The following is a 57671-nucleotide window of genomic DNA, read 5'->3' as shown; positions in this document are numbered from 1 at the left end:
TCTTTAATCTCATTTCTGATTGTTCGATTGCTGACTTGGAAATCCTCGCTTAATTCATCCAGAGTCAAAGAATAATCTGACCAAATAAATCGTTTAAATATTTGTATCGTTCGATCTTTCATTTGCTTCTCTCCTTGTCTGATTTCATTATATAGTTGGACGGGGTGATTGATTAGTGGAGATTGTTGCAACATTTAATTGCAAAATTGTAAGCGCAGACATTTTTTTGTGTACTAGCAAATCGTTGCACCATTAGTATACAAAAAAAGTGTGGGCAAAACTGTTTTAGTTTTGCCCACACTTTTATTTGAATAAACATTCTTTTCGTTCAGCTTATTTTTACGCTACAGTAAATTTTGTTTCTGATAATGAATTTTGCAATTCAGTATTTGAAATTTCTCTATCACTTGTTACTGATGCTGATTTGTTCTCTAAATCGACATTTGCAGATTGAACCCCTGCAATTTTTTCAAAATTTTCTTTGACGATGTTTACGCACCCATCACATTTCATTCCGTTGATCGTTACTGTTTTTTCCATTGATAAACACTCCTTATAATTGTTTTTTTAACACTACTAACTAACTAAATGACACTGACATTGCCCTTTGATACAGTTACAGGGCACTTCTTTTACTGCTGATTTTCGTTTTTCTTTCAGTAGTCTTTCCAATTGATCGATATCGTCAAAACTTAGTAGACTGTCATCGATAATTGATTCAAGAACATTTCCGACTTTCTTACTACAAACTTTGGTCAACAACTCTTTCGAAAGTGCCTCGATACTTTTGCGTTCTTCCACTAATGGAAAATAGGTAAACTTATTGCCATTACGTGTGGTACCTAACATTCCTTTATCGACTAAACGACTCAGTAAAGTCTTGACTGTGGTACTTTTCCACTCAGTTTTTTCATTAAGAATATCGGTCACTTCTTTACTTGTGGTTTCTTGTGTCGCCCAAGCAACACGCATGACTTCCCATTCTGCATCAGTGATAGTTAATGTTTTTTTATTATCTGACATAAAAAGTCTCCTTTTTACCGTTTTCTTGATCCACTAGTTAAAACTACACGTGTAGTCAATCAATATAATAATAATAGCTCTTTTTTTACGGTTTGTCAAAGGGGAGATTCCTTCTAATTTTGCTCTGACTCTCAATCTATAGAAACAGACGTAAAACAAATGCATTTGTTTTACGTCTGTTCCGCTTACTTATAGGAGTACTCTTAGAGTGTTATCTGCTTTGAACGGTTTGATAAGCTGAACTTATCAAAAACAAACCTCTTTTTCCACTGTTGTCGTGTCTTGTCCATGTGCTTTTTTAGCAGTCAATCGTGCCATATTTTTAAATGAATCATTCAAGCCAATGCCGCCTTTTTTCGGCATTTTAACGATTGGAATTTGTCTTTTATATTTCTCTGTCGCTGGGTTTTCAACAGACATTGCCGCAACTGCTGGAAGCCCATATTGATTAAAGGAAATCGCTAATTTAGCGGCCATTTCTCCAAAGTTTGGGTACTGCATGGCTGGGCCACATAGAATAGCATCGGCTTCAAACTTTTTAGCAAAGCCTACAAATTTTTTCGTCACTTCTTCTTGATTCTCTAAATAATATTGATCCCCGCAATAAAGAGTGGCTACAATTTGCGCATCCTGTTCTTCAAAGAATGGACTTAATGTCTGACCTGGCCCCATCGCTGCTTTCTTACCGCCAGGAGCTAAATGAGCATTTTCATCACTCCCCATTCCTGCCTGCACATGATTCAATACAAGTATAATTCTTTTCATCAAAGAACCTTCTTTCTAAATATCATCAAAGTCAAAATCATCGAAATCAATGTCTTCTTCTTCCTCTGTTTCTACTGCTTGTGCTTCTTCGCGTAAGTATTGATCGTCCATTACTTTAATAAATGGATAGTAGATAAACATTCCTAAAACAAATAGTAATCCTTGTAAAACAGCTCCTTGCCAGCCGCTTACCAAAAATCCTGAAAATATAATTGGTGTAGTCCACGGCAACTGAATTCCATTGGTTAAAGGAACTAGCCCCCAATCCATTGCAAAATACGCAATAATGATATTGATCGTTGGTACTAAAGCAAACGGAATTAAAATCAATGGATTCAATACGATCGGTAACCCAAAAATAATCGGTTCATTGATGCCGAAAATTCCTGGCACTAAAGATAATTGTGATAATTTTTTAATTCGTTGGCTCTTACAAAAAATGACCATGACCACAATCAACGAAAGTGTGGAACCCGCACCGCCAAATGTGGCGAACATATCTTGAAATTGGCCAGTGATGATATTTGGAATTTCTTGCCCATGTTTATAGGCATCTAAATTTTCAACAGATAAGGCTCTTAAAACTGGATTAAAAACCGCTCCGACAACACTGCTGCCGTTGATACCGAAGAACCAGAAAAAATGTAAAAATACATAAGCAATGATCATTGCCCCAAGTGTATTACCTAATGCTAATAATGGCGTTTGTAAAAAGTCAAAAATAATTGCTTGCAAGTTGCCATATGAAGTTAAACTAACCAACCAATCTGCCACAAAGAAAATCATGACCACAATAAAACTTGGAATCAGAGCTTCAAAGGATTTCACTACAGTGGGAGGTACACCATCCGGCATTTTGATCGTCCAGCCTTTACTTAGTACCCAGACAAAAATCCGTGTGGAAATCAACGCAACGATCATCCCTAAAAACAAACCGTTAGACCCCATCCATTTTAGCGGCAAGCTCGCAACTTCAACTAATTGTTCTGTCCCTTCTGGCGTATACTCTGTGTAATAAGGCGTTACAATGAAAAATGACACCAATGCAATAATTCCAGCCTGCATTGCATCCACTTTAAATTGGCGCCCTAAACTGTAGGCAATACCAACCACCGCTAAAATTGTCATAACATCAAAACTCGCATTGGCAGGAACCGCCATATGCTCAGCCCAATCCGCTCCTAAGATCGCTGACATCCACTGATCCCATTGAGGCAAAGGAAAGTTTGCTATCAAAAGAAAAATAGAACCTACGATCAATAAAGGAGTAGAGAGTAAAAAGCCATCACGAATCGCGACAAGATATTTGTTTTCCCCAATGACTTTGGCCATCGGTGTCAAAATGCGTTCCAACCAATCCAAAAACTTTTTCATATAGAGACGCTCCCATCTTCGTTATTTTTTATTTGATTTAATTAGTTTCAATGCTTCTTTTAAAGCTTTTTCACCGTCCATCATACCGTAGATTTCGGGTGTGATCGCGGCTACAGGAATTCCTTGCGGCGCAAATTGCTCTTTGGTTTTTTCAAGTAAAAAACGAACTTGAGGACCTAATAAAATTGCGACTGGTTTCTCCTGATCCACCACTTCTTGCGCTCTAGCAACTGGAAATGCTGTAATTTCTAGCGGCATTTGATGTTTAGTGACCACTTCCATCATTTTGTTGACCATAATACTTGTCGACATCCCTGCATCACAAAATAAATAAATCTTCTTTTTACTCATGCTCTTCTCTCCTTCATTGGTTTATTAATCAATAGGTGCTTTGATTCGTTTTTCATAAGCATCCAGCCATTCTTGGGTGATCGGTTCAATGATTGTTTGATGATTTTCACCCATATTGGCTAGATAGATTGCTGGTTTTTCCTGGTCATTCGCTACACTAAAGGTAAACTCAACATTGGTAGCAACGCCCCATTGACCAGTATTATTCATTGCGATCAAAGAGAAGGCACCTGCTTTACCATAGCGTTTCGTCAACGTATCATGAAAGGTGTAAACTGCTTGATCGCAAGCTTCTTGCGGCGTTTTTCCTTCTCCCATCTGCCGAACGATTTCATAAGCCAAACATCCTTTCATCAAATCTTCTCCTAACCCTGTAGCCGTTGCTCCCCCTATTTCACTGTCCACGTAAAAACCTGATCCAGATAACGGCGAGTCTCCCACACGTCCTGGTTTTTTCATAAACAAACCTGAACTAGAAGTCCCAGCCGCCATACTGCCTTTTGTATCAAGAGAAATCGCACCAATCGTATCATGTCCATCATACGGACTTAAATTGCTTTTCGCGATTTCTTCTACGCGCTTTTCCCAGATTCGATGAGCTCTTTGAGTCAACATGTTTTTCCGTTCAAATCCATTAAGCATGGCATATTTTGTTGCACCATCCCCAACTCTAAAACTGTTGAATTTTTCGTCACTTAATTTTCTAGCAACAGAAATCGGATTTTTCGTATCTGTGATCCCAGCAACTGCGCCAATCTTAAATGTGTCTCCATCCATAAAAGCAGCATCCATTTCTAAAATCCCTTCAGCGTTAGGTAAACCGCCAAAGCCAACAGACTTATAGTATGGATAATCTTCAACTGTTCGAATCGTTGTCTCGATAGCATCTCCTGCTAGACCGTTGTTACTCAACGCTTCACTTGCTTGAGTGACACCATCGTGTGCCATTCTCCAAGTAGCGATCATTCCCCATGACATTTACATCCACATCCTTTAAAATAGCGTTTTCATTTTTATAATTGCATTATACACGATATATACAATTTAGTATATACTAAATTTGTTTTTACTAAAAAAAATAGGGTAAGACAAACATGGAACTGTTTGTGTCTCGCCCTACTGTTAATGGTGATTCCTATTATTTTACTGTTCTGTCGATTTAAATTTTACCGCTGTGCCATAAGCTGCCACCGATTGCATATCCGTTCCAATCGATCCTGAATCAAAACGCATCATCACAACGGCATCTGCCCCTAATTTTTCAGCATTGCTTTTTAAGCGTTCAATCGCAGTTTCTCTTGATTCTTCCAACATTTCTGTGTATGCTCGAATCTCACCACCGACGATATTTTTCAAATTGGCCCCAATGTTCTTAAACACATTTTTTGATTGTGTCGTCAGACCAAATACTTCCCCTAATACTTCATATTCTTTCCCTGGAATTTTTTCTGTTGTTGTAATAAGCATGATGATTCCTCCGTTTCTATTTGCACTTATTTTATATTCATTTTCTGAAACTATCAGAAAAAGTCTCCTATTTAGCACTTATGTTTCGCTCAATTGACAGATAATTTTTGATAGATAGACCTTGATAGCTCTGCTTGATGCTGATATCCCAAAACAGTAAATATTTCGATTGCTTGTTCAACTTTTTTTCGTCCAGATTTTGGTTCTCCCTTTAAGTCCAAAAGTAATCCTTCATAAAATAAACAATAGTTTCTAAAAAACATTTCATCCACACCCGTGGTAAACTCGTTCAGTTTATTCATCAAACGCTCCGCATTCACTAAGTCATTCGCTAACACCAACTCATGAATTTCATTAATCAAAAGCGTACAAATAACTTTTCTTCCCCGTTCAAAATTTTTATAACGATCAATTGATCGTAACAAGGTCTCAAAATACTCTGATTTTCTTTCATAATCGATATAATCCAATGTATTGGCAAACAACCTCAATTCTCCTAATGTCCACGTCTGAACCTTAGATAAGTATTCTTGAATAATCATTAACGAGTGCTTATCAATCACTTTTTTTGAATAGATACCTGTTTTTTCATAAGCAGTCAGCTGTTCGATCCTGGCAGTTAATTCAGCGATTCTCAGTTCAGCTTGCACAGAAGTAGGATTCTTTTGAAGTTTCGTCCTCATTGAAATTAGCCCATCTATATCATTTTGATTTCCTTTTTCACCATATTCATAATAAAATTGCTCAATTTCAGATGAATGATACCCATTGTAAATATATATAAATTCGTCCACTTCCATCGATAATTGGTCTAAGATCAACTTTAATAAATAAAAAGAAATTTCATGTTTTCCTTGCTCAAACCGAATTGCATAAGACTTGGACATGATTTTCTCATACAATTGTTTTTGCGAAATGCCTTTTTTTATTCGTAGTTCACGAATCAATTCCCCGTATGTTTTCATTCGTTTCCTCTACTTTTTTGGATTTCCTTTATAGTATCAGGAATATCGCTTGCTCACTAATAGAACGCTTTAGATATTATTTTTTGGTGGCAAATAGGCTACCTATTAAACGAATGCGTATTAATCGTTGTAAACTTCACCTTATCCGAAGAACTATTTGGATCAACAAGCACATCTTTTTCTTAATTTGCTTATAGAAAGTATAATTGGTCAAAGACGTTTCGGTTATTCTCTCTCGTTTGAGTTAAGAAATAGATGGGATTAAAAAAATGTTTACTTCTCGTGAGTCTTAGCAGATGGGTCTCATGAAATGTTAGTAGGAGGAATTTTAGATGAAAACAAATGATACTTTACCTAGCTCAACTATGGGACTTTTTGGTGGAGCCGTATTGATGATTATCGGATTTTGGGCCTTGATGGCTTTTTCTTGGGCTTGGTGGGGACTTTTTGTTGGCGGTGCCCTTGCTTGGGTGTTGGCGTTTGGAAAAGAAAGTAAATCAGCATTTCGAGCCCCACGTAAATTATGGGTGATCCCTGTAGCTGTCCTCAGTTATTTTGTTATTGGACTAGTTATTGGATTACTTTCAAAAAGTTTAGGCTTTAACTGGGCAGCAAATCCTGCCTCTGGTCATTTAGGTGCAATTATTCTCATGTTGCCTTTTATGTTGATGGGTGAAGAATTATTAGGAATTGGGATACTAGAAGCGGCACAAAGTAAGGGGCTTCCTCTTATTGCCAGTACATTACTAAGCGCACTTGTTTTTGGTCTGATGCACATTCCTTCTTATTGGGATGGCTCTTGGTTCTCTACAGTGGCACATGTCTTACTTTTACAAGGTGTTGCTCGTTTGATTTTGAATATCGCTTACTTAAAAATGGGTAAGAGTATTTGGGGATCTTGGATCGCTCATGTACTGATTGATTTGATTGCTTTATCTGTAATGTAACCAATTTATAAAACAAAAGTATCCAGCTTCCTATCGTTTTAAAGGAGGTTGGATACTTTTTTATAGCGTTTATTTTTTTGCCGCTAGTTTATAAAGTGCTAAGGTATAAATTTCTAGATTTAGTAGTAAATCGTTTAAATCCATATATTCATTTTTATTATGAGCAATCCCTTTTTGCCCTGGAAATGAGGGACCGAAAGCGACGATATTCGGCATTGTTCTGGCATAAGTTGCGCCTGTTGTCGTAACTGGCGTACCATCTAATCCAGTGACTTTTTCATAAACTTCAGCTAATGCAAGAACATTCGGATCGTCTTTTGGAAAATTCGTTCCCTTCATGCTTCTTACAATCACAACTTCCGTATGCGCCAATACAATCGCATGAACGCGCTCAATAATTTCTTCTTCTTGGAACGTGACAGGATAACGAATGGCAATCGACAATACCAGCTCCTTATCTGTCTTACGCAATTCATAAGGTGTTAGTATCAACTTGCCCGAATCTTCATCTACTAATGCTAAATTAAACCCTTCACCATAATGCTTTTCGTGTAAAGAATCAAACACCCATTTAAAATATTTTTTAAGCGATTCCGCTAGACTTGCTTCATTCATCAATTTTTCAGCTAATAAGGTAATCGCGTTTACTCCTAGTTCTGGTGCATTTGTCGGTGCTCGTTTTCCGATTACTTCAACTTGTTGTCCATTCTTTAAGTCGACAATTAATTCGTCCGGCACATGATCTTTCGCTTGGTCGCCCTCAATCGAACCTAATGCTGATAAATCAGCTTCAGAAAATGGCGTTATCAGTTCAATATTAACGATTCCTCGTTCCCCATAAACGACTGGATATTTACAGTCTGGTGTAAATCCAAAAATCGGTGGTTGTTCTTTTGCTAAATACAAAGGCAAATCAGCAGAGCCGCTTTCCTCGTCTGTTCCAAAAATCACCCGAACCGTTTTTTCCAACGGAATGTCCAGCTCTTTCAGCAATTTCAATCCATATAAACAAGCAAAAACTGGTCCTTTATTATCCAAGATCCCTCTACCAAATAAACGACCGTCTTGTTCACTTAAAGAAAATGGCGGAAAGTCCCAACCACTACCAGCTGGAACCACATCTAAATGCCCCACAATACCAATATATTCTGGATCGTTCCCATATTGAGCAAAACCTACTGCATCGTTGACAATCTCTGTTTGAAAACCATAGCTTTCAGCTAACGCTAAAGTGGTTTCTAATGCTCGTCTAGGTTCTTTCCCAAAAGGTGCTCCTACTTCCGCTTGTCCCTTCACGCTTGGGACTTCCATGATTTTGGTCAACTCTTCTAAAAAGTGTTGTTGATTTGTTTGAATAGCTGTTTTGATACGCGTTCTGATTGTTTCCATTTCTTTCACCTGACTTTTTTAGTTTTGATGCTAAGTTGTCGTGCGGTGTAGTGTATTTTTAAACGTATAACGATCCGCACGATAGTATGATGTATCATATAAAATCGGTGTGGCAGTAACAGAATAAGTGATTGAATGAACCATTAATAGTGGTTCGCCTGCTTCAACTTTTAGCAAAGGACTCAGTTCTTTTGTCACTAAAATAGCTTCGACTTCTTGATGGGAATACGCAATCTCGATTTGTTTTTCGATCAATTCAAACAGTGAACCTTTTAACTGTTTTTCTGTGACTTCGGGCAAATAAATCGACCGAATATATAAATCTTCTACTGTCATCGGTTCATTGTCGTATGAGCGTAAACGAACTATGTGATACGCAGCCTCCTGATCGTTCAATTGCAAAGCCCTCGTGACTTCTTCTGGTATCTCTGTCACTAATTCAAAACGAATGACTTCGGTTTTTGATGTTTTGCCATAAGATTTTGCGGCTTCTGTAAATCCTTGTAATCCAGCACGTCCACTTTGGATTTTTTGTTGCGTCATCACATAGGTTCCTTTGCCTTTTTGTTTCACTAAAATATTTCTAGAAATAAGCTCATCGATTGCTTTTCTTACCGTTAAACGACTGACACCAAACTCCTTAGCTAAATCATATTCAGAAGGAAGGCGTTGTGAACTAACATAAAGGCCTTTATCGATTTTTTCTTGGATTTGCTTTGCTACTTCTTGAAAGACGCTTTGTTTTTTCGCCATTTTTATTCTCCTATCTAATCATATCCTTAGCTTTATTATAATCGAAAGTCGTTTCAAGAACTATCCTCACCAGAATTTACCATTCATAAAAAGCAGTATTTGTTGAGACGCCAGAAGAAACACTGACAAACGCTCCTGCATCAGCTTCATTCACTGCCTCATTTAATTGCTTCAATTCTTTTTTTGCCACTACTACAACGAGCAATTTCTTCTGTTGATGATCAAAGGCACCTTCCACATCGTTGATAACCGTGATTCCTCTCTTCAACGTTTGATGCAAGCGACCAATCACATATTCTGCTTGATTCGTCACAATCATGACTTGGACTTTTTGCTGTTTTGTGTTCACATAATCAACCATACGACCACTGATAAAAACAGACAATGCGCTATAAAATGCGAACTGCCAACCATAAAGAAAACCTGCTGCAAATTGAACACATAAATTAAAGATAATAAAAACCGTGCCGATACTCTTTCCCGTCGCTTTTCGAACAACGATACCTATTATATCTAAGCCCCCTGTGGAAAAATCACTTTTCAATGTGATCCCCACTGATATGCCATGCAGCACACCACCAAAAACAGCGCAAATCACAGGATCCGTTGTCAAAGGAACAACAGGAATCATCCGCATAAACAATGCGGTCATAAACACAGCAAAAATCGTATAAACCGTAAACTCTCGATCGATTTTAAACCAAGAAACAACGAGCAAAGGCAAATTAAATACTAAAACCAGCAAAGGAATCGAGATAGTTCCCCCTTGTGTCGTTTTTAAAACAGTGGAAATCAGTTGAGACAGTCCAGTAATGCCGTTAGCATAAATGTTTCCTGGTAACCAAAAGAAATTTAATGCCAATGAAGATAAGAAGGCATATGCTAGCGCTACCAATATTTTGTACGCCGCCAACTTTTTGATCGTAAAAATCTCCTTTCCTATCTATTTTTCTCTATTATACTAAGTATATACTATTTTGTATATACCGAAACAGAAATAAAAAAAGAACGAATCGTATAAACCGATCCGTACTCATTTTACTTATTTATTAGAATAGGTTGTATACACCATATCGTTTTTCACGTAAACTTGCTCTACTTTTAACGCAACAGGTCCGTTGAATTCATTAAATAAAGGAATTCCTTTGCCTAAGATCTTCGGTATCGTTGTAAGAATATAAGTATCGATCAACTTTGCTTCTACCAATGGTGCAATAATACTGGCACCACCAACGATCCAAATCGCTTTACCCTCTTGTTTTTTTAATTCTTGAACCAATTCCACTGGATTTTGACTAGTAAACATTAATTTTTCAGTATTCTCATCTGGATGACTGGTGATAATATAAGACATTTGCTCTTCATAAGGATATTCATCTGGGGATAACTCATTAACAACTTGATCATATGTTGTTCGCCCCATCACTACGGTATCGATTTTTTCCATTAATTCTTGATAACTCGTGTCTTCTTCAACTAATTCAATTCCGCCGCCTAAAAAGTCAATACTTCCGTCAGCCTCTGCAATATACCCATCCACACTTGCAGCAATGTATAAAATAATTTCTCTACTCATTTGAAATCCTCCTTATTATTTAAAAGCGAAGCAGACTATTCCGCAAAACTAACCAACTCATAATTCTAAAGTACAACAATACTCTGGACTACTCATTTTACTTGTTTTATTTTTCTAGTCAACTAGTTTGTTTAATTAAAAAAGCATCATTAAAAGGAACATCACTTATCCTTTCAACAATACTTTTCTTTCATACAGACCTCATAGCCATCCCTTGCAATTGCTTGTTGAGTCGTGGAGCCTAAACAATATAATTTAGGCATTTTTGTTAAACCAGTTTCCATAAAAACGGATAAAAATCGTTGCCATAACGAAGGGCTTGCAAGATACACTGCACTTACTTCTTCCTCTACTAAGCATTTCTTTAAACGTCGCTGACTATTCTCAGAGAAAACATTGTCATAAAGAATAGACGTATGCAAACAATGACCTTTTGCCATCAACTCAGCCTCTCCAAGATCATCCGCTAAATTACTTTTAGGATAAAAAATAGTCGTTGGCGTCATAAATCTGCTTGACCATTCTTCAAACATAGTTTGCTTTGTAGGAACAAGGGCTTGAAAATCTACCGTCATATGATGTGTTAAAAGTATCTTCGCCGTTTTCGCTCCAATGACCGCAAACTTTTTTGTCTGCAGCTGATCGCTCATTTGATTCTGAAAAAAAAATTCCGCTGCATGCTGGCTTGTTAAAAAGACCCACTCGCACTGGTTCAACTTTTTTTCAAACGAACTGCTGGCATTTCTTTTCCTTAAAGTAAGTAAGGGAATTTCTACCGTTTTAAAGCCTTTTTCCTGAAAATACACACGATCCTCTTGATTATCTTCTATCAAACGTGTTAAAAGAATGTTCTTCATAATGATTCCTTAGCTATTCTATTTAATAAATGTTCTGCGACTTGCTTTCCAATACCGGCTAATTCTTGAACAACCACCGTTTCGGTAAAAGACTGCTTCAGTTCTTTGTCACCTAAAAACCCAGAAAAATGATAGTCTCTGCCTTCTTTAACTGCATAGGCCCCAATCGGGATATCACAATTTCCATTTAAGGTTGCTAAAAAGGCTCGTTCTTCCATCACTAATTCTCTAGTAGCTGGATGATTGATTTGCTGTAAAAACGCACGCATCTCAAGGTCTTCACTACGACATTCAACAGCCAATGCTCCTTGTCCTACAGCAGGTATACATTGCTCACTCGTTAAAATAGTATAAGGATAATTAGGAGCATCAAACCAATTTAAACGCTTCAAACCAGCAGTTGCTAGCACGATTCCATCCAATTGTTGTTCTTCCATCCGCTTCAAACGAGTCCCAACATTTCCACGAATGGATTCCACTTGGAAATCTTCCCGTAAGTTTTTCATTTGAAACTCTCGTCGCAAGCTACTAGTCCCTATTCTCGCTTTTTTTGGCAGCTCTTCAAAAGAAGTCACCTCACGAAAAATCAAACAATCAGAAGGATCACTTCTTTCTGGAATTGCCGCTAATGTCAATCCATCTGCCACTTTAGCCGGCATATCTTTCAAGCTATGTACTGCAAAATCGATTGTTCCTGCCACTAAAGCTTGCTCGACTTCATTGATAAATAAACCTTTTCCACCAATTTTCGCTAAACTGACAGAAAGCATCTGATCTCCTTTTGTCGTCATTGGAACAATTTCTACAGGAAACTCTCCATGAACTTTTTTCAGTAGATCCAAAATGATCATTGTTTGTTTCATTGCTAGGGGACTATTTCTAGTACCGACACGGACGGTTTTCATTTTACTTACTTCCTTTATCTTTTCTTCTCTTCAATCATACTAGATTTTACTTTTTTGACAACTGCCCTGTACCAACTTTATACGCTAAAAAGTATAGTCCTGCGACAAAAAAGCCGCCGCCGATAATATTTCCCAGATAAACACTGATCATATTTTGCCAAAACGCTGACCATGTATTGCCTCCTAAAAGAATCCCCATCGGAATCAAAAACATATTGGCCACAACGTGCTGAAATCCACAAATCACAAAACCCATGATCGGTAGGAAAATCCCAACGATTTTGCCGATAAAATCTTTAGCCGCAAAGTTTAAGTAAACCGCTGTACTAACCAAGAAATTACAGGCAATTCCTGAAAGAAATCCTTGTAAGAATGTATCTTTGGTTCTTCCAAGCGAAACCTGGATCGCCCGCTCTGCAAAATCCCCTTGCAATGCGCCACTCAGATAGCCAAAGAAATAAGCGACAAACAATGATCCCAGCAGGTTAAAGATCGTCACGATCACAATATTCCTTACCCACTCTTTGCCACTTATTTTCCGAGCAAATAGTGCCATCGAAACAACCATCATATTCCCTGTAACCAATTCTCCGCCAGCAAGTAACAAACAAATCAATCCAAATGGAAAAACAACCGCCCCAATCACATTCACCAATGATCCCCATTCTTTAGGCATCGTCCCCATCGCCCGAATCATCGCAATACCTGCCACTGCAATAAAAACACCTGCTAAAAATCCTAAAACTGCTAAAGTCAAAAAACTCCCCCGAGCCTTTTGAACCCCTTTTTCAATTGTAATATCCACTATTTCTGGTGGTTGAAGTGAACCCATATTTTTCCTCCTTAATTTAAAAGCGTAGCGGGCTCGTTTAACCTTGACAGAAAAATAGGAAATTATGACTAAGGTGCTCTTTGCCTTATTCATAATTTATCTTTTTTCCGAAAGGTTAGCCCGCGAAGCTAGATAGATTTAAAAGCTGAATGGGCTCGCTTAGGTTCGACAAGAAAATAGGAAAAATTAACTGTGACGTTCTTGGTCACATTTCATTTTTATCTTTTTCTCGAGAGCCTAGCCCATAAAGCTAGATAGATTTAAAAGCTGAACGGGCTCGCCTAGGTTCGACAAGAAAATAGGAAAATAGGAGAGTGGCGCTTTTTGCCACAACCAGATTTTATCTTTTTTCCGAAGAGCCTAGCCCATAAAGCTACCTAAACAAACCGTTTATTTAAAACATCCCACTGCTTTTTATACATTGTCCTTAATTCTTCATTCAAGTACACCACTTCATCAAAATAGTGATCTCTTAAATACTGCTGATGAACCTCATCAAAACGCTGATCTCGATTTTCACCAACTTGGATAGCATAGACGTCTGCTCCTTGCTGAGTATACGAAATGATCGTTTCAAAATCGATTTTTTCTGTATCGATCAATAAAATTCGATGTCCGAATAAAGGCAATTGTTCAAACCAATCCGCGCCATTACGACAAGAAACCACATCACCTAAAATGATCAGCGAAGGATTTTGAATTTGATGTTCTTCAATCACTTCCACCATCGTTTGAATCGTTGCAGTAACCGTTCTTTGTCGTCCTAAACTGCCCCATTCAACGATAGCTGCTGGTAATTGAGGTGAGACACCTTGCTCTAAAAGCTTCTTTTGAGTACTCTCTACTCGTTCTACTCCCATATATAAACACATCGTTCCGTTTGCTGTTAGTCCCTTAAAATCGATCGTTTCGCCAACTTGACGATGAGCAGTCGCCAAAGTCACTTTACTACTATGCTCGCGATGCGTTAAGGGAATACCGCTGTAACTACTAGCTGCTGATGCTGCTGTAACCCCTGGCACAATTTCATAACTGATTCCTTCACTTTGAAGTGTCGCAATTTCTTCACCAACACGACCAAAAACCCCAGGATCACCGCCCTTTAAGCGAACTACGTTTTGTTCTTTCAAGCCTTCTTCCAGCAATAATTGATTAATGTTTTTTTGCTTCAACACATGATTTTTCGGATACTTTCCACTATAAATAAAACGAGCTGACTCTTTGGCCAAATACAATAATACTGGATGGACCAGCCGATCGTAAATAATCACATCAGCTGATTCCAATACTCTTTTTCCTTTTAGTGTCAATAGCTCAGGATCACCTGAACCTGCTCCCACAAAATAAACTTTTCCCATCACTACACCATGACATAAACAAGATCATCTTCAACAACAGTTTCGTATGCACGAACGCATCCTTCATCTGGCTCTTGAACTTGTCCATCAGTTAAATTGATTTTATAATCATGCAACGGACAAAAAACATACTCACCAGAAACCGTTCCTTCCGCTAACGGTCCTTGTTTATGGGGACAAACATTTTCAATTGCCTTGATACGATCATCACTTAAACGAAACACAGCTATTTTTTGTTCCCCCACAATGATTTCTTTTCCCATTCTAGGTGCTAACTCATCTATTTGTCCCACAAAAATTTTTTCCATCTTTATACTCTCCCCACTGTGTATAACTCTTGGCGTGTTTGTTGATCCTCAACCACTTCATCCCAAGGATTTCCACGACGTCCTGCGACTGCTTCATCTAATGCAGCCAACAATTCTTGACGTTTTTCAGCATTTAGCAACACTTCTTTCACAACCTCAAAGCCCATACGCTCGATCCATGGTGCTGTTCGTTCTGCATAAATACCTGTTTCGCGGTAATATTGCAACATTGCGCCACAAATGTCGATGACTTCTTGTTCGGTTTCAACAGTTGTTAGTAACACAGCTTCTTTAACTTCGGTTCCGCCATTGCCACCAACATAAATTTGGAAGCCGTTTTCCACACCGATGATCCCAAAATCTTTTACGCCACTTTCCACACAACTTCTTGGACAAGCAGATACACCCATTTTAAATTTATGCGGTGTATCGATAAACTCGTAACGCTGTTCCAACTTAATACCAAGTCCCATTGAATCTTGCGTACCAAATCGACAGAAATTCGCGCCAACACAAGTTTTAACCGATCGAACAGCTTTGGCATAAGCCCCTGCTGACTTCATATCCAACTCTTCCCAGATTTTCGGTAAATCTTCTTTTTTCACTCCGTATAAACCAATTCGTTGGCTTCCTGTTACTTTGACCATTGGTACATCATATTTTTCCGCGACTTTCGCAATCAAAAGCAACTGTTGTGGATTGGTTTTTCCACCGCGCATTCTTGGAATCACTGAGAACGTTCCGTCATTTTGGATATTCGCATAGAGACGTTCGTTGACATAACGGGATTCTTTTTCATCTTCGTGTTCTTTAGGCCAGGCTACATTTAAATAAAAATTAATTGCTGGACGACACTTCGGACAACCTTCTGGGTTTGTAAAATTCAGTTCACGGTAAACGTCATCGGAAGACGTTAACTTTTTCGCATAAATTTGAGTGACGATTTGATCTCTTGTTAAATCCGTACAACCGCAGATTCCAGTTGGTGCAGAAACAACTTCACCGCCTAAAGCATAGGCTAAAACATCTTCGATCACTGATTTACATTTCCCACAAGATCCACCAGCTTTAGTATGTTTTGTTACATCTGCCACAGAAGTCAATTCTTTTTCATCGATCGCAGTCATGATCGTTCCTTTATCGATCCCATTACAACCACAAATTACTTCATCATCTGGCCATTCACTGACATCAGCGCTAGCCTCTTCACCAACCATATGGAGTAAAGACACAGGTGTGTATTCTTCAATGCTTTCATTTTTCTTTAAAATATTATAATAACGATTGCCTTCACTCGTATCGCCATACAGCACAACGCCAACGACTTGATTGTCTCTCACAAAAATCTTTTTATACGTGTAATTGATACCGTCAAAAGCTTCAATACTATTGATTCCTTCTACTTCTCTGATATTCCCAGCAGAATACAGATCACATCCAGATACTTTTAATGAGGTAAATGTGGTACTGCCTTGATAAGGTTTCGCTTCTTTGTCAGTTAACACATCTGCCAAGACTTTCCCTTGTTCAAATAACGGTGCAACTAAACCATAAACATGCCCATTATGTTCCGCACATTCCCCTACTGCAAAAACATCTGGAACATTCGTTTTCATAAAATCATCGACAACGATTCCGCGGTTCACTTCGATAGCTGTTGTTCTTGCTAGTGTTGTTTCTGAACGAATCCCGATCGACATTACAACCATATCTGTTTCGATGGTAGTTCCATCGCTAAAGCCTAAACCTGTAACACGGCTTTCACCAAGTATTTTGTTGGTTGCTTTTTCCATTAAGAATTTCAAGCCTTGTTTTTCTAAATCAGCTTGCAGCATTTTCCCTGCTTTTTCATCTAATTGGGTTTCCATCAGCCATTTTTCTAAATGAACGACTGTGACTTCCATGCCTTGATCCAACAAACCTTTTGCCGCTTCTAAACCAAGCAAACCGCCACCGATCACGACTGCTTTTTGATATTTTTGAGCTGCTTCAAGCATATTTTCTGTATCCTCGATTGTTCTAAACCCGACAACACCAGGTAATTGAGCCCCTTCAATTGGTAAGATAAAGGCTCTTGAACCTGTTGCTAAAATACATTTATCATACGTGATTTCTTTACCCGATTTGGTGATGATTTTTTTATTGTTTGTGTCCATTTGGACTGCTGGATCATGATTGATCAGTTCAATTTGATTTTCTTCATACCATTCAAGTGGATTCGTAATGATCTCTGATACAGTCATTTTCTTTTGTAGGACATTACTCAACATGATCCGATTATAATTTGGGTATTGTTCTTCTCCAATGATCGTGATTTGATAGCGATCAGCATCTCGGTCTAAAATTTCCTCAATCGTCCGAACACCAGCCATTCCATTTCCAACTAAGACAAGCTTTTCTTTCATATTCATTTTTACACTCCTTTGTGATTTTTTGAGCAATACAATCTATGCTTCGTCTTTTTTAGAATAGCAAGAATGAAAGTAGGTGACTATTAGGGAATTGCCTAATAACGATACAAAGCAACGCTTTTAAAATCAGAAAGGAAATTTCTTCTCTGTGCTCATACAAAAAAAGCAACTGCTCCTAATCAAGAAGCTAGTTACTTTTTATTTTCTGACTTTTAAACTTGTGCTAAAAATTGTTTTCTTTTATCTTCTGAGGCCTTATTTAGGTCGATGTACTTCCACTTCACATTTTTGATTCCAATATCTTTAAGCGTTCCTTTGATAAAAACCGTTTTGACATAATTCCCTTTAACATATTTTAAATACCACTTAGGAGCAGTACCTGTATTGATGATCGTTGTAGTCTTTATATTCGTAAATAATCCTTTTAAACTGATGCCTGAATCATCATACGCGATATTTTTCAACATGACTTTATCGAAAAAACCTTTGATGATGGCGGGAAACTCATACCACCAGGTAGGAGCAATAATAAACAGTTCACTGGTTTCTCCTAGTATTTTTTGATACTGATGAACAAGTGGATCCGTTGTTTCACCTTTGGAAAATAACGCTAGATCCTTTGCAGAAAAAACTGGATCAAAGTGCTCTTTATTCAAATCGATCAGTTGGTATTCTGTTCCTTCTGCTGCAAGACGTTGCTGTAGTTTTTCTAAAATCGCATGATTGTAACTGCCTTCCCATGGATGAGCGTATAAAATAGTCGTTTTCATTTTTTCTCTCCTGACTTAGATTGTTGGATTTCTTTATAAATAGTGTGGATTTCCTCACTGATTTCTTCTTCGTACTGCGCATATTCTTTTGCAACGATTTTTGGTTTCAATTCTTGGATCAGCTTTAAAACCATTTGTTCATGTTTGATTTTTTGTCTAATGTCATTTTCTTTTTTAGTCAATAACTGATTGGATCGTTCGCTACATTCATCACTTTCTGGAAACTCTAAAAAGTTCAATAATTCCTTAATTTCCTCTATAGAAAAACCTACGTGTTTCATTACAATTAAATATTCCAATAGGATTTTATCTTCTTCATCAAAAATACGATAACCATTTTCTTGTCGTTTCCCTATAACAATTCCTTGGCGTTCATAGTATCGGATCGTTGAAAGTGGAATGTCCATTTCATTTGCGACATCTTTCATTTTATACATCAACTCAACTCCTTTTTTATTTGTCTAACAGCATCTTAACATTGCACTAAAGAGCAATGTCAACAAAAAAACAAGTTACCTCACAAAAATCAGTAAAGTAACTTGTTTGCTATTCACAATCTGGATTTTGCTCAAAAAAGATCATTAGCTGTTCTTTCATTTTTTTAGTTTCTGTTGGATTTTTTCCATAAGTAGACAGCGCGATCAAATACTCATCCTGTTCAATCGTACTCATATTAAAAAAATCACTATTTTCTTTCTGACTACAATCATTGACCCATTGGTAATCCGCAGCATCGTCAACGATTTTTTGATTGACGATTTTGGAATCAGTACACGCAAAAATGAGGTGGGCTTCTTGAATATATTCCGCTTTGTATTTTGCTGTAATACATTTTACACCATCTAATTCTTCAAATTCCTGCAAAAAATTCGGTGCAACGACGGTTACTTGCCCTTTCGCCTTTAAAATCCCGACGGTTTTTCGTAATGCAATTTTCCCGCCACCGATAATCACGATATTTTTCCCAGTCAGTTCAAGCATTATTGGATACATGTGACGGCCTCTTTGACGATTTGTTCTAAGTCATTTAGGATGCGTGGATCAAATTCTAATGTTGGCATCATAATAAAATCAGTTGTTGGAAATGTTTCTTTTAGTTTACTTTTCATGATCGTAATCAAATGACCATCAAATAAAAAGAAAGGTACGATTACAGGTCGCTGATGATTTGATAATTGTTTTTTGATTTCTTCTAGATAGTTTTCTTTCCCTTTTAAACTGACAGCAGCAATCGAAAAGCCCACTTGTTGCTGGATTTCTGCTGCTATTTCTACTAAAACTTCTTGTGGCTGCTCTGTTTGCTTTGTTCCATGAGCAACTAAAATCCCGACTAACTCATCATCTGGATAAGTCACTGCCGCTTCTTGAAATCGCTCCAACAAAACTTGGCGGCTTCCGTTTTTACTCCCAAATGTCTCAGTTTGAACAAATTGAACAGCTGGATGGCGCTCTTTTACTACGTCAAGTTCAGCGGGGATATCCACTAGCGCATGTTTTGCTGCAAATAATAAAACAGGAACAACGATTATTTTCGTGACACCGTTTTTGATCATTTTTTCCGCCACACTTGGAATCGTATCTGAATGGTTTTCTAAAAAGGCCGTTGCCTGATAAAAAGTTGGATCCATTCTTGCTTCTAGCTGTTGAATAAAATCCATAGCCGCTTGATTTTTTTCGTTTTTTTGACTACCGTGAAAGACATAAAGAATTCCGATCATTTTTCTCACCTCATAAGTCGATTAATTGATGTTTCATACTATATTGCAACAATTCACTAAACGTTTCAAACTCTAACTTTTTCATCACATGAGATTTATGCACCTCTACTGTTTTGACGGAGATAAATAAACGTTCAGCGATTTCTTTATTACTATACCCTAAAGCAACTAAAGGTAAAATTTCCCGTTCTCGTTTTGATAGGCGTTCGTATTTTTCATCTTTTTCTGCTGGGTCAGCTTTTTTTAGCCAACGTTTTTTATCATACGAACCAAATAATGGATCGATCGCAATTTTACCAGCCATCACTTGCTTAATCGCTTCAAGTAATACCGTATCTTGAGAACTTTTAAGGATGTACCCTTTTGCGCCATATTCTAAGGCAGTCCGAACATACTCTTCTTCGTCATGCATACTTAAAATAATCGTCTTCACGTCAGGAAAATGCTCTTTGATGCGCCGAGTTGTTTGTAAACCATTTTCTCCTGGAGGCATCCGCATATCCATCAACACCACGTCTACGGGATACTTTTCAAGTAATAAAAAAGCTTCCGTGCCATCTGCCGCATCTCCTACCACTGAGATTCCCTTTTGCCCTTCAAGTAATAAACGTAAGCCACTTCTGACCACTGCATGATCGTCTGCTATGATGATATTCACCTTGTCACCTCCTGTTGAATCGGTAAATGTAATGTCACCGTTGTTCCTTCTAATTCTTCGGATTGAATGAGTAAATGTCCTCCGATGGATTCAGCTCTCTCTTGCATATGTAACAACCCCAAACCACGGCTGTACTTATTCACCTGTTGAAGATCAAAACCTTTGCCATGATCACGAACGTTGAGTATTAACTGTTCGTTTTGTTCACTTAATGTGACCCACAATTCATCAACATCTGCGTGTTTCACACTATTCATCACACTTTCTTGCAAAACCCGATATGTGATTGTTTCCACACTTTCAGGAAAACGTTTTGTTGTGATCATTGGAATAAAATGTAGCGCAACACCTGTTGTTTCTGTTAATCGATGCAATAAAGCTTCGATTGCTGGAACTAACCCTAAATCATCCAAAGCGGTTGGACGTAAATCAACCGCAAGTTGTTTTACTTCGCCAAGTAATGCGACAAAATCTTCATCGATTTTTTGTAATTTTGTTGTCAGATTTTCGGTTTGTTCAGTCCATTTTAATTGGCGTGTCTCCAGCATCAAACTATAAATACTTTGTGCAAGGCCATCATGAAGCTCTTGTGATAACGCTTTACGTTCATTTTCATGAGCTTGATTGACATATTCAATCAAACGTTTATTTTGAATCACCTGTTGCAGACGATCTTGAACAGCCATGTGACGAATGCTCAATACGCTTTTTTGCTGATCTAACACAGTATAACTTCCACTAAATTGTTCTTGAGCTCCCTGTGCATCTTCTAAAACCAACGGAAAGGCCGCCTGATCCCAGTCTGCTTTAACTTCGCAATCTAAGCATTTTTCCATTGTTGAATGCAGCATGCACCCTTCTCCTCTAGCTATTTCCAATACTTTTGCTAACGAGAATGGATAGATTTTTACTAACTCAGCCGCCGCTTTATTTTGTTTGATACAGTTGTTTTCTTCAATCAAAAACAAGGCATCTCTTGCTTCTTCAAATATTTTTTCTGCTATGTTCATATCCATTTTTCTCACCTATAAATAAACCATCAGTTCATTCGCTTTGTCTTGTGCAGTAGTTAAAAAATCTTTGGTAACAGTGATTTTCTCTCGATAACCAACTAATAGAACGCCTTTTACTTCTCCCACTTTTAAAACAGGAAATGCTGCAATCGTTTCTAATTTTTCCGTTCGGGTAATTGGCAGTTCAACTAATTTTTCTGGTTGCTTTTGCAGATCCGTTGCTTGATATGCCCTGCCTGTTCGCCAAACGATACCGCCAATTCCTTTGCCCACCTGCAGCCGAATGCGTTTATAATTTTGATTGGTATTGCCAGCCACATAACTCCAACGGATCACCCGTACTTTTGTCACTGCATTAACTGAGGATAGTGCTAAAGCAACAAAATCGACTTGAAGTTCCTCTTTGATTTGAGCGATTTTTTGTTGAACTTGGTCCGTCATTTGACTACTCCTATTCCCTAATTTTTAATAAAAAGCTTGTTTTCTAGTCATTCTTCTCTTATTCTTAAGCCAACATCAATTTAATTTTAGAAGGATTTTTTTATGAAAACTACTACTACTTTTAGTCCTAAACGTTTGGTCATGATTATTACCATGACTGTTTTTTCTTTTTCTAGTATGACAACCGCTTTTTTCCTAATGGGACTTAAAGCTTTTCCCTATTTTATCGGTGCTGCTCTGTTTTATTTTATTCCTTACGCTATTATTATAGCAGAATTTACTGACGTGTATAAAAACCATATTGGTGGTTTGTATCAGTGGCTCGCTGGGCATCTCTCTGAAAAGGTGGCTTTCACTGCTGCTTTTTTATGGTACTGCAGTTATTTTATTTGGATGATCAGCTTATTTATGAAGCTTTGGATTCCTTCCTCTATTTTACTTTTTGGTGAAGATTTAACTAAAAAAACCAGTTCGATTCCTTATTTTTCTACATCTATTTTAATTGGTCTGTTATCGATTGGAGCGGTTTTAGTAACGTTATTTTTTGTTAGTAAAGGATTTAAGGGGATTGCTTCTTCACTGTATTTAAGCGGCATCATGATGACGCTTTTGATTTTCTTTTGCCTTGGTGGAAATTTGGTGCTTTGGCTCTCTAATCAGTCTAGTATTGTGCCAAATCTTTCCAACAGTTTCAATAGTGTTCAAGCAGGATCTTCATCTGGACAACCGCTGATTGAACAACTCTCTTTTTTGATTTTTGCCATTACAGCCTTCGGTGGTTTAGATACGATCGCAAGCTTAGTTGATAAAACAGGGAAACAAAAAAAACAATTTCCTAAGCTATTGATTTTCAGTAGTATTTTAGTCGTTCTGTGTTATTTTTTAGGCATCCTTTTATGGAGCGGAGGAACGAATTTAGCTCACTTAAAAACAAATAGTACGATTCACTTAGGGAATTTAATGTATGAATTAATGGAAAATTTAGGCTATGCTGTTGGTCAGGCTCTTTCATTAACAGCCATTCAAACTCAGTTTCTAGCCCAATTTCTTACTCGTTTTACTGCCTTAACGCTGTTGCTTTCTTACATTAGTTTATTATCTACTATTTTTTATCTGCCGATCCGCACATTGGTTGAAGGAACACCTAAGCATTACTGGCACCCTCGCTTGAAACAAAAAAACAAACAGGATATGCCGATTTATGCGTTGCGGATTCAAGGTATCTTGATAAGTTTGTTTATCTTGGGAATCAGCTTAGGTAGTCAGTATGTTGTCTTTTTATATAATCAGTTGACTTTGATGACCAATATCTCAAGAGCGATTCCTTATTTATTAGTGGCACTTGCCTATCCAGCCTTTAAGAAAAAACAACTGGCGGATAATCCCACCTCTGTTTTGGTTCGATCAAAAATCAGCGCAACGCTCATTAGCAATAGTGTCATTTTAAGTATTGCTTTGGCTATTTTATTTCAACTTTATCAGCCACTTTCAAAGGGGGACTATTTACAAAGCCTGACCTTATTGTTGGGGCCACTATTATTTACGTTCTTAGCTCATCTACTTTATAAACAGTTTCATAAAAAAAACGAAATCACTCAAAACAGTTGGGAAAGTTAACTGTTCCAACTGTTTTCTTTGTACGAATAAAATTATAGTAATAACAAGCGAAATAACAACGTTTCCTGTACAATAGAACTTGAACGCTTTTTTGTTTCTTATTTATAAAATAAAGGAGCCGCAATCTTTTGTGCAGGAGGGATCTTTTTGTTTGATTTAGAAAAAGTCCAATCGTTAAATGAATTGGAAATGCTCGTTTATCAATATATTTTAGAACATATGGACAGTGTGCCAAAGTTAACGATTCGTCAACTTTCCACCAATTGCCATGTATCCACGTCCACGATCTTACGCTTTTGTTCAAAAATGGGCTTTGATGGATTTTCAGAACTGAAATATGCGTTAAAAAAAGAAGAAGAGCAACAGCAACAGTCCTTTGATCAATATTATGCTGCTACGATGCACGTTGATTCTTTTTTAAAACGGCTGAATCAGCAAACCTATTACGAGACATTGAAACCTGCTATCAAGATGATTGTGTCTGCTCGTCATATCGTTTTTTCAGGTATTGGTACAAGCGGTATTTTAGGAGCATACGGCAGCCGTTATTTTGCAAATATGGGCCTTAATGCCTACAGCATCCGTGATCCATTCACCCCCATTCCTCAAAGAGGTTTTGAAAATACCTTAGCGATTGTTCTGTCCGTTTCAGGAGAAACCACCGAAGTAATCAAACAGGTAACTGATTTTAAGCGGTCAGGTGCTCAAATTCTCAGTATTACCAATGATGAGCATTCAACGATTGCCCGTTTAGCAGATTACAACATTTCTTATTATATGCCTGATGAACGCTCGATCTACACTGATCCGTACATCAATATCACCACACAAATCCCTGTCATCGCCTTAATTGAACTACTTGCTCATCAAGCAAGCAAAGAATTTGCTGAAAAAACAGATCGACTAGAAAACCGACCTGACTAATTCTTTAAACCTAATCCTAATGCCGAAATTTTGACAAAACCCTCAAGAGTTGCTATGGTTTTTGAGATGATGTACTCAGTGTTAGGAACGCAACATCATTTGGCCACTCAAATACATCTGATCTATTATAAAAGAGGAGCGTGACGATTCATGTCTTTTAACATCGAACATTTAGGCAACGAAGTAATCACTGGAAAACAATACAAATTTGCTATTCCTAAGACACCCGAAGATTTTGTTGAAGTGAATAACCAAAAACTAGAGATTTTGCCTACCGATAAGAAAATCGTGCAGGCTATCATCATCAATGATCCCGATGCAAGTAACGGTACTTATAAATATTTTATTGAAGATAGTGAAGGAAATCGAACCTTTACAAGGTCAGCTAGCGATTATGCTGTTTTCACAGGTACATGGGAAACATTAGCGGATATCGACCAATTTATCGGTGCAAGCTATGGTGAGCTTTACCAATCGAGTGAGTATGGCATTGGCGGAACCAATAATATTCAGCTACTCGACTTTGAACATCAAAAAATTACATTAAAACTGCCCGCAGTTCGTAAATAAAAATAGGGTCTAAAAATAAATTGCGTTTTGATTTATTTTTAGACCTTATTTTTGATTGCGTTGTTTTTTTTAGCGGTACATGTTCCTCAACGTGCTCACCCTATTTTAAATCAACAAAATTTCTTTTATAGTAAGCATGTAAACGTATTCAGTAGATTTAAATTGGAGCGGCCGCTCTATTGAAATACTACTACACGCACTTATTTTCCGTTACTTTAGTTAACCAAAGGAGAGGTTTAGAATGAATGAATGGATCAATGAAAAAGTTCTACCACCCGTTTTAAAATTCGTCAATACTAAAGCGATTACAGCGTTAAGAAATGGGATGTTGTACACGATGCCTTTTACAATCGTGGGTTCGATTTTTCTATTATTAGCGAATTTGCCGATTGAGTCAGTGGCAAAGTGGATCACTGATAGTGGTTTGGTTGTTTACTTCAATCAAGCTTATGGGGCATCTTTTGCCATCATGTCAGTCTTTGCGGTAATCGGGATTGCTTATTCTTATGTGAAAACAGAAGGTTTTGAAGGCCTACCTGCCGGCATGATTTCCCTTGTTGTCTTTATCTTATTTATGGCTCCAGATGTAACTGATTTAGACAGTGGAGTAACGATCGGCAATGTCATCAATAAAGACTGGACTGCTGGTAAGGGAATGATCACAGCAATCATCGTTGGTCTTATCGTTGGTTGGGTTTACAGCTGGTTCTTACGTCACGATATTCGGATCAAATTACCTGAAGCTGTTCCTGAAAACGTAGCAAACTCATTTACTGCTTTGATTCCTGCTGCGGCTTTGATCACTGGCGCAATGTTTGTCTATATTTTCTTTGATAAAGTCTTTAAAACAACGTTCTTTGATTTCATTTATGATGTCTTACAATCTCCACTTCAAGGTGTGACTGATTCCTTGGGCGGTGCGTTAGTACTTGGTTTCTTAGTCCCTTTATTCTGGTTCTTCGGTGTTCACGGTTCAACGATCGTCGGCGGAATCATGGGTCCTATTTTACAAGCGAATTCTTTAGAAAATACAGATATTTTAAAAGCTGGTAAAGAATTAACTGTTGCAAACGGTGGTCATATCGTAACGCAACAATTCTTAGATCAATTTTTAACAGTAACGGGTGCTGGTATGACACTTGGTTTAGTGGTATACATGGTGTTCTTTGCAAAATCTGCACAGTTCAAACAATTAGGTCGTTTGTCAATTGGACCTGCCGTGTTCAACATTAATGAACCCATCACGTTTGCGACACCGATCGTAATGAACCCGATCATGGCGATTCCATTTATTTTAACGCCTGTCGTATCATCTGTTATTACTTACTTTGCTTTGTACACTGGTTTAGTCCCATTATTCACAGCGGTTCAAGTGCCTTGGACAACACCGCCAATCATTTCAGGATTATTAGTTGGCGGTTGGCAAGCAGCGTTACTACAAGCATTTGTTTTAACGTTAGGATTCTTTATTTACCTACCATTTGCTAGAAAAATGGATGCGATCAACTATGCACAAGAAACAAATCAACCTATTACAGAAGAAGTGTTAGAAGAAATTGAAGCTGAAGCTTAAACACCCGTTCTAAACTAACTTAAACATCACTGCACAGCTGATCCGTTCAATTAATTCCTCCCAGCTGTGTAGTGATTTTAATGTTCAATATGAATTAAAAATAGAAATGAATAAATTTACAAGTTAAAGGAGTAGATCATATGTCAATTTTAAGAGAAAATTTCCTTTGGGGCGGCGCTGTTGCCGCTCATCAATTAGAAGGTGGATGGGATCAAGGTGGTAAAGGGGTTAGCGTTGCCGATGTAATGACCGTCGGCGCTCATGGTGTACCTAGACGAATCACAGATGGTGTGCTGCAAGGTGAAAACTACCCGAACCATGAAGCAATTGATTTTTACCATCATTATAAAGAAGATGTAAAATTGTTTGCTGACCTTGGCTTGAACTGTTTCCGAACCTCGATTGCCTGGACACGAATTTTCCCCAATGGTGATGAAGCAGAACCAAATGAGGAAGGGTTACAGTTTTATGATGACTTGTTCGATGAATGTTTAAAATATGGCATCGAGCCCGTGATCACCCTCTCACATTTTGAAATGCCGTATCATTTAGTCACTGAATATGGTGGCTGGCGTAATCGTAAAATGATCGATTTCTTTGCGAAGTTTGCTCGTGTTTGTTTTGAACGGTACAAAGATAAAGTCACTTATTGGATGACCTTCAACGAAATCAATAATCAAGCGAACTATGCGGAAGATTTTGCTCCATTTACCAACTCTGGCATCAAATATCAAGAAGGCGAAGATCGTGAAAAAATCATGTATCAAGCTGCTCACTATGAGTTAGTAGCAAGTGCGCAAGCGGTTAAAATCGGCCATGAGATCAATCCTGATTTCCAAATTGGTTGCATGATCGCGATGTGCCCTATTTACCCATATTCTTGTGATCCAAAAGATATGATGATGTCCGTCAGTGCCATGCAAAAACGTTACTGGTTTACGGATGTTCATGTGAGAGGGCATTATCCTAGTTTTATAGAAAACTATTTGGCTCGTAAAGGGTTTGATTTGGATATGACGGAACAGGATTTGACTGATTTGACCCATGGTTGTGTGGATTATATCGGTTTTAGTTACTATATGTCGTTTGCTATTAAAGATCATGATAAAGGCCCTGCTTTTGATTACGATGAATCGAAAGATTTAGTCAAGAATCCTTATGTAGAAGCTTCTGATTGGGGTTGGCAAATCGATCCACTTGGTTTGCGTTATGCGATGAACTGGTTTAATGAGCGCTATGAGTTGCCTTTGTTTATTGTGGAAAATGGCTTTGGTGCCATTGATGAACTTGAAGCAGATGGCACGGTCAATGACCAATATCGGATTGATTATTTGAAAGCCCATATTGAAATGATGAAAGAAGCTGTTGAATTTGATGGCATTCCCTTGATTGGCTATACGCCTTGGGGCTTTATTGATTTGGTTTCTGCGGGAACTGGTGAGATGAAGAAACGGTATGGTTTTATCTATGTAGATAAGGATAATGAAGGACAAGGGACGTTGAAGCGTTCTAAGAAGAAATCATTTGATTGGTATCAGCAAGTGATTAAGAGTAATGGTGAAGAGTTGTAAGAGGGTAAATAAAAGTAGGGTAAACTAAATTGTATAAACACAATTTGGTTTACCTTTTCTTTAATTAAAGTTTTAATGCTTTATTTTTTAGTTGCGAGTGTTAAGTACGAAAAAAGCTCTCTCGAAGAGCTTTTCGTCTTAGAAACAATTAACAAATCATTATTTTTTTTAATATTGATAGCTCACTTTTTACTATACAAGCAAATTACTAAATATCAGAAAAATAGCGAAACGTTCCCTATACTCCTCCGAATAAATCAATACCCATATTTCTAACTTCTTGACATTCTGCGTCTGTCAAAAACCACCATGACATTTTTTCATGTCCAACTGTACCTAACCACATGTTATAATCCTGAAAAAATGTAATATCTTCTGGCAAATTCGGACCTTGCCAATCTCCAATTGATTTTGAATAGTTTAAAAGAATCGATAGTGAGTCTGAATTAAATACAAAGCGATATACTTCGACTACTTTCTCACGCTCAATTACCATTGAAGTTGCCCAACTATTTGTTTCAATTTTAGTCACTAAAAATGAATCTAAATCACTGATTAATTCATATGCTCTTTTATCATATGAATAGGTGTTATCTCCTTTAAAATCAATATCATGACGAATACAAAATTCAAAAAATGTACACCCTTGTTTTAAAGCTAATTTAGCAATATTTTGATATTGCTGGCTGTGTATATCCTCTGAAAAATAATATTTGTTCCTATTTGTTTGAAGCCACACCATAAAATGAATGCCCTCCTGACCTATTCCAAGTATGATAATGTTTGAATTTTCAGAATTTTATCATTCCGTAAAACCAATAATATAATATACTTAATAATATGTAAAGATTAATTTATTTTTTTATTTAGTATAGCTTTATACTTTTCTGCTTTAATACTAATTGTGGCACAGATAAATAAACGACATCTACCTATTTCAACGAAAATTGTCTTCCTATTCAACTCGTTTATTTCTAACTTGTTCATCAATCAGCAGCCGGCCTTTCAAACACAACAGCAACATTATGAATATTCACTACATCACGATTTAACCTACGTATAAAAAATCAATTATTTTTCTTTCGTGTTCGTATTGACCATTCATGTTAAGTTCTCTATACTTATTGGTATAGGATAGAAACGAAAAAAGCTTTACGAACTCGGAAACGTTCATAAAGCTTCATCACATATAAATAACCATTGGCACCTCAAGTATCTGGCGGGAACCTACTACTTGAAGTCCTTGTAAAGTCAGCTAACTCTGCCCAAACAAGTTGCCAATAGTCGCTAGCTTTACCACTAGCTTCTTTCATTGTACAAAAAATCAAGTGTGTTTGACTGCTTCTTTTTTGTTGTGCTTTATTTGATGAGAAGCGAAAAAGTAAGGGTAGTTCATACTATTGATGAACAGGTATTGGGGAATTTTCCCGGTATCTTTTTTTGTTTCTATCCTATTATGTAACAACGACCTGATAGAAAATAAAAAACGGCACCTCACAATTTTGGCGGGAACCAAAATCATGAGGCCCTGTAAAGACAGCTAACCCTGCCAATACAAGTTGCCGATAGCCGATACCGAAGTACCAGCTTGTTTTATTGTACCCAATTTTAGTGTGAATTTCTACCTTATGTGAGAAATTCTTCTAAATTGCGTAGGCAAGTGTTCTGTGGTTGTGTCTATTGAAAACGATGAGGCGTGGGTCTGATCGTTTTTTGTTTGCCTATCTAGTTGGGCTTCAGACTAAATTTAGATTAGGAGAATGTGGATATGGGAAAATCACAGGAATCAAAAACAATCGGTTATCAGGATATTTTGGTTGTAAAAGCTTATTTGTATGAATTGAAAGAGTGGCATGAAGCCTTGCACTTTATGACTCACTTTCTTGAAGATAAAGTACGAAGAAATCCACAAGAAATGAAAGCTTGTGCTGAAATGTTTGAAGTCGTTTATCAAAATTTTGGTGCATTGATCACTTCGACTAATGAACAGTTGGATAACCTTGTAAAAGAAAAATAAATTTATATAAAAAAACTGTGTGAGTAGCTGTTACTCTAACCGCTACTCACATAGTTTTTTTAAGACACAAGCATATATCCTTTTGATCGAACCGTTTTGATATACACCGTTTTAGCAGAACTGGTTTCTAATTTTTTACGTATATGAAAAATCATATTACTCACGCGATATTGTTTGTTTGCCGATTCTGTATCGTTAAAGTCTTCTTTCCAAATATTTTTGTACATTTCTTCGTATGTAATAGCTTTACCTTTATGTGCAGCTAAATATGAAATTGTTTCAAATTCTAATCTGGTCAGGCCTATTTCTATATTTCCTTCAACAATCACGCTTAAATTAGAATCAACCAACTTAATTGGCGCTTCTGATCGTTTTAGGATTTTTAAAGAATCTTCATCAACGTCTATTGTATTTTTTCCCCCTTTCACACGATTCAATAAATTTGTAAACTGTAGCATCGAAGCTTCTAGCTCACCATCTTCATTCAATACACCATCAGCACCTAACTGTAGATACACAATTTTATTTGTTTTTGTTTGGTTCTTAGAGACAATCCAGATTAATACATTACAATGCCGTCTTATCTCTAAAATCAATTCACATGTATGCTTTAATCCAATACTAGAAGATTCTTCAATAATTAATGCGTCCATCTCAGTTACTTCGTTTAGTACTTCTTCTCTACTTAAAGAATATAATTGATATGCTGATTGGTTAAGTTGATTCGTATATGTATCATCTTGTTGTTCAATTTCTCTTACGATTCCTATGTTGTACATAATTATTTTCCTTTCTGTTAAATATTCTGGTCTGCTTACAGTCTCAGTAGCCGTATCCGCCATTAATTATTGACTGTTTTCGGCAGATACAGACTTTCTTTGACTTTATTCTTTTTTCTTATTTTTACGTTTCTTTTTCTTATTTGCTTTTTTCCGTTTTAATTCTGCTTCTCGTTTTCGTTTTTGATAAACCATCCAAGTAATCAAACCAATAATAATTACGACTAAAATTACAGCTCCAATGATTATGTACATTAAATAATCGGTTGGTTCTTCTACTAAGTCAACTGCTTCATCATTGAATTTTTTCGCTTCATCGGCTGTGATCTCAAAGGCTTTTTCAAATGGCCATGTTTTACCATCTGCTTCGACAGTCATTTTCATCACATATTTCCCTGGTTTAAACGCTTTATTAGCCATTTTGATTCCATAACCAAAATTTGAGTTTGGTGCCATGTTTAGATTTTCTTGTTTTGTTGTGAAGATTGCTGTATTTAAATCATTTTCAGCAAAGACCTGTGCATTGACCGTCATTTGTCCTAAAATTCTTGGCATTGGGTTTTGCAAAGTTGCTACAACTACATTACGATAATTCCGTTGGCCTGCTGCTACATCTAATAAGTTTAAATCAGATTCAACTGCTTTATCATTCTCAGATAAACGAACGCCTACTACATAAGCAAATTTATTTTCGATTTGCATACCTGCATCGTTTTTCGTCTCTTTGTCTGCTTCTTTCTGAGTAAAATAGAGTCCACCTAAAATAATTCCTTCAAAAGAGCTACTAGGTATATTGACTGGAATCGTTACAACCTTTTTTTCCTTTGGTCCCAGTGTCACTTCTGGATCTACCTTGGCAATTCTAGCAAAAGGTACTTTTAAAGACTTATCTAGTTCTGGTTTTACTTCGCCATAATCTATTACACCATTATCATTGGTAGTGGCTGTATTGGCTTGTATTTGAACAGTTACTTCTTCATCTTTGTTATTTTGAAGCGCAACTTTTAATTCTTCGTTTGTTCCTGGCGTAACTCTTAAATCAAAATATGTTTTATTTTTATCGAGTTGGTTATCTGGCAATTGAGCTTCTACTGAGAAACTCATCTCTTCGGCTGTTGCCTCTACATTGAAAAGGACATACATGACCATCATACTTATGATTGCGACAATCGGTTTTATAAATTTATTCATCTTCAGTTCCTCTTTTCTTTGTTCATCCCAACACCCTTACTCATGAAAAACAGCTGAAAGAAAGAACTGTTTTACAGGGACTGTTGATGCTTACTCCCGTTGTCAGTGAAACATTTTCTTATTTCTTTCAGTTGTTCTTATTCAGAAAAAGGTGTATCTGTTAATGTCCATGTTAGACTTGTTTGGTAAAATCCGGCGACTTTTTTAGCATCTCCAGGGATTTTTAATTGAATACCTGTTTTTGCCGCTTCTAGGTCTTTTCCAAAATAATCGACCCAAGTTCCCATCCCTTGATCTGCAGCGGCATGCATAACCATCGCTGACTTGCCATCAGCAGTTAACGTAAAAGTAGCATTTGCTGTCGGAGATGTGTTGTCTTTACCTGACTTGCTACTTAAAATTGGTGAAGAAAAAACTAACTCTGTTCCATCTAAGCTATGTGTGCCATTTTTGAATGCCTCATCTTGTTTGACCATCAGTGTCCAACCAGAATTTGTTCCTCGATGATCTGTAATTTGAACAAAATTTGGGACTTCGATCTCGACTTCTTGACTATTGATCACACGATCAGGTTTCACTTGATACACAGCATCATTTCCGTTCGCTTCTTGACTACCGAATTGCAAATTTGATACATAATTTAAACTTAACGGCCCTTTAGTACTTGGCTGATGAGGATTTTTACCGTCTGTATCTGGGGCTGGTTTTACTGTTTCATTTGGATCTATTGGATTGACTGGTTGTTCCCCATCTCCAGTATATTTTTCAATGGTTATATACGCATTGGAGCTTGTATTTGCTCCATCTTCTGCTGATGCGGTTACTGGTATTAGCAATAACGTCAACAAAGCACCTATCATTACTTGATTTTTCATCCCATCACTCCTTAATAAAACTAGATGTTGTTTAAAGTATGGAAATTATTCATCATTCCATACTTTAAAATATCTAGTATCTTGTTGATTTAGCTAGCTGGTGCGTCAGATAATGTCCATTGAATTTTTGCTGTATAGCTGCCTTCTGTTTTTTTGATATTCCCTGGAATCGTTAAGTGAACACTGTTAGCAGCATCTCCTAGCGTTTCTTTTTCAGGAGCAAAAAGCGTTCCATACATAATATTCCATGTTCCCATACCTTTATCGGCTGATGCAGTTGCAATTGGTGCATCCGCTCCAGTTGCTAAAGTCACTGAACCACTTGTAACTGTTGGTGCATAAACTGCATTGTCTTCTGTTTGAGGTTGTGTCCAACCATTATCAAGAGTGATGTAGCTTCCGTTTAATGTTGTCTCACCATTCGTGAATTGTTCTGCAATTTTTGCTGTAACGTTCCAACCAGCTAGATTTCCGCGGTTATCTGTTACTTGGATAAAGTTTGGACGATCTTGTTTACCGCCATCAATAAAGTTTGGTGTTGGTAATTTCGCTGTATATGTTTCAGTATTACCTGACATTTTAATTGTTCCAAAGTCAAAAGCTGTTAATAAGCTTAAACGTAGTGAAGAATTTTGTCCTGGATCAACGACACCGCCTTCTCCACCTTCACCGCCGCCTGGAGGAGTGATTTCGCCACCATTTCCACCTTCAGTACCTCCGCCAGGTCCAGTTGTGTTGCCGCCTTCACCGTCATCTCCGATTAAGGTCACTGTTGCATCACTTTGTGCTTTAACTGGATAAACTGTCTCTTCTGCTTGTGCTGATTGAGCGCCTAAAAGTGTAGCCGCAATTAATGTTGCTGTTAATAATGTTACTTTTTTCATTTATCTTTCCCCCGAATATCTTCTTTTATTTATCGTCTCATTACTTTTAGTAGTGCGGTAGGAGATTTACTCCCACGCACATTTTTCCTATTAGTTAGATGGAGCGTCTGTTAATGTCCATTTAAGATCTGCTTTATACGCAACATTTGCTTTTGCTTCAGCTGTTGCTGGAATCGTTAATTTTACACCAGTGTCTTCTACTAATGTTTCATAGTCAGCACCAGCTAATTTTTCTTCTTGACCGAATTTCAATGACCACGAACCTGTTCCTGCATTAGCCTTAGCATCTAAAATTGTTTGTGCTCCTGTATTTAATGTTTTTTCAGATGAGAATGTTGTTGGTGCAAGTGGGCTTGTTAATTCGATTTCTGAAGGACCTGCAATAGTCGGTTGAGTTAATGTGATGTTCGCTCCTTTTAGAGTTACTTCTTGATCATCACTATCTTTTCCTTTGAAATCACCTGCTGAAACTTCTAAGTGCCAGCCGCTTAATTTACCACGGTTGTCTACTACTTGAACAAAGTTTGGAATATTTTTATATACAGTTGATTGTGCTGGTGTAATTTCGTTCCCATCTTTGTCAACACCATTCAATGTTAATTGCGTTCCTTTAGCCCATAGCGTCATACCATTGGCGTTTAATTTAATTGGCTTAAATTTTGTAAAGTTTGTATCATCATCCGTTCTTTCGTTGAAGCGGAAGTTCGATACATAAGCAATATTAAAACTTGGGTTTCCGTCACCTTTATTTCCATCACTACCATCTGGATCAACAATACCACCTTCACCGCCGCCTACCGGAGGTACAACTACTTCTGGTGTATCTGGATCTGTATTTGCTTCAAATTGAACTGTTGCTTCAGTATCTGCCTCTGGTTTCTCCACTGTTGCTAATGCTGTTTGATTTCCTAAAACTAGTGTGCTGAATGTTAGGATTCCTAATCCTGCTAATGTCATTTTTTTCATTATTTAAATTTCTCCCCATCGATCTTTATTTTTGTATGCTCTATTATTTTTTTGCATGATTACCCTTATTTATTTATGGTGCAGTTGACAAGACCCAAACTAAGTTTGAACGATAGCTCTTGTTTGCTTTTGGTTGTGCAGTAACTGGAACAGTTAATTTCACACCAGAAGTAGCTGCGCCTGTTGTAGTATCGTCACTTGCAACTGTGATTCCTTTTAGGGTTGTTTTATCTGCTTGAGCTCCCCATGTTAATGACCAAGTTCCTTGTCCTTTACCAGCAGCCGCTTGCAGTACAGTATTTGTGCCTGTCAAAATATCTTTATCCGCTGTTACAGATGTCGTTGGTGCTAGGCTTGCGCTGTCTAAAAGTCCAACAACTTGTGGTTCAGTTAAGTTAATTTGAGCTCCTGCTAATTGGCTTGTTGTAATTTCTTGACCTGCATCGTTCAACTCATAAAATGGTGTTCCTGAGACTTTTACATTCCATCCAGCATTGCTTCCTGTGTTATCTGTTACTTGTAGGAAGTTCGCTAATCCTGCTGTTTTGTCTCCAGTTGGTGTTAACGTACCACCTGTTTCTGTCGCCCAGTTCAACGTTGTTGGTTGAGCAAAAGCGGTCATTGATTTACCTGCAATTTTGATTTCACCAAATTTGAAATTTGATACCCAATTGATGTTGAACGCTTTTGTCCCGTTACCACCAGTACCTTCGCCGCCTGGATCAACAACGCCTGGTTCTTTCTCTGGATCAGTTGGATCAACAACTTCTGGTTTCTCTGGATCGATCGTGCTAGTATCTTCGATAAACTTAACATCTGATTTAGTGTTAGCTGTTGGGTTTTCAGCTAACACACTTGGTGCTCCTATTGTTAGTGCACATAAACTAACTAACCCTAGGCTCAATAATTTCGTTGTGTTGATTTTTTTCATATTTAAACTCTCCTCAATACTTTTTTTATATAAACGTTTTTACACATTTATTTCTTTTTTTGACGGCTTCGGATCATAACAATTAGAATGAGCATAAGCCCAAGCCAACTGACTGTATTTCCGATTATCTCCCCTGTTTGCGGTAACGTTTTACCCACTGGTTTTGCTTCTTGTTCTGTTACTAGAACAGGTGAATTCGTGTCTGGTAATTCTTCTGATACATTAGAATTCGCTTCATAACTATTTTCAAAGCTGATCCCTGCATTACTTTTCATCGACGCCTCTTCTGCTAAGACCATGTGCTGGTTAGAAAAACCAACAATCAAAGCTAGAAGAATGGCAATCAAATATTTTACTTCATTTTTTTTCATGTCATCCTCCTGCTTTATGGTGCACTCGTCAAAATAAACTCGACATCTGTTGAATAAACGGCGTCTTTATCAATCACCCCTGGTGGGACTTGTAAGAAGAAACCTTGCTCTGCTGACCAAGTGACATTGTTACTGGCACCAGGATTCTCTTTTGTATAAATCGTTTGATACCCACTATTTAAACTAATCGTACCGCTTGCTTGTTTAAGCTTTAATTCGGCTCCTTTTAACTGTTTCGAATTAGCACCGCTTGTTTTAAATGGCTCACTCATTTTCGCTTGAATGACCCATGCGGCTTTGGTTTGACGACTATCTAATACAGTGAAGCCCCAATTTGGATCCGTTCGTTTAATTTCTTGGGTCTGTGATTTAATTGTTTGGCTGCCGAAACTTAGTGAAGACAATGGTGAAACAATTTGTAATTCTGGTCCAGTGCCGACAAACGTCGTATCATAGGCATACGTTACATACTGATTACTAGTCGTACTTGTTGGTTCTGCTACCAGAACACGACCATTATCACTTTCACCGACAGCTAAATTAAGTTTTGGATAAGTCTTAAAGCCATTTGGTTTGATTTGTGTATAGTTACTGCTAGATCCACTCGTAGTGAAGTAAGCTGCTAAACTATTGTAATGAGCATCGTAAAGTGCTGTCGTACTAGTTGATTCTGAAGCAATGCTTACTTCTTTCGGTGTTAATTGATTAAAGTAAAGTGGTTTAAAACCGTCTTTTGTTACTAGTACGAAAATGGTTTCGTTATTTGGTAAGTCCGCTAATGGTTGCGCTGGACCTTGATTGTTTGTATATAATGCGTGTTGCCCTTGTTTGACGTAGACTTTTAGAACGTCGCCGTAGTTTACACTTAATTTGCCGTTGGTTCCTAATTGGTCGACCAACTGCGCTGGTGTTTGACTGCCTAATCCTTGAATTGTCACATCATTTACTGCATTAGGGCCATCATTTACTTCTTTGGCATTACTCTGGCCAGTTGCCTGATTAGACATGTTTAGATAGGTAAACTGGTAAAAAGGAACGTTTGGATCGTTACTTGCTAGTGGCATTTGTTCGTTTAAACTAGGCAAATTTCCATAAGCCGAACGTAAATATGGTTTGTTTTTATCATCTTCATGAAGAGTTAACGCTAAAGTTGATTGTCCAGCTTTACTGACATCAGTCTCGCTTCCTCCTAAAGTGATCGCATTCCCCCAACTTACTTTAATAGGAATTTCAATTTTAACCGCTTGACTGCTATCGGCTTCATCAACTACTTCAACTAACATCGCTTCATTGTCAGTGACCCGACTAGTTATTGGCGGTGTAAGAAGATTGACTTTATAATTCGAAACTTCGTTATCACCATCCATCACGTTTTTGACCGTTTGTTGTAGACGATCCGCTGTCCAGTATTGTTCATCTGAGCCTAATGGAATTGTCTGTGTAACTGCTTCAGCACTTAACGGCTTTCCAACTGTGATCGTTATAGTTGTGTCACTTGTCAAATTATCTTTTGTTCCTCGGATCGTTGCTTTGTATTGTTGACCAACTGTAGAATCAGCAGTTAAATCTGTTGTTATTACGGATACTGTAATACCTGTAGACAGTCCTGTAGTATTATCCCAAGCTTTAACTTTTGATTCTTTTAGGATCATCGCTTTTATATCAGCTTCTGATAAACCAGATACCTTTCCTTTGCTAACTGAAAAATCATTTGCTGCGACGGTCAGACCAGTTGTTGGAACTGTACCTTCAATAACATTGATCGGCACTTCAATAATGGTTGTTTGAGTAGGTTCATCACTATCTGTCATTCGGATTTTAACTACTTGTAAGCCAATTTTGGATGTATCAGGCTGTCCATCTACAAATTCAAATGCTGCTTTATGTCCTGGTAAAATTACTGGATCTTTGATTAAGTCGGCTGCAGATTTACTCCAAGCAGTTCCTTGTTTAACTGTTTGAGCAATTGGCGTGCCTCCAAGGTTATAGACATTAACCGTTAGGTTGTATTCTTCTGATGTCAAACCTTCCATCGTACTTTCTTTTTCATAAATAGCTAATAGATTAGTCACATACTGTTTGATTGTTCCCGTTTCTTCATTTAGTTTATCTGGAAGTGTCGCTCTAGGAATGGTTAGTTCCCCATTAAATTGCTTTGTATCATTTGCCACGAATGGTAATTCTGCTTTTTGTCCATTTGGATATTCAACATACAGCGTTCCATTACCACCAACATCCGGAATTTGGCTTAAATTGTAATTTGTCTTAAATTCATTGTCTTTGTAATCTGGATACACATTCCACTCTGGAGGATCAGCGGTTATGATCATATACGGCAATTCCGTTCCAGCAAATACCTCATAACCTGTTTTTAGCGCTTGATTAGAAGCAACTGGTGTATGCGGTGCACCTAATTGGTATGCAGTATCAATACCACTTATGATTACTTCGTCTCTTTTCAAATTATATTGCTCTATTCCAGGTCTTGAAAAATCACTTCTAAACCAGTTTGAGTCGTAAAGATTATTCGCTGCTTTTGGATATTGGGAAGAAGCCCTAAATGCTCCTGGTGCTTGCATAGTATAAGCAGATAAGTAGTTTCCTTTTCCATCTTTAAGCTTTATAGAAAATCGCTTCGTGGAACTGGCTCTCATGTAAAAGCCACTATTATTGCCAGATGAATATAAAGGAACTGTATCTGATCCATAATACGTATCCACATTTTCAAGCATTCCGATAGTTTTAGTCTCAGAATCTGCATTGTAAGTCGTTAAATTAACTGAAAAATTCAGATTTCGGCTAATTCCTAAATCATAAACATAAATCAATTTTTTATCGGTATCGATCAAAATTTCTTTCAGTTCTTTGCCTTTTTTCAAGAAAAATTGTTGAGTAAATTGTGGATTACTTCCTCGACCAATTCCCATACTTCTTTCTGCTGAATTATTACTATCAGAACTGGAATTTACAGGATAAACTAACTTGCCGTTTACAAATGGAATGTTTGACACCAAACTTTCTCCAAACGTATAGGTGAGATTACTACTGTCTTTTATAATAAAGCCATAGTGACTAGATAAATTACCAACTGTAAGCCCTCGTTTGTTGAATCCTAACTTTGATTTATTGATTGGATTTTCAATATAACCATCCTTTGCATTTAAAGGAATACTTGTCCATCCGTCCACAGAGTCTGGAAATACACTGTCTGATAAAAGAGCAATTGGTAAACTAACATTTTTCTGCGTATTATTTGCTAAAGTTATCGTTAGCGAAATTTGATAGCTGCCAATAAGGGAATCTGATGTTAGTCCATTTAAATTCGTAATTTTAATTGGGAGCTTTTCACCCGTGACTGCATCCCATGCCTCAGGACCTAAGTTATTCGTAATAGTCTCAATCAATTCAGAGTCCTTTACCCCAGAAATTTCTGACTTTTTTAAAACATTCAAATTTTTTGTAAAGTTATAACCAAACTTATCGGTGGTATCCACTATCGAAGAATCATCTGTAATCGTTATAGGGATTGGAATGATCGTAGAAACAGCTGTAGCTTTATCTGTCATTTTGATATAACCCATTTTAAAACCAGTTTTACTTGTATCAAACGTATTGGCAGGAACTGTGTCTGTTCCTTCTTTGTCCGCCACCCATTTGTATGTAGCATTTCCAGCCACCGCTCCAGCACTCGATTGATATTTATCAAACAAGTTAGCTCCACTTGTTCCTATATTAAACGTTGTGCCTTGTGCTACCGTAAAGTAATAAGGAGATTTTACTGTAGCACCAAAAATAGTCATATATTTGGATGTTTGTTCTGTTTTCCCACCTAATTCAACAGAAAAGATAACATTTTTATACCCTAAGGAACCATCTAATGCTGCTGAGGTAACTTCTACTGGTAATATTTCTCCTGTTTCTGTATTCCAAGCACTTACATTTGCGATTTTCCTGATGACATCTTTTCTTTCTTCTTCCGTTTTACCAGTCATTTGATCAACAGGTATGATAACCGAACTATCTGAAACTAATCTGACTTGACCGCTAAAAAGCGAAACGGCATTAGAATTGATGACATTCACTGGAATAGGGACTTGAATACTTGAAGAACCTGTTTTTTCTGTTATTTTGATATAGACGGTTTGAAAACCAACGTTCGTACTATTTGGTGTTATTGGTTTTCCATCTATATCAACATATTCCCAAGTTATCCCAGTTGATGGTGTAGGAATACTTAAATTTGTAACTAATTTTTGAAGTTCTGTTGTCGAAGTTCCTGCTGTCGGAAAAGAGCCGTTTTGATTGACTGTCAAAATTCTCGGTGTAGCTGATAGCCCACGTTCATTTGAAATCGCCGTTAATGCACGACCCAATTTACTTAATGATTGAGTTTCTGCCTCTTTTGCTGGAGCTACTTCATTTTCCCCAGTGCTTGGTTCTTGTTCTGCCCTCAGTAATGTACTGGTCTGGCTCCACCAAAGTCCTATTCCAAGAACTGGGATAATAACACTTAACATTTGCCATGCCTTTATTTTTTTGTTTTGTTCCCTCATTTGTTTATTTTCACTCCTTATTCCACTGTTCTTTCCATCACTGAGTTGAAGGCCGCCACCTCCTTTCAAATAATTTTCGATTGGTATGATAACCTTTTACTCGAGAATGTCTTTTTAGCTTTCGTTTACTACTTTATATACGGTTTTGATAGAAACTAACTTATTATTGATTGTTTATTTTTGATCGATAGTCTTGTGTATTTATACACCGTTCCGATTGAAACGTTACATACTTTAGCCACTTCTTGAATCGTCATATTTTCTTTCTCATACATGTATCGAATCCGCTCAATAATATCTTGATTGATTGTAGGCCTACCGCTGGACGTTCCATTCTTCCTAGCAGTTGCCATCGCTTCGTTTGCTCTAATTCGATATGCTTTCTTGTCATGCCTTGCCATAAGATAAAGTAGCTCGAGATAAATTACATTAGAGAATAAATTTGTCGTATAAAACTCATTAATGATCAATGAACCCTTATTCTTTTTAATGAGTGTCAAAATAGGATATAATTGGTTGATCGTAAACTTATCCCCAATACTTGCCAAATTGACGATGACCATTTCATGTTGGATATTTTCTCTTACGAAAAGCTCAAAGCTATCAATTTCTGTTAAGGAAATATCACGATCAACAATTGACTCACACCCTAATTTATATAAAATCTCATACTCTTCAGTAGATGAGCGACTTGTATAACCAATTTTCATATTTCTCACTCCCTTTTCTATCAGTGTCAGTTAAAATCAAGAAACGCTTGTGCACACTACTACGTTTTCTTAAAACTTATGTTACGTGAATACGGAGGCCGATTCTACTTCAAAATCCTCATCTAACAACTTATGTTTTAGAATAAAAAATTTAATAACAGTTCATATTTATAAATAAACTCTACTAAAAACCTTGATATAATAGTAATTATAGATTGTTTTATTTTTCACATTCAGTATTCAAAAATTGGCGATTATTTTAAAAAAAAGACTTTAAAAGTCAATTTGGTTTGGTAAAAAAGTATCTCAAGATTATAATAATGGTACTAACTAAGAGGTGATGAGCTATGGAAAACTTATTAGATACTCAAGAAAAAAGATCACTATTATTTTTAAGAACGCTCTATAATAACGAGCGTTGGTTTACTGAAAAAGAACTCTCAAAAATTGGAAATTGTTCCTCTGATGCCACTTATCGAACCCTGAACCTTTTAAGACAAATTAAATATGATCAAAATGACAGCCTAGAAATTATCAGTAAAAAAAATAAAGGCTTTTTTCTGCAAGCGACACCTTTACATTCGATTGGAGAAACTGAAAGTCTGTTTATTAAAGACACTATTAGCTATCGATTGATCGACTTAATTTTTCATGAGCAAGGCTTCACTTTAGTAGATTTAGCAGAAATTTTTTATGTCTCAACCAGTACAATTTATCGTAGACTTAAAAATTTAGCTGATTATTTTAGTGAAAATGGCCTATCACTCAACATGAATAATTTTGTCATTTCCGGACCTGAGCATATCATCAGAGAATTTTTTTATCGCTTTTATTGGTCTGTTATCAAAAGTTCTCAGTGGCCTTTTAAAACAATCTCATTTGAAGAAACCTTAAATCTTTATAATGAAAAAATGAACGCTTTATCCTTTCAATTAACTGATACAGAACGACTTCAATTTTTATATCGTTTAGCAATAAATCAAATTAGATACCAACATCACCATTTCATAGATATAGCCCCAAATAAAGATATTATCGATCCTTATATCGAACGTTATTCGCAGTATACAAAACAATTTATAACAGAAGATATTCCAATCGCTTTTCACATTAATGAATGGACATTTTTATCTTTGATCCTCATCTCAAACCCTGTTTTCGATGAGCTTCATAGCGATTACGAACTCAAAGTAAACTGGCATAAAGAAAAAAGAACTTCTGCCTATTTATTTGCTATCAGTTTGATTCATGCTTACAAAATTCGTAATGAAAAACTTATATTCAAGGATGAAACTAAACTAATTTTTAGGCTATTGTCTTCCTACACCTATACAATTGCTTTTTCAGAATTGACTATCCATCATTTGAATGTCAAAAACATGCTTCTATCAGTCTCAGAATTAAACTATAGTTTTTTTGAACAATCTCAGCTAATCATGGAAAGTATTCTCCATCTTTTTCCTAAAAATAGAAATCATTTTGATCAAGATTATCTGTTATACAATATTATTCTCACTATTAGTTCCTCACTTAAATTGAAAGAACTACGAAAGGAAATTTTTGTGAAGTTAATCTGTACAGTAGAGCCTCTCAGTGAAGAATACCTCAGTCAAAAACTTATCAAATTCTCGAATCATAATTTGGTCGTTCATACTGGTACAAATGAACAAAGCCATGATGGGTATTACGATCTGTTATTATCAGATTTCCATTTTGACGATCACATTTATCCCCACGCTTCAAAAACCTATATTTGGGATTTTCTTCCAAATGAACGAGATTGGAAAAATATATTTGCTCTTATAGACTCTATTGCCAATGAAGACTAATACAGATAAAGTTCCATTCTGTTATAAACAAAAAAAGCCGAAGAGAAATGAATCTCTTCGGCTTTTTTTATTTATAGCACTAGATAAATTGCCCCGTAATCGAGGGACTATGTTTTATGTCTCCTGGTTTCCCTTCAAACACAATTTCCCCACCTTGGTTCCCGCCATCTGGTCCAATATCTACGATCCAATCTCCTTGCTTGATCAAATCAACATGGTGCTCGATCACAACGACCGTATTTCCTTGATCTACTAAATGATTCATGATTTGAAGTAAATGCTCAATATCGGATAAATGTAACCCAGTAGACGGCTCATCCAACACATAAATACTGCCTTTTTTGTAAAACTCACTGGCTAATTTCATGCGCTGACATTCACCGCCTGATAAGGTGTTCATTGGTTGACCTAAAGTTAAATAACTTAATCCTACTTGATCCATAGCCTTGATTTTTTTTGAAATTGCTGGCTCTTTGAAAAATTCCAGCGCATCTTCCACTGTCAGTGCTAATACTTCCGTGATATTTTTTCCTTGAAACTGATACGCTAATACTTCTTGTTTATAGCGCTTGCCGTGACATACCTCACATTCACTTTTGATCGTATCCATAAAAGCTAAGTTCGTCTCGATGTAACCTTGTCCTTTACAGTTTTCACAACCACCTTTGGAATTGTAACTGAATAAAGATGGTGAAACATCGTTTGCTTTGCCGAATAGTTTTCTGATATTATCCATGATTCCAATATAAGTTGCTGGATTGGAACGTGAATTTGTTTGTGCGGCAGCTTGATCGATCACGATTGCTTCGGGATACTTTGCTAAAAAGGAATCTTTGACTAAGGTACTTTTCCCTGAACCTGCTACACCTGTGATCATCGTCAATGTTTTTTTAGGAATCCGCAGTGCACTATCTTTTAAATTATGCATGTTTGAAGAACGTCCTTGATAAAACTCTTTCGCAGGCCGAACTTCGCTTTTTAATACGGTTTGATTGTTCAAAAAGTTTCCAGTTAGCGTATTTGATGAAAGTAATTCCTGATAAGTCCCTTCAAACATGATGTTCCCGCCATGTTTTCCAGCTTGCGGCCCAACCTCGATTACATGATCGGCAATTTTAATCACATCTGGATCATGTTCGATCACGATCACAGTATTGCCTTTATCTCTCAGCTTAAACAACAATTCATTTAAACGATGGACATCTCTAGGATGCAGTCCAATACTAGGTTCATCAAAAATATAAATCAAATCCACCAAACTATTGTTTAAATGTTTGACCATTTTCACGCGCTGCGACTCACCACCAGATAAGGTGGTCGTTTCTCGATCTAAACTTAAATAGCCTAAACCAATTTCAACTAAATGACTGATTTTTTCTTTCAAATTTTTAATGATTGGTTGTGCATTGGGAACTTCCAAGGTTTCCAGCACTTTGAGCATTTTTCCAAGTTCCAATGACGTAAAATCAGCAATCGAATAGTCTCCAACTTTTACAGCTAAAGAGGCTTGTGATAAACGTTTCCCATCACAAGTCGGACAACAAGCTTCTAAGGTATATTCATTGATTAGCTTTTGTGTTCTTGGAGAAATTTCGCCTTCTTTTTGTAGATATAGACGATTAAATTTAGTGAATAACCCTTCGTAGGTTAAATTGACACCATCGATTTTGACTTTGAAATCTTTTCCATAAAGCAATGTTTCTAATTCTTGTTCTGTGTAGTCTTCAATTTTTTTATCATTATCAAAAAGACCTGAATCTAAATAACCTTTCATATACCATTCCGTGTTTTTGAATGCTGAAAACTGAATAGCTCCACTATTTAGAGACTGCGAGCAATCTAAGAATTTATCTTCATCGATGCGTACAGTTTTGCCAATACCTTGACATTCAGGGCACATGCCTGCCTGATCGTTAAACGAAAAATAATTAGCTGTGCCAATACTTGGTTTGCCAAATCTTGAAAACAGAACTCGAAGTAAAGGATTGATATCTGTGATTGTTCCTAAGGTTGAACGAGAATTTCCACCGAGACGTTTTTGATTGATGACAACAGAAGTCGATAAGTTTTCAATACTATCCACATCTGGTTGTTGATATTTAGGCAGAAAATTTTGGATAAAGGCGCTAAAGGTTTCATTCAACTGTCGTTGGGATTCATTGGCAATCGTTTCAAATACAATCGAAGATTTTCCTGAACCTGAAACACCTGTAAAAACGGTGATTTTTCGTTTCGGTATTTTTACAGAAACATTTTTCAAGTTGTTCTCTTTCGCCCCATTGATCGTTATATATTCTGTCATAAAAATCCTCCTTAAAATAAAAATGATCAACACTTTCTGCGAAAGTCTTGTACTTTTCAACATCAGTTCACTTCATTCACTGTGTTTCAAAGCAAAAGCGTAGCGAGCTCGCCCAGCTCTGACTGGAAAATAGGAAAAATCGACTGAGACGCTTTTTGGCTCATTCTATTTTTATCTTTTTCCCGAAGAGCTAGCCCGCGTACCTAGATAACCTATGGTGGCAATGTTCCGCTTTGCTTCACCTTGTACTTTTCAACATCAGCTCACTTCATTCACTGTGTTTCAAAGCAAAAGCGTAGTGGGCTCGTCCAGCTCTGACTGGAAAATAGGAAAAATCGACTGAGACGCTTTTTGGCTCATTCTATTTTTATCTTTTTCCCAAAAAGTTAGCCTGTGTAACTAGATAATATTTAGACTAACCCTATCGTAGCACATTCATGCAAGTTCTAAGGTTTCCGATTGTAATCTTTGTTAAATCAATTATAATAAGAGAAAACATTGTCATCCGGAGGAATAGTTTATAATGATTCGACCGATTGAAATTGCGAGAGAATTAACTATCAGCACAAGCTTATTACGCCATTATGAAAAAAAACAACTCCTTCCCTTGCCTGAGCGAAGCAACAGCGGTTATCGTCTTTATACAGAGGAAAGTCTGCACTATTTCCGAGCGATCAGAACGACAACGATTACTTATGGTTATCATGCGACTCAAAAAATCATGGCAGCGATCCAAGCTCATGATTTTACAACCGCATTCTGGTTATTGAATGAAGAGCAGGTAAAATTAAACCAGCGAAAAAAGATATCTGATCAAACCTTAGCACTTCTTCATGAAGAAGAATGGCAAGAAATCACCCAAATGCCAACAAGGGGATGGCTAACGATTGGAGAAACAGCTGAACGTTTAGCTATTACAGAAACAGCCATTCGCCACTGGACCAAAGAGCGGTTACTTGAAGTACCTCGAGATCCAGAGAGTAATTATCGAATGTTTGATGAACATGCGATTCAGCAATTATTATTTATCCGTATGATTCGAGCTTCAACTTGGTCACTGGATGAGGTTCGGAAAATCCTTGCTCAGTTTCAGGCTGATTCTCCTAAGCGGATGATCGAACTTGCAGAGCAATCCTTACGAGCTTTGAATGAGTTATTGAAGCGTCAAATGATTTCTACTAAATATATTTATGCGTTGATTCAGTTTTTGGAACCAGAGTTTTTTGAAGATTTTCCTAGTACTGATTTTTATTAAATTACAACAAAGATCTAGAATTAAACTAAATCAAATTACTTAATTGCTCCTGCGATTACTCGTCGCATAAAAAGAATTGCTCCTGCGATTACTCGTCGCATAAAAAGAATTGCTCCTGCGGTTACTCGTCGCATAAAAAGAAATCATTTCTATAAGTTGAATAGCATCTTCGATAGTTTTTCAAGGATATGTAGGTTTCTAAGTAAAAAAATGATTGGGACATAACTCTATGAGTCATATCCAAATCATGTGGAATCTAGATAAACGTTAGGAGCAGAAGCAACTCCTTCTGAATGAATGCTCCTGTCCCATCCTCTCGAAAAAAAGCTGAGGAAGAAACTGTAGTATTCTTTTTCAAATTGGCTGCTTATCTATTTTCATGTTTCCACTGTTCATAGAAAGTAGCTAACCGCTTGATATGAAGAGGAATACGTTCGGGTGAAGCTTCTAAAAAAGTCAATGCATTATTTTCTGCTGCAATCATTCGTTGGTCAACAGAAGTCATGATTTTTTCCATTTCTTGTTCTAGTGTGTGAAGATTATCTGCAAAATCTAAATGTTCTGCAACAGCTTCTGGATTATTAGGAAACTGTCCTTCCAGCTCTTTTTTTAATGCTTCACGAACATAAGGATAGTATTGTGAGGGATCCATTTCTACATTTATTTTGGGACGTTTTTCAGTCATGAGGTCCCTCCTTTGGTTTTTCTGACGAGAGTGGTGGTACTAGGTGAAGGTCAGGTTTCTTTGCTGGTTGTTCAAGCCCCGACCACTTCTCCACCAATTTCTGTGTGTCTTGAATCGTTTCAAGCATCCGGGCCATTATCTCACTAGTATTTTTTTCAACAGTCGCATGCATTTGTTGCTGCTTCGCTACAGTTTCCTCGCCTATTTTTCGGACAAGTTCTTTTTGCCGTTCCTTTTCACGTTCAAGTTCTTTTTCATCCATAAAAACACCTCTTTTTTATTTAATTGCTCAGTCAACATCATAAAGGATTATACCTTATTCCAACAGCTCGCGACGCGTTCATCAGTCGAAAAAAATCATTTTATCTATCTCTACATTAAAATAGAAGCCTTGTACCTTTCAAAGAACTAGAAAATCCATTTCGTCTATATTGATTGAATTTTCGAGGTCTGTTGTTTTATTGCCGCTTTTACTTTTTTTCCTGTTTGTCCTTTCAGAGAATTGCCTAAATTACTCGATAAACTCTCTAAAGAACTTTTTAATTCATTTATGTACGTGTCCGTAATTGATTTTATTTCTTGTTCTCTTGATGCGTGCTCCATAAGTGCGGCAGTCCCTACGAAAGAACGAATATTATTTTTTTGTCGTGCTTTTCTAAGCTCCTTTAATCCTGCTTCATCGAGGATTTCATCTGTGAATATCTCTACCATACCTTTTAAAATGCTCCTTTTAATTTTCTAAATTACGTAGTTCTGTTCTGTAGTTCTGTTCTAACTCGTCCATCTCGTGTATTATTTTTTTTCTTTCTTGATTAAATTGATCCTCTAATTCCAACGATTCATTTTGGAAGTGATGATACGCTTCAGATATGGCTTCGCGACCAAAAGGAAGTTTTCCTGCCCAATACTCTGTTTCTTTGATATAGTCATCTATTTCTTGAAATACTTTTGTTTTATTCCAAGCTAACTGATCTTCTTTTTCCTCATATATGCGTAACTCTTTTAGATACTCTAGCTTTAGTTCTTCTTCTTTATCCATTCTTAACGCATTCCTTTACAGTTATTCTGGTTGAAATTGTTTCGCTAATTGTTGATCAACAGATAATAGTGTTTCAATACTTCCATGAATTTCTGTTTTCAGCGTATCACAACTGCTTGCGATCTCTTTGTATTCAGCAATTTTCGATTCATTTCTCTCTTTAGGCCGATCAGAAACAATTGATTTACTGACACCTATAGATTCAAGTGCGTCTAGTACTTCTGGTTCGCTTAAATCAGGACCTAATGTTTTTCCTGCTTCTAAGGATTTTCGCCAAGAACGTTCTGCTTTTTCTGTTTGCCGACGAAGGAAACTTTCTGCTTCCAAAAACGTTGCATTGACTGTACTCATTTGTGCATTTAACACAAGAAGTGCTTCAACACTGTCTAAGAAGATAGCTTCATTGGCTGATAAACCGCCGCCACTTTTCTTTAACTTATTTCGCAAGAACTTCATCCATGCTTGTGTGCTGTTAAGAACACCTAGTAAGCGCTGTTTATCATTCTCAGCTCTTTTTTTGATTGCTTTTTCATTGAATGCATTGTCAGGAATTAACAAACGCCCCGTCTTTTTATCAAATTCCCACATAGCCAGACTATGGTAAGCACCACCAATTCGATCAGCCATCTTTCCATCTTTTTCCATATCAATAATAATCGCAAACTCTCGACCCGTCACTCGAAGTCCTCCGACAGCATCATTTCTATTGCGATAATTATAAAACATACCTGGGTTGTCTTTTGCCCATTTTTTTCCATCTTTTGACATCATACTTCCAGCATATGGACCATTGAATCCCACGTTAAGCCATTTGTTTTCTGCGGCAATGTAAAAAGCTAAACTTTCTCCTAAAGAATGTCCTGTCGTTGTGATCGTCGCAAAAGGATATTTATTTCTAATAGACTCTGCGAATTGTCGGGCTGTGAGAGATTGAGGAACTACAGATTTTGGTGCTCCAAACCAATCAAATGATTTCAGTTTATCACTTCCTGCACCCACGGTTTGTATATCTGTTGCTATATCTAAACTATCTGATTGATTCGTTCCTGCATAGGCAATCACTACTTGTGTGGTGTCTGCTTTTCCGTTAACTACTGGGGCAACAGCCATTGCTTGCATTCCATTTTTAGGTTCATGTTTCACATCAAGAATTTCATATTCAATTCCTGTTAGTTCTCTAACAGCTCCTTTTTTCATAGTAGGATCGTAATCTTCATGTTTAGGATCTAGCCAATAAACTTCCTCACTTATTTGATTGTATTCTTTATCTGTAAACATCTATAATTCTTCCTTTTCCCTATTTGAGTAATGAACCATAATTTTTTTAGTTGTAGTTCCTTTAACTTGTGCTTTCCTATTTTCAATACCGTAGCTACCAATTTCATTACGTTGTTTCCAAAAACTATATGTAAACTCTACTGCTTCATTATCTGAAGTTATCAATTTTACAAACATACGGTATGCTCCTGTCATTTTATTGTACGAAGTTTTTTCAAATTCTACAGATTTGATATTGGCAAATGTCTTTTTTAAAACAATTGCCGATTCTCTTTCTGTTTTTAATAAACTCTGTTGTTCTTCTTTAGCTTTATCTTCTGCATTTTTATCCATATACAATTTCCCTCCAAATCCTATTCCTAATACAATTAAAATGACAAAAATAAATACTACTACTTTGTTTTTTTTAATCATCTCTTTTTCTCCAATCTACAGTAGTACCCATATCTGATACAAGCCACCTCATCTATCTAAATTTCTTACAGTCTATGACCAATCACAGAAGAACTATTTTGATCTGTTCTTTCCACATTGTTTGCAACTTCGTTCAATTATTTGTTGACCTGTTCTAATAGTTCAGTAAACTCGCTTACTTTTGCATTTAAAGTAGTAAATTGATGGTTAACGTTGGCAAAACAACTACTTCAAGGAACCTTATATCGTATTTTTTTTCAGATTGTATTTCCTGTACAATATATACAACTTATAGTAAATCATATTTCATTTTATCACACTAATCTGTTGATTTTTTTCAAAATATTAAAAAAAGACCTATATTTCTGATAGAAAACAAGTCTTTTGACGCGTTCATTTATTATTCATAGCCAGACTAATGGTAAGCGTTGCCCCATCGATCAGCCATCCTTTTGTCTTTTCCATATCAATAATAATGGCAAACTCTCGATCGGTAACTCGAAGTCCTCCGATAGCATCATTTCCATTGCGATAATTATAAAATATGTCTGGGTTGTCTTTTGCCCATTTTTTCACATCATACTTCCATCAATAGGAATAATCGCATCTTTATCCTATTTTAGCGTTGTATTTCTAAGAAGTTATCATCCCTCTCGATTCAACACTTCATCTTGAATCATCCCACTAGCTTTCATAAACATATAGGTCACAACTGGGCCAACAAAAGTAAAGCCATGCTTTTTCATATCTTTCGCCACATTTTTAGATAGCGGCGTAACATTTGGCACTTCATACGCTTCTTCGTATACATTTAAATGAGGAACTCCGCCAACAAAATCCCACATATACTCAGAAAAACTGCCATATTCTTTTTGCACAGCCAAAATTGCTTGCGCATTTTGAATCGTGGCATTGATCTTTCTCGGATTGCGAATCATTTCTGGATCGTTTAAGATTCTTTCTACATCATCAGGCATCATAGCCGCAACTTTTTGAATGTCCATATTATGGAAGTTTCTTAAAAAAGCATCAAGTTTACCAGCAGCCGCTTTCCAACTTAATCCAGCTTGAAAGGTTCCCACCGTTAACAGAATAAAAAGCAATCGATCATCATGCGTCGGTTTGCCCCACTGATTATGGTACCAGTCAAATTTTGATGGTTGGTTCTTTTTCATATCATTCTCCTATAAATAATTATTTCTTTTATAATAGCACAGTGAGGAAAGTTCGCCCTATCTTAACGAAAAAAGAGCTTGGAATACATCCAAACTCTAAAACGACTCAACTACTGCAACAAATCACACATAGCCTTAAAAATATTATCTGCTTTCAATCCATAAACTTCTTTCAAATGCTCTAACCTACCCACTTGACCGAATTGTTCTTTGACACCGATTCGCTTCATTTTCACCGGCTGATTTTCAGCAACGATCTCCGCTACAGCACTGCCCAATCCACCGATAACATTATGATTCTCTGCCGTTACGATTGGTCCTAAACTAGCCGCTTCAATTACGATTTCTTCATTCATCGGTTTGATTCTAAACAAGTCGATCACTTGAACTGAAATCCCTTGTTCCTCTAAATCATGGGCCGCTTGAAGCGCTTCTGCTACCATGATTCCACTAGCAAAAATCGTCCCATCCATCCCAGCTTTTAACTTACAGTATCCTTTGGAAAAGTCTTCATCACCTGTATATAAGGGATTCGCTTGTTTACGAATCGTCCGAATATAGAACAACCCTTGTGCGGTATGTGCATATTCTAAAATCGCTTTAAACTGATAAGGATCTGAAACTTCATATATATGATTTCTTGGAATCACCCGCATCAAGGCAAGATCTTCAAACGGCATATGAGTTCCGCCATTCATTTCAGCTGTAACACCTGGGTCGGTCCCCACGATCACCGCATGATTCTGAGCATATCCTAGAGAAAGAAAGACTTGATCAAAGGAACGTCTTGTCGCAAAAGGGGCAAATGTGTGAATAAATGGAATAAATCCTGTAACAGCCAAACCTGCGGCTGCCCCCATTTCTTCGGCTTCCATGATGCCCACATTAATGTAGCGCCTGCCAAGTTGTTCCTTTAACTTACTCGTCCCCATTGAGCTGGCTAAATCTGCTTCTAATGCTACAACTTTGGGGTCTTTTTCAGCTAACGCTAAAATCGTTTTTGTATAGACTTGCCGCATTTCTAAGTCTTTCATTATTGATTCACCTCGATCTTTTCAGCCAACGTTGCAATGGCTTCTTTAATTGCTGCTTTTCCTGCCTCATCAGGTCGAATATGATGATTGTCCACTAATTCTTCAAAGTAAGGAACTCCTTGTCCTTTAACTGTATCTAAAACAATCGCCGTTGGTTTATCGATCATTTGTTTCGCTTGATTCAACGCAACTTCGATTGCATCAACATCGCCGCCATCCACACGCCAACTATTGAAACCAAAAGCCTGCATTTTTTCAACAAAATCAAACGGATCACAAATATCTGTTGTATAACCATCTAACTGTTTTTTATTATCATCGATCAACACAATTAAATGATCTAACTTCTGATGTGCCGCAAACTGAAACGCTTCCCAGCATTGCCCTTCATTTAATTCTCCATCGCCAACGATTGCAAACGTATAATTTTCTTTCCCTAACAACTGATTGCCTTTTGCAATCCCAGTTGCCGCTGAAATCCCTTGACCAAGGGAACCTGTCGTCATATCTACTCCAGGCGTTTTGATTCGATCTGGATGCGAAGGAAGATTCGTTCCATTTTGATTTAAACTGAAAAGAAACGCTTCATCAAAATAGCCCTTTAAAAACAACGTAGCATAAAGCGCAGGTCCTGCATGCCCTTTCGATAAAACAACATAATCACGGTCTGGATCGTCTTTTCTTTCTGGTGAAACATTCAAAACTTTTCCATACAAAACTGCTAACACTTCAACAATCGATAAACTACCGCCAAAATGCCCAAAACCTAAATTATCTAATTCTCTCATCGTATAATAACGAATCTGATCTGCAAATTTCTGCGTGTCCATTATGCAGCCTCCTTCGTTTCATTCACCTTTTTCTTGCCGAAAACCGTTAATCCGATCAATAACGCTAACACCGCTAAAACGCCAGCAACAACAGCGATTTGACCACCCATATCAGCTAATTTACCAAGAAAAATCCCCGTTACACCATAATCCGTATCAGAGAATGTCGAGCCTTGGAAACCTAAATCTCCCATAACTGGCATCAATAAAATCGGCATAAAACTAATGATCACGCCATGAATAAATGAACCCACCACAGCACCACGGACACCGCCGGTAGCATTACCGAAAACACCTGCCGTCGCCCCACAGAAGAAATGCGGCACTACACCTGGAATAATCACAGTTGTTCCTGTAGCGATCATAATAAACAAACTAACGATTCCACCAACAAAACTAGTTAAAAAACCAATCAACACAGCGTTTGGCGCATAAGGAAAAACGATTGGACAATCCAATGCTGGAATTGAATTCGGTACTAATTTTTCAGAAATCCCTTTAAATGCTGGCACAATTTCAGCCAAGATCAAACGGACTCCAGCTAAAATCACAAAGACACCTGCCGCAAACATCCCTGCTTGTTGTAACGCATAAATAATATAATTAGTCCCATTGCTAAGGTTTTTAGAAATAAAGTCATTCCCTGCAAATAATGCCACGATTGTATACACGATTCCCATCGTCAATGTAATGCTAACTGTTGAATCTCGTAAAAATGACAAGCCTTTTGGAAAATTAATATCCTCTGTTGACTTCTCTTTATTTCCTACATATTTTCCGATAAAACCACTAAGTGCATAGCCAAAGTTTCCAGTATGCCCCAATGCCACTGAATCATTTTTCGTGATTTGTTTGGTAAATGGCTGAGCGATTGCTGGGAAAATCGTATTCGCTAACCCTAACGCCAAACCACCGACTAACACTAACGGCACTGCACTCATTTTGGTAACACTCATAATCACCGCAATCATACAGGCCATATAAAGTGTCGCGTGACCTGTTAAATAGATATATTTAAACCTCGTAATCCGCGCGATCAATATATTAAACGCCATTCCCGCTAACATAATAAGTGCTGTATACGTTCCATATTTCGTTAAAGCTAAAGCAACGATTGCTTCATTATTCGGCACCACACCTTGCATATTAAACGCATGCTGGAACATTTCACCAAACGGTGCCAGTGACCCTTCGATCACACCAGCTCCAGCTGTTACGACTAAAAAACCAACAAACGTTTTGATTCCGCCACGGACAACATCTGAAATCGGCTTTTTCTGTAACCCTAATCCGAGAACCGCGATCAAGGCCACCAAAATTGCTGGCGTACTTGCGATATCGATCAATATATTTAAAATACTATTCATATTTTTCTCCCACCTTCTTCAGTTTAGAGTAACCCATTATCCACACAAACCGCTTTGACCTTTTCTCTTAACTCATCCATATCAATAATGCTGTCCAACACAACCACATTCCCTAAGTGCTGCGCACTATCCGCTAAATCCCCGCCTACAAAAAAGACATCCGCTAAATCCGGCGTTGCACTGCCCATATCATAATGCGCTACCTCAATACCTGTTACCCCCAATTCTTTTAACACACTGTTGATATTCATTTCCACCATAAAACTAGATCCTAAACCAGATCCGCAAACTGCTGCCATTTTCATAATGATTCTCCTTCCTTTACTAACTGAATGATTGTTTCTTGGTCTTTTGCTGCTAATAATTTCTCTACATTCTCTTTGTTGGATAAAATTTTCGTCAAACTCGCCAAGGCTTTTAAATGCATTTCATTATCTACAGCTGCCAAACAGATAAAAATCGTAATGTCATGCTTTGGGTCATCTAAAAGTAAAACAGGCTCTTCCACTTTTAAAAGAGACATCCCCAATTGGTTGACCCCATCTTCTGGTCTTGCATGAGGCAATGCGATACCTTTGCCAATATGAATAAAGGCTCCATAATCTTTGACCTTTTGGATCATTGCTTCAATATAGCCCTCAGTAATTTTCCCTTGCGTTTTCAAAGGCTGAGCTGCATAAGCAATTGCTTCTTCCCACTCTAATTTTTTATCCGTCAACTGGATCATATCTGTCGTTAACAACTCCGATAGCATTGGCTTCTCATCTTCTTTCACTTTCAATTTTTTGATCATTTTGCGATTTAAGATACGGTAAATTTTTTCTTTGGTAACATCTTTTTTTAATTCGATATACGGTAATAAAGTCTCGATAATTTCATCTATAGAAGGAACTACGATTCCAGGGATCAGTAAATCTTCTTGCACACAACGGATTAAATTATTCTTTTCCAATTGAGACATGATTGGATTGACTAGATAGATTTTCTTTGGTGTATTCAATGGAACGCTAGAAAAAATCACATCATATTCAGATTCAGCAATACTTTCGAGTTGATCGACGGTTGTTGTTAAGCTAAAATCGATTGTTGGAAAGAGCTCTTTCAATTCTGATTGCATGATTAAGGATGAACTGATACCACTTGGACACAAAACCAATGCTTTATAACGGATCACCCGATTTAGCTCCCGTTGATTGCCAATTTCACCACCAAATAAAATCGTAAAATAACCAACCTCTTCGTCTGGAATTGGTTTACCCACCAACTTTTCTAATGGACACAGCGCCGTTTTGGTTAAGGTGAATATTTCACCATACTGTTCTTTTATTTCTTCGGTCAATACATTAGCTAGCGAAAATTGATACTTGATTCTAAAAAAAGCTGGCACCAAATGATAAAACAGATCTAGCAGTAATTTTCGATACGCTTTAAACTCGATTGCTGCTAAGCGTTCCATCTCATGAATGATCTGACTAGCGCATTCCAGCAAATATTCTAAGGCAGTATCTCTGATTTCCCCTTGGGTGATCGTCATGAAAATTAGAGTAAAATATAATTGCTCCATTTCGGAATCTACTATTTCTGGGAACTGTCTCAAAAATTGCTGACTTGCTGAAAAAGCATTTAGTTCTTTTAAAGTAACGTCTACTTGTTCATCCACTCTAAAAGAATAAGTCTTAGCACGCCTTAAAACATAAGACATAAAATAAATCGTCTCTTCGATCCGGCTTGGAACAATCACTAGCTCATTGGCTTTGATCGTCTCAAAAAAATAAGAACGAACATCGGCTTCAAAAATGGTTGAATAGTTCATCAATCCCTTTGTCAAACCCCATTTTCCTGAAATTGACGTAACCACATTGGCAATCATTTGATGGGCTTGTATACGAATCTGTTCTTCAAGACCCGTCAAATAAAAACCTTTTTTTCTCGAATACTCTAAATTGAGTTGCTTCTTACTCAAACGTTCCCGCACCTTTTTGATATCCGCCAAAATGGTATTCTTACTAACTTGAAGAAATTCTTGATAATGATAAACAGATAAATCCTCATCTGCGATAAACGTCAACAGATACACTAGCGCTTGCCTTTCATACTCCGAATAGAAAATCTCTGTTTCTAGCTTTCCAAAATGAAGTTCCAACCATTTCTCAGATACTCTCTTAGAAAAATAAATTTTGTCTTTTTTCCAGTACACTTGCTCATAGGAAAATTTCTGCAGCTGCTCATTGAGTTTCCCTAGCTGATCGATAATCGTTTCAGCGGGCATTCCTGTGATCTCCTCGATTTCTTGAATGGTGTAACCTACTCCGTGCGGCTTATTGATAAGATAACTCATTCGATAATCAATCATCTTGTTCCTCCTGTATTCACTATATAATGTAAACGCTACAAACCAAAGAAACGTTGGGTCTAATTTCGTTTTGACTTTTCAAAACGATTGGACTCAACTAAAAAAATAACAAAAAAACGAAGGAAGTCAATTGATTACTAACTCCATAGCTTTCTTGTTTACTTTTTAAACCAATCAAAATATAAACTCTGACAAACTATCCATTTCTATAGGAACGAATTATTTTTGAAAGTCGGTTTCTTTGGCTTATCGACTAAAAATCCTTATAATTAGCTTTATAAATCCATTTATTAATAAAAATAGGGCTTAAGATGGATGCTTCAACATTGCAATAATGTTACAATACCATTACATCAAGTTTAAAGAGCTCACTACACTTTTATTCGTATCTAGTTTCAAGAGCTAGTCTCTCGGAAAAAAGATAAAATTTGCTTGTGACATGAAGCGTCACAATCCTATTTTCCTATTTTTCTGTCGAGACTGGACGAGCTCATTACACTTTTAAATTTTAGGAGGAAAAATTTATGAAAAACAACAAAACAAAATTTGGCTTGATTGCTGTGATCGTCATTGTGTTAATAGGCGTTTTCGGAATCAGTCAATACAACGGATTAGCGAAGAAAGAACAATCAGTTGAGTCACAATGGAGCCAAGTAGAAAACGTGATGCAACGTAGAGCAGATCTGGTTCCTAACTT

General features: G+C 37.1%; 60 protein-coding genes (2 of these 60 only partly in view). 10 read left to right on the top strand and 50 right to left on the bottom strand.

Features of this window, described 5'->3' with window-relative positions; genetic code table 11:
- From A5821_RS15285 to A5821_RS15245, 9 genes are all read right to left on the bottom strand, one after another.
- A protein-coding gene (locus A5821_RS15285) for a BglG family transcription antiterminator (protein WP_086315576.1) crosses the window boundary here: on the bottom strand, positions 1–122 show its start. 1963 nt of this gene lie to the left of the window's left edge; only the first 122 of its 2085 coding nucleotides appear in the window; it begins with the start codon at positions 120–122; its stop codon lies beyond the left edge, outside the window.
- Positions 123–339: 217 nt separating this feature from the next.
- Positions 340–540 (bottom strand): heavy-metal-associated domain-containing protein, encoded by a 201-nt coding sequence (locus A5821_RS15280; RefSeq protein ID WP_010770844.1) that lies wholly within the window; start codon positions 538–540, stop codon positions 340–342.
- Between the two features lie 36 nt (positions 541–576).
- Positions 577–1023, bottom strand: a complete 447-nt coding sequence (locus tag A5821_RS15275) for a CopY/TcrY family copper transport repressor (protein WP_010770843.1) — start codon at positions 1021–1023, stop codon at positions 577–579.
- 246 nt (positions 1024–1269) lie between these two features.
- On the bottom strand, positions 1270–1788 hold the full coding sequence (locus A5821_RS15270; protein WP_010770842.1) for a GrdB-related putative oxidoreductase: 519 nt from the start codon (positions 1786–1788) through the stop codon (positions 1270–1272).
- 15 nt (positions 1789–1803) lie between these two features.
- Positions 1804–3162 (bottom strand): PTS cellobiose transporter subunit IIC, encoded by a 1359-nt coding sequence (celB, locus tag A5821_RS15265; protein ID WP_010770841.1) that lies wholly within the window; start codon positions 3160–3162, stop codon positions 1804–1806.
- 21 nt (positions 3163–3183) lie between these two features.
- Positions 3184–3513: a PTS sugar transporter subunit IIB gene (locus A5821_RS15260; protein WP_086315575.1), complete on the bottom strand. Its 330-nt coding sequence runs from the start codon at positions 3511–3513 to the stop codon at positions 3184–3186.
- Positions 3514–3537: 24 nt separating this feature from the next.
- Positions 3538–4491: a N(4)-(beta-N-acetylglucosaminyl)-L-asparaginase gene (locus A5821_RS15255; protein WP_086315574.1), complete on the bottom strand. Its 954-nt coding sequence runs from the start codon at positions 4489–4491 to the stop codon at positions 3538–3540.
- Positions 4492–4656: 165 nt separating this feature from the next.
- Positions 4657–4980 (bottom strand): heavy metal-binding domain-containing protein, encoded by a 324-nt coding sequence (locus A5821_RS15250; RefSeq protein ID WP_010770838.1) that lies wholly within the window; start codon positions 4978–4980, stop codon positions 4657–4659.
- 89 nt (positions 4981–5069) lie between these two features.
- Positions 5070–5945, bottom strand: coding sequence for a helix-turn-helix domain-containing protein (locus tag A5821_RS15245; protein ID WP_086315573.1), 876 nt, complete (start codon positions 5943–5945; stop codon positions 5070–5072).
- A 332-nt stretch (positions 5946–6277) separates the two neighbouring features.
- Here A5821_RS15245 and A5821_RS15240 point away from each other — a divergent pair, with 332 nt between their 5' ends.
- Positions 6278–6892: a type II CAAX prenyl endopeptidase Rce1 family protein gene (locus A5821_RS15240; protein WP_086315572.1), complete on the top strand. Its 615-nt coding sequence runs from the start codon at positions 6278–6280 to the stop codon at positions 6890–6892.
- A 69-nt stretch (positions 6893–6961) separates the two neighbouring features.
- On the opposite strand, the gene A5821_RS15235 is transcribed toward A5821_RS15240, so the two are convergent.
- From A5821_RS15235 to A5821_RS15155, 17 genes are all read right to left on the bottom strand, one after another.
- Entirely contained in the window at positions 6962–8281 is a 1320-nt protein-coding gene (locus A5821_RS15235) for a Sapep family Mn(2+)-dependent dipeptidase (protein ID WP_086315571.1), read from the bottom strand.
- Between the two features lie 30 nt (positions 8282–8311).
- Positions 8312–9034, bottom strand: a complete 723-nt coding sequence (locus tag A5821_RS15230; RefSeq protein ID WP_086315570.1) for a GntR family transcriptional regulator, LSA1692 subfamily — start codon at positions 9032–9034, stop codon at positions 8312–8314.
- A 76-nt stretch (positions 9035–9110) separates the two neighbouring features.
- Positions 9111–9947, bottom strand: a complete 837-nt coding sequence (locus A5821_RS15225) for a YitT family protein (RefSeq protein ID WP_086315569.1) — start codon at positions 9945–9947, stop codon at positions 9111–9113.
- A 129-nt stretch (positions 9948–10076) separates the two neighbouring features.
- Entirely contained in the window at positions 10077–10610 is a 534-nt protein-coding gene (locus tag A5821_RS15220) for a dihydrofolate reductase family protein (protein WP_086315568.1), read from the bottom strand.
- 173 nt (positions 10611–10783) lie between these two features.
- The gene (locus A5821_RS15215) at positions 10784–11467 is read right to left on the bottom strand and encodes a uroporphyrinogen-III synthase (RefSeq protein WP_086315567.1); all 684 of its coding nucleotides are present in this window, start codon (positions 11465–11467) and stop codon (positions 10784–10786) included.
- On the bottom strand, positions 11464–12372 hold the full coding sequence (gene hemC, locus A5821_RS15210; RefSeq protein WP_086315566.1) for a hydroxymethylbilane synthase: 909 nt from the start codon (positions 12370–12372) through the stop codon (positions 11464–11466). Before hemC ends, A5821_RS15215 begins: the two co-directional genes overlap by 4 nt.
- A 46-nt stretch (positions 12373–12418) precedes the next feature.
- Positions 12419–13204, bottom strand: a complete 786-nt coding sequence (locus A5821_RS15205; protein ID WP_086315565.1) for a formate/nitrite transporter family protein — start codon at positions 13202–13204, stop codon at positions 12419–12421.
- A 377-nt stretch (positions 13205–13581) separates the two neighbouring features.
- Entirely contained in the window at positions 13582–14562 is a 981-nt protein-coding gene (gene cobA / locus A5821_RS15200) for a uroporphyrinogen-III C-methyltransferase (RefSeq protein WP_170923054.1), read from the bottom strand.
- Positions 14563–14564: 2 nt separating this feature from the next.
- Complete coding sequence (gene nirD, locus A5821_RS15195; RefSeq protein ID WP_086315563.1) at positions 14565–14870, bottom strand: nitrite reductase small subunit NirD; 306 nt, start codon at positions 14868–14870, stop codon at positions 14565–14567.
- Positions 14871–14872: 2 nt separating this feature from the next.
- A complete protein-coding gene (gene nirB / locus A5821_RS15190) occupies positions 14873–17275 on the bottom strand; it encodes a nitrite reductase large subunit NirB (protein ID WP_086315718.1) in 2403 nt (800 codons plus the stop codon).
- Positions 17276–17493: 218 nt separating this feature from the next.
- The gene (locus tag A5821_RS15185; RefSeq protein WP_086315562.1) at positions 17494–18051 is read right to left on the bottom strand and encodes an NAD(P)H-dependent oxidoreductase; all 558 of its coding nucleotides are present in this window, start codon (positions 18049–18051) and stop codon (positions 17494–17496) included.
- Positions 18048–18488: a MerR family transcriptional regulator gene (locus tag A5821_RS15180; RefSeq protein ID WP_086315561.1), complete on the bottom strand. Its 441-nt coding sequence runs from the start codon at positions 18486–18488 to the stop codon at positions 18048–18050. Before A5821_RS15180 ends, A5821_RS15185 begins: the two co-directional genes overlap by 4 nt.
- 109 nt (positions 18489–18597) lie before the next feature.
- Entirely contained in the window at positions 18598–19044 is a 447-nt protein-coding gene (locus tag A5821_RS15175; protein ID WP_086315560.1) for a precorrin-2 dehydrogenase/sirohydrochlorin ferrochelatase family protein, read from the bottom strand.
- A complete protein-coding gene (locus A5821_RS15170) occupies positions 19032–19769 on the bottom strand; it encodes a sirohydrochlorin chelatase (RefSeq protein WP_086315559.1) in 738 nt (245 codons plus the stop codon). Before A5821_RS15170 ends, A5821_RS15175 begins: the two co-directional genes overlap by 13 nt.
- Before the next feature lie 10 nt (positions 19770–19779).
- A complete protein-coding gene (locus tag A5821_RS15165; RefSeq protein ID WP_010770821.1) occupies positions 19780–20427 on the bottom strand; it encodes a response regulator transcription factor in 648 nt (215 codons plus the stop codon).
- Complete coding sequence (locus A5821_RS15160) at positions 20424–21443, bottom strand: sensor histidine kinase (protein WP_086315558.1); 1020 nt, start codon at positions 21441–21443, stop codon at positions 20424–20426. Before A5821_RS15160 ends, A5821_RS15165 begins: the two co-directional genes overlap by 4 nt.
- 9 nt (positions 21444–21452) lie before the next feature.
- The gene (locus A5821_RS15155) at positions 21453–21881 is read right to left on the bottom strand and encodes a GAF domain-containing protein (RefSeq protein ID WP_086315557.1); all 429 of its coding nucleotides are present in this window, start codon (positions 21879–21881) and stop codon (positions 21453–21455) included.
- A 102-nt stretch (positions 21882–21983) separates the two neighbouring features.
- On the opposite strand from A5821_RS15155, the gene A5821_RS15150 reads away from it, so the two are divergent.
- The 5 genes from A5821_RS15150 (at position 21984) to A5821_RS15130 (ending at position 28136) form a co-directional block, all read left to right on the top strand.
- Positions 21984–23498, top strand: a complete 1515-nt coding sequence (locus tag A5821_RS15150; protein ID WP_086315556.1) for an amino acid permease — start codon at positions 21984–21986, stop codon at positions 23496–23498.
- 147 nt (positions 23499–23645) lie between these two features.
- Positions 23646–24422 (top strand): MurR/RpiR family transcriptional regulator, encoded by a 777-nt coding sequence (locus A5821_RS15145; RefSeq protein ID WP_086315555.1) that lies wholly within the window; start codon positions 23646–23648, stop codon positions 24420–24422.
- 150 nt (positions 24423–24572) lie between these two features.
- On the top strand, positions 24573–24992 hold the full coding sequence (locus tag A5821_RS15140; protein WP_086315554.1) for a hypothetical protein: 420 nt from the start codon (positions 24573–24575) through the stop codon (positions 24990–24992).
- 241 nt (positions 24993–25233) lie between these two features.
- A complete protein-coding gene (locus A5821_RS15135; RefSeq protein ID WP_010770815.1) occupies positions 25234–26565 on the top strand; it encodes a PTS sugar transporter subunit IIC in 1332 nt (443 codons plus the stop codon).
- A gap of 140 nt (positions 26566–26705) precedes the next feature.
- Entirely contained in the window at positions 26706–28136 is a 1431-nt protein-coding gene (locus A5821_RS15130; protein WP_086315553.1) for a 6-phospho-beta-glucosidase, read from the top strand.
- 238 nt (positions 28137–28374) lie between these two features.
- Here A5821_RS15130 and A5821_RS15125 read toward each other — a convergent pair whose 3' ends face one another.
- Positions 28375–28878 (bottom strand): hypothetical protein, encoded by a 504-nt coding sequence (locus tag A5821_RS15125; protein ID WP_086315552.1) that lies wholly within the window; start codon positions 28876–28878, stop codon positions 28375–28377.
- A 1026-nt stretch (positions 28879–29904) separates the two neighbouring features.
- Here A5821_RS15125 and A5821_RS15120 point away from each other — a divergent pair.
- Positions 29905–30153 (top strand): hypothetical protein, encoded by a 249-nt coding sequence (locus A5821_RS15120; protein ID WP_086315551.1) that lies wholly within the window; start codon positions 29905–29907, stop codon positions 30151–30153.
- A gap of 59 nt (positions 30154–30212) precedes the next feature.
- Here the strand turns inward: A5821_RS15120 and A5821_RS15115 are convergent, their stop codons facing one another.
- The 9 genes from A5821_RS15115 to A5821_RS15075 all read right to left on the bottom strand — a co-directional run bounded on the left by A5821_RS15115 (position 30213) and on the right by A5821_RS15075 (position 41413).
- Positions 30213–30932 (bottom strand): winged helix-turn-helix domain-containing protein, encoded by a 720-nt coding sequence (locus A5821_RS15115; protein ID WP_086315550.1) that lies wholly within the window; start codon positions 30930–30932, stop codon positions 30213–30215.
- A gap of 105 nt (positions 30933–31037) precedes the next feature.
- The gene (locus tag A5821_RS15110) at positions 31038–32123 is read right to left on the bottom strand and encodes a DUF916 and DUF3324 domain-containing protein (RefSeq protein ID WP_086315549.1); all 1086 of its coding nucleotides are present in this window, start codon (positions 32121–32123) and stop codon (positions 31038–31040) included.
- 137 nt (positions 32124–32260) lie between these two features.
- On the bottom strand, positions 32261–32998 hold the full coding sequence (locus tag A5821_RS15105) for a WxL domain-containing protein (protein WP_086315548.1): 738 nt from the start codon (positions 32996–32998) through the stop codon (positions 32261–32263).
- 89 nt (positions 32999–33087) lie between these two features.
- A complete protein-coding gene (locus A5821_RS15100) occupies positions 33088–33882 on the bottom strand; it encodes a WxL domain-containing protein (RefSeq protein WP_086315547.1) in 795 nt (264 codons plus the stop codon).
- 90 nt (positions 33883–33972) lie between these two features.
- A complete protein-coding gene (locus A5821_RS15095) occupies positions 33973–34848 on the bottom strand; it encodes a WxL domain-containing protein (protein ID WP_086315546.1) in 876 nt (291 codons plus the stop codon).
- Between the two features lie 73 nt (positions 34849–34921).
- Entirely contained in the window at positions 34922–35779 is an 858-nt protein-coding gene (locus A5821_RS15090) for a WxL domain-containing protein (protein ID WP_086315545.1), read from the bottom strand.
- A 47-nt stretch (positions 35780–35826) separates the two neighbouring features.
- Positions 35827–36150, bottom strand: a complete 324-nt coding sequence (locus A5821_RS15085; RefSeq protein ID WP_086315544.1) for an LPXTG cell wall anchor domain-containing protein — start codon at positions 36148–36150, stop codon at positions 35827–35829.
- A gap of 14 nt (positions 36151–36164) precedes the next feature.
- Positions 36165–40703 carry a hypothetical protein gene (locus A5821_RS15080; protein WP_086315543.1) on the bottom strand — a complete coding sequence of 1513 codons (4539 nt, stop codon included), beginning with the start codon at positions 40701–40703 and terminating at the stop codon, positions 36165–36167.
- A gap of 155 nt (positions 40704–40858) precedes the next feature.
- On the bottom strand, positions 40859–41413 hold the full coding sequence (locus tag A5821_RS15075) for a helix-turn-helix domain-containing protein (protein ID WP_086315542.1): 555 nt from the start codon (positions 41411–41413) through the stop codon (positions 40859–40861).
- Positions 41414–41760: 347 nt separating this feature from the next.
- On the opposite strand from A5821_RS15075, the gene A5821_RS15070 reads away from it, so the two are divergent.
- Positions 41761–43242 (top strand): helix-turn-helix domain-containing protein, encoded by a 1482-nt coding sequence (locus A5821_RS15070; protein ID WP_086315541.1) that lies wholly within the window; start codon positions 41761–41763, stop codon positions 43240–43242.
- A 79-nt stretch (positions 43243–43321) separates the two neighbouring features.
- Here A5821_RS15070 and A5821_RS15065 read toward each other — a convergent pair whose 3' ends face one another.
- A complete protein-coding gene (locus tag A5821_RS15065; protein ID WP_086315540.1) occupies positions 43322–45544 on the bottom strand; it encodes an ATP-binding cassette domain-containing protein in 2223 nt (740 codons plus the stop codon).
- A 523-nt stretch (positions 45545–46067) separates the two neighbouring features.
- Between A5821_RS15065 and A5821_RS15060 the strand changes: the two genes are divergently transcribed.
- Entirely contained in the window at positions 46068–46799 is a 732-nt protein-coding gene (locus A5821_RS15060) for a MerR family transcriptional regulator (RefSeq protein WP_086315539.1), read from the top strand.
- A 367-nt stretch (positions 46800–47166) separates the two neighbouring features.
- On the opposite strand, the gene A5821_RS15055 is transcribed toward A5821_RS15060, so the two are convergent.
- The 13 genes from A5821_RS15055 to A5821_RS14995 form a co-directional block, all read right to left on the bottom strand.
- Entirely contained in the window at positions 47167–47484 is a 318-nt protein-coding gene (locus tag A5821_RS15055) for a hypothetical protein (RefSeq protein WP_086315538.1), read from the bottom strand.
- Positions 47477–47746: a hypothetical protein gene (locus A5821_RS15050; RefSeq protein ID WP_086315537.1), complete on the bottom strand. Its 270-nt coding sequence runs from the start codon at positions 47744–47746 to the stop codon at positions 47477–47479. The genes A5821_RS15055 and A5821_RS15050 overlap by 8 nt, the downstream gene beginning before the upstream one ends.
- Before the next feature lie 164 nt (positions 47747–47910).
- Positions 47911–48195 carry a hypothetical protein gene (locus A5821_RS15045; protein ID WP_086315536.1) on the bottom strand — a complete coding sequence of 95 codons (285 nt, stop codon included), beginning with the start codon at positions 48193–48195 and terminating at the stop codon, positions 47911–47913.
- Between the two features lie 19 nt (positions 48196–48214).
- Entirely contained in the window at positions 48215–48523 is a 309-nt protein-coding gene (locus A5821_RS15040) for a hypothetical protein (protein ID WP_086315535.1), read from the bottom strand.
- 21 nt (positions 48524–48544) lie between these two features.
- Positions 48545–49801, bottom strand: a complete 1257-nt coding sequence (locus tag A5821_RS15035) for a hypothetical protein (RefSeq protein WP_086315534.1) — start codon at positions 49799–49801, stop codon at positions 48545–48547.
- Positions 49802–50215: a hypothetical protein gene (locus A5821_RS15030; RefSeq protein WP_086315533.1), complete on the bottom strand. Its 414-nt coding sequence runs from the start codon at positions 50213–50215 to the stop codon at positions 49802–49804. It lies immediately after the preceding gene.
- Positions 50216–50608: 393 nt separating this feature from the next.
- Complete coding sequence (locus A5821_RS15025) at positions 50609–50791, bottom strand: hypothetical protein (protein ID WP_086315532.1); 183 nt, start codon at positions 50789–50791, stop codon at positions 50609–50611.
- A 68-nt stretch (positions 50792–50859) separates the two neighbouring features.
- Positions 50860–51390 carry a DNA-3-methyladenine glycosylase I gene (locus tag A5821_RS15020; protein ID WP_086315531.1) on the bottom strand — a complete coding sequence of 177 codons (531 nt, stop codon included), beginning with the start codon at positions 51388–51390 and terminating at the stop codon, positions 50860–50862.
- Positions 51391–51500: 110 nt separating this feature from the next.
- Positions 51501–52424: a transketolase family protein gene (locus A5821_RS15015; protein ID WP_086315530.1), complete on the bottom strand. Its 924-nt coding sequence runs from the start codon at positions 52422–52424 to the stop codon at positions 51501–51503.
- On the bottom strand, positions 52424–53254 hold the full coding sequence (locus tag A5821_RS15010) for a transketolase (RefSeq protein ID WP_086315529.1): 831 nt from the start codon (positions 53252–53254) through the stop codon (positions 52424–52426). The genes A5821_RS15015 and A5821_RS15010 overlap by 1 nt, the downstream gene beginning before the upstream one ends.
- On the bottom strand, positions 53254–54621 hold the full coding sequence (locus A5821_RS15005) for a PTS ascorbate transporter subunit IIC (protein ID WP_086315528.1): 1368 nt from the start codon (positions 54619–54621) through the stop codon (positions 53254–53256). Before A5821_RS15005 ends, A5821_RS15010 begins: the two co-directional genes overlap by 1 nt.
- Before the next feature lie 23 nt (positions 54622–54644).
- Positions 54645–54926 (bottom strand): PTS sugar transporter subunit IIB, encoded by a 282-nt coding sequence (locus A5821_RS15000; protein WP_086315527.1) that lies wholly within the window; start codon positions 54924–54926, stop codon positions 54645–54647.
- Positions 54923–56974 (bottom strand): BglG family transcription antiterminator, encoded by a 2052-nt coding sequence (locus A5821_RS14995; RefSeq protein ID WP_086315526.1) that lies wholly within the window; start codon positions 56972–56974, stop codon positions 54923–54925. The genes A5821_RS15000 and A5821_RS14995 overlap by 4 nt, the downstream gene beginning before the upstream one ends.
- Before the next feature lie 524 nt (positions 56975–57498).
- Here A5821_RS14995 and A5821_RS14990 point away from each other — a divergent pair.
- Positions 57499–57671: the 5' portion of a LemA family protein gene (locus A5821_RS14990; RefSeq protein ID WP_010770804.1), read on the top strand. Its footprint extends 427 nt past the window's final position; 173 of the gene's 600 nt are visible here — the first part of the coding sequence; the start codon lies at positions 57499–57501; the stop codon falls past the right edge of the window.

Origin of the sequence: Enterococcus sp. 7F3_DIV0205 (assembly GCF_002141365.2) — a bacterium.
GTDB classification, from domain to species: Bacteria; Bacillota; Bacilli; order Lactobacillales; family Enterococcaceae; genus Enterococcus_L; species Enterococcus_L palustris.
The sequence above is the reverse complement of the archived record's forward strand: the minus strand, read 5'-3'. Positions and strand labels throughout refer to the sequence as shown.

Coding starts and splice junctions, on each gene's coding strand:
- A5821_RS15280 (WP_010770844.1), bottom strand. CDS start 540: ATGGAAAAAACAGTAACGATCAACGGAATGAAATGTGATGGGTGCGTA.
- A5821_RS15275 (WP_010770843.1), bottom strand. CDS start 1,023: ATGTCAGATAATAAAAAAACATTAACTATCACTGATGCAGAATGGGAA.
- A5821_RS15270 (WP_010770842.1), bottom strand. CDS start 1,788: ATGAAAAGAATTATACTTGTATTGAATCATGTGCAGGCAGGAATGGGG.
- celB (WP_010770841.1), bottom strand. CDS start 3,162: ATGAAAAAGTTTTTGGATTGGTTGGAACGCATTTTGACACCGATGGCC.
- A5821_RS15260 (WP_086315575.1), bottom strand. CDS start 3,513: ATGAGTAAAAAGAAGATTTATTTATTTTGTGATGCAGGGATGTCGACA.
- A5821_RS15255 (WP_086315574.1), bottom strand. CDS start 4,491: ATGTCATGGGGAATGATCGCTACTTGGAGAATGGCACACGATGGTGTC.
- A5821_RS15250 (WP_010770838.1), bottom strand. CDS start 4,980: ATGCTTATTACAACAACAGAAAAAATTCCAGGGAAAGAATATGAAGTA.
- A5821_RS15245 (WP_086315573.1), bottom strand. CDS start 5,945: ATGAAAACATACGGGGAATTGATTCGTGAACTACGAATAAAAAAAGGC.
- A5821_RS15240 (WP_086315572.1), top strand. CDS start 6,278: ATGAAAACAAATGATACTTTACCTAGCTCAACTATGGGACTTTTTGGT.
- A5821_RS15235 (WP_086315571.1), bottom strand. CDS start 8,281: ATGGAAACAATCAGAACGCGTATCAAAACAGCTATTCAAACAAATCAA.
- A5821_RS15230 (WP_086315570.1), bottom strand. CDS start 9,034: ATGGCGAAAAAACAAAGCGTCTTTCAAGAAGTAGCAAAGCAAATCCAA.
- A5821_RS15220 (WP_086315568.1), bottom strand. CDS start 10,610: ATGAGTAGAGAAATTATTTTATACATTGCTGCAAGTGTGGATGGGTAT.
- A5821_RS15215 (WP_086315567.1), bottom strand. CDS start 11,467: ATGAAGAACATTCTTTTAACACGTTTGATAGAAGATAATCAAGAGGAT.
- hemC (WP_086315566.1), bottom strand. CDS start 12,372: ATGAAAACCGTCCGTGTCGGTACTAGAAATAGTCCCCTAGCAATGAAA.
- A5821_RS15205 (WP_086315565.1), bottom strand. CDS start 13,204: ATGGGTTCACTTCAACCACCAGAAATAGTGGATATTACAATTGAAAAA.
- cobA (WP_170923054.1), bottom strand. CDS start 14,562: ATGGGAAAAGTTTATTTTGTGGGAGCAGGTTCAGGTGATCCTGAGCTA.
- nirD (WP_086315563.1), bottom strand. CDS start 14,870: ATGGAAAAAATTTTTGTGGGACAAATAGATGAGTTAGCACCTAGAATG.
- nirB (WP_086315718.1), bottom strand. CDS start 17,275: ATGAAAGAAAAGCTTGTCTTAGTTGGAAATGGAATGGCTGGTGTTCGG.
- A5821_RS15185 (WP_086315562.1), bottom strand. CDS start 18,051: ATGAAAACGACTATTTTATACGCTCATCCATGGGAAGGCAGTTACAAT.
- A5821_RS15180 (WP_086315561.1), bottom strand. CDS start 18,488: ATGTATAAAATGAAAGATGTCGCAAATGAAATGGACATTCCACTTTCA.
- A5821_RS15175 (WP_086315560.1), bottom strand. CDS start 19,044: ATGTATCCAATAATGCTTGAACTGACTGGGAAAAATATCGTGATTATC.
- A5821_RS15170 (WP_086315559.1), bottom strand. CDS start 19,769: ATGATCGGAATTCTTTATGTCTTTCACGGTAGTCAAAAAAACGAAAAA.
- A5821_RS15160 (WP_086315558.1), bottom strand. CDS start 21,443: ATGGATATGAACATAGCAGAAAAAATATTTGAAGAAGCAAGAGATGCC.
- A5821_RS15155 (WP_086315557.1), bottom strand. CDS start 21,881: ATGACGGACCAAGTTCAACAAAAAATCGCTCAAATCAAAGAGGAACTT.
- A5821_RS15150 (WP_086315556.1), top strand. CDS start 21,984: ATGAAAACTACTACTACTTTTAGTCCTAAACGTTTGGTCATGATTATT.
- A5821_RS15140 (WP_086315554.1), top strand. CDS start 24,573: ATGTCTTTTAACATCGAACATTTAGGCAACGAAGTAATCACTGGAAAA.
- A5821_RS15135 (WP_010770815.1), top strand. CDS start 25,234: ATGAATGAATGGATCAATGAAAAAGTTCTACCACCCGTTTTAAAATTC.
- A5821_RS15130 (WP_086315553.1), top strand. CDS start 26,706: ATGTCAATTTTAAGAGAAAATTTCCTTTGGGGCGGCGCTGTTGCCGCT.
- A5821_RS15125 (WP_086315552.1), bottom strand. CDS start 28,878: ATGGTGTGGCTTCAAACAAATAGGAACAAATATTATTTTTCAGAGGAT.
- A5821_RS15120 (WP_086315551.1), top strand. CDS start 29,905: ATGGGAAAATCACAGGAATCAAAAACAATCGGTTATCAGGATATTTTG.
- A5821_RS15115 (WP_086315550.1), bottom strand. CDS start 30,932: ATGTACAACATAGGAATCGTAAGAGAAATTGAACAACAAGATGATACA.
- A5821_RS15110 (WP_086315549.1), bottom strand. CDS start 32,123: ATGAATAAATTTATAAAACCGATTGTCGCAATCATAAGTATGATGGTC.
- A5821_RS15105 (WP_086315548.1), bottom strand. CDS start 32,998: ATGAAAAATCAAGTAATGATAGGTGCTTTGTTGACGTTATTGCTAATA.
- A5821_RS15100 (WP_086315547.1), bottom strand. CDS start 33,882: ATGAAAAAAGTAACATTATTAACAGCAACATTAATTGCGGCTACACTT.
- A5821_RS15095 (WP_086315546.1), bottom strand. CDS start 34,848: ATGAAAAAAATGACATTAGCAGGATTAGGAATCCTAACATTCAGCACA.
- A5821_RS15090 (WP_086315545.1), bottom strand. CDS start 35,779: ATGAAAAAAATCAACACAACGAAATTATTGAGCCTAGGGTTAGTTAGT.
- A5821_RS15085 (WP_086315544.1), bottom strand. CDS start 36,150: ATGAAAAAAAATGAAGTAAAATATTTGATTGCCATTCTTCTAGCTTTG.
- A5821_RS15080 (WP_086315543.1), bottom strand. CDS start 40,703: ATGAGGGAACAAAACAAAAAAATAAAGGCATGGCAAATGTTAAGTGTT.
- A5821_RS15075 (WP_086315542.1), bottom strand. CDS start 41,413: ATGAAAATTGGTTATACAAGTCGCTCATCTACTGAAGAGTATGAGATT.
- A5821_RS15070 (WP_086315541.1), top strand. CDS start 41,761: ATGGAAAACTTATTAGATACTCAAGAAAAAAGATCACTATTATTTTTA.
- A5821_RS15065 (WP_086315540.1), bottom strand. CDS start 45,544: ATGACAGAATATATAACGATCAATGGGGCGAAAGAGAACAACTTGAAA.
- A5821_RS15060 (WP_086315539.1), top strand. CDS start 46,068: ATGATTCGACCGATTGAAATTGCGAGAGAATTAACTATCAGCACAAGC.
- A5821_RS15055 (WP_086315538.1), bottom strand. CDS start 47,484: ATGACTGAAAAACGTCCCAAAATAAATGTAGAAATGGATCCCTCACAA.
- A5821_RS15050 (WP_086315537.1), bottom strand. CDS start 47,746: ATGGATGAAAAAGAACTTGAACGTGAAAAGGAACGGCAAAAAGAACTT.
- A5821_RS15045 (WP_086315536.1), bottom strand. CDS start 48,195: ATGGTAGAGATATTCACAGATGAAATCCTCGATGAAGCAGGATTAAAG.
- A5821_RS15040 (WP_086315535.1), bottom strand. CDS start 48,523: ATGGATAAAGAAGAAGAACTAAAGCTAGAGTATCTAAAAGAGTTACGC.
- A5821_RS15035 (WP_086315534.1), bottom strand. CDS start 49,801: ATGTTTACAGATAAAGAATACAATCAAATAAGTGAGGAAGTTTATTGG.
- A5821_RS15030 (WP_086315533.1), bottom strand. CDS start 50,215: ATGATTAAAAAAAACAAAGTAGTAGTATTTATTTTTGTCATTTTAATT.
- A5821_RS15020 (WP_086315531.1), bottom strand. CDS start 51,390: ATGAAAAAGAACCAACCATCAAAATTTGACTGGTACCATAATCAGTGG.
- A5821_RS15015 (WP_086315530.1), bottom strand. CDS start 52,424: ATGAAAGACTTAGAAATGCGGCAAGTCTATACAAAAACGATTTTAGCG.
- A5821_RS15010 (WP_086315529.1), bottom strand. CDS start 53,254: ATGGACACGCAGAAATTTGCAGATCAGATTCGTTATTATACGATGAGA.
- A5821_RS15005 (WP_086315528.1), bottom strand. CDS start 54,621: ATGAATAGTATTTTAAATATATTGATCGATATCGCAAGTACGCCAGCA.
- A5821_RS15000 (WP_086315527.1), bottom strand. CDS start 54,926: ATGAAAATGGCAGCAGTTTGCGGATCTGGTTTAGGATCTAGTTTTATG.
- A5821_RS14995 (WP_086315526.1), bottom strand. CDS start 56,974: ATGATTGATTATCGAATGAGTTATCTTATCAATAAGCCGCACGGAGTA.